Raw genomic sequence first — 55,373 nt, 5'->3', positions numbered from 1 at the left:
TGGCCAGGGATCGCGTGGCGGCGGCGCGTATCGACGCCGAAGCCCGTGGCGTCACTCTGCATATGACGGAAAACGGGCTCGCCATCGTGCAGGGCAGCGCCATTTTGCTGGAGAGAGCGCTGGACAACGTGATTGCCAACGCGATCAAGTTCAGTCCCTCCGATGCGGTCGTGCAGATCGATCTGAACCGTCGGCAGTCGCATGTGGAACTACGCGTTCGCGATCACGGGCCAGGCGTACCCGACGAGGAATTGGTACTCCTGTTCCGCCCCTTCTTCCGTGGCAAGAACGCGGCCCAGGCGACAGGTCACGGACTGGGCTTGGCGATTGTGCAGCGGGTGATGCACACGCATGGCGGCGAGGTGACGGCACACAACGTGCAGGGCGGTGGCCTGGAAGTCGTCATGCGCTTGCCGTTGCCGATGGACACGCGTAGCGCTTGACGAAGACCGCTGCGTTCGGGCGTATCCCGGCTTGCCGGATACGCCCGATGTGCCCCTGCTCAATCCTGCCGCTGCCAGACCACTTCGCCATGGGCGCCTTCGGCGGCGCCGCTGCTGGGCTTGGCAACAATGTAGGTCAGCTGGTTGCCCTTGAGGGTGTAGCCAGTGCTGCCGCCGTGACCGATCCAGTTGGGAAAGGAAGCTTGCTCGATATGTGTGGTCAGCTGATTGCCATGCACGCTCACGCTGCCATAGTGCGCATTGACGTCCAGCGAGGCTGCACGATATTCCTCCGGCGTGCCCTTGGATTTGTCGCCAGCGGCGAACGGCGTGCGTTGCGCACGCGCGATCAGCATCATGTAGCGGCCATGCGTATCAATCATCCACAAGCCTTCCGGATGCGGGCCATATAGCTCGATGCGGTGGCCATCGGGGTAGACGTTATCGCAACGAACCAGGGTCCAAGTACCGGCCAGCCACATGGGTACCGGCATGTCGCCGGATGGTGTTGCCGAATCGGACTTCTGCTGCGCCTGTTCCTGTGCGGTGGTGGTGGCCTGGGTGGTAGATACACCCAGGGCGAGCGCGATCACGCCGAACATGAAAATCTTTCGAAGGGGGTGCATGGGGATTCCTCGGTGAGCACGGAGTGCGCAAGCAGTCTATGCGTCGACGGAATCGTCCCAACATGGGGTAAACCCATATTTCAGTGATTGCGGATTGACATGGATAATCAAGCTGACGGGTAGGCTGGGATGGCAATCCCAGCATTGCCGGTGCGGCATACATGGCGATGCTGGGATTGCATCCCAGCCTACGGTTGAAGGCAAAAAAAAAGCGCCCATGAAGGGCGCTTTTTTTGGGTGCATAACCATCAGTTCGGCGCGGACAGATCGTCCAGCAAGGCCTTGAGGAAGCGCGCCGCCTCACCGCCTGTCGCCGCACGATGGTCGAAGGTGATGCTGATCGGCATGCGGCGATGCACTTCGATGCCACCCATCACGGCTACCACGTCGTGGCTGAGCTTGCCGGCGCCGATGATCGCCACACAGGGCGGCACTACCACCGGTGTGGCATAGCGGCCAGCGAACATGCCGAAGTTCGACAGGCTGATGGTGTAGCCGCTGAGTTCCGTGGCCGGAATGCTGCGATCTTCCACTTGCGTGCGCAGGCGCTTGATGCCGGCGCGGATACCGGCGCCATCCAGCACGTCGGCATTGCGCAATGCTGGGACGAACAGACCGTCTTCCGTATCCACCGCGATGCCAATGTCCACATGCGGATGCAGCGTGCGGGTGAGGTTCTTGCCGTCGAACCAGGCATTGAGCGCGGGCACCGCCTTGCAGGCCGCGACGATGGCGCGGATCAGGCGTGCGGTGATGTCCTGCTTGCCGATCCAGGCGTGCAGGTCGGCATCGTCCACCAGCGTGGTGGGCACCACGTTAGCGTGCGCCTCGGCCATCACGCGGGCCATGTTGCGGCGGACGCCTTTGAGCTGTTCCGGCTGGCCGCTCGCGTGCACGCTCGGCGGCGCGGTTCGCACCGGCTTGCCGGCCAGCGACACAGCGGTACGGGTCGGCTCCGGTTGTGGCAGTTCGGGGGCCAGGTGGCGGCCGGCAGAGGCCGGCACGGCGCGCGCCGGTGCTGCACCGAGTGCGGCGCTACCGTTGGCGGCGGCGTTCTTCACGTCTTGCATGGTGACCACGCCATCGGCGCCGGTGCCACGCACGCGCGAGATATCCACCTTCAGCTTCTTGGCGAGCGCGCGCACAGCCGGAACGGCCTTCACGCCGCCGGCGCTGGAAGCCTGCTCGATATGCACATGGCTGCCGCTGACCATCGCGCCGACCACGGTGCCTTCGTCTTCGCGCTCGGCCTTGCCGTTGGTTTCCAGTTCGCCGCCTTCATCGGAGGCGGTGACTTTCTTCGGTTCCGCGGCGGCGGCCTTCTTGGGGCCGTGATGGTGGCCGGTGGATTCGGCTTCCGCACGCTGCTTGGCATTCGGATCGGGCTCGAATTCGGCCAGCGCTGCACCGGTCTCGATCACGTCGCCGGCGGCGCCGTGCAGCTTGGTGACCTTGCCGGTATAGGGGGAGGGCACGTCGACGACGGCCTTGGCGGTTTCCATCGACACCAGCGGCGCGTCGAGCTTGATGGTGTCGCCTTCCTTCACGTGCCATTCGACGATGGTCGCGTCAGGCAGGCCTTCGCCGAGGTCCGGCAGGTAGAACGTCTTGATGTCGGCCATGTTCGGTTCCCGTAATCAGTCTTGATGTTCTTGGTGCGTCATTCCGGTAATCACCACAATGACGCTGTAAGGTCAGGAGGCGGCCAGCGCGCGCTTGGCGGCTTCCACCACGCGCTCGGCGCTAGGCAGGTATTTCATCTCCAGACGGAACAACGGAATGTGCGTATCCCAGCCGGTCACGCGCTCCACCGGCGCGAGCAGGTCGTACAGGCATTCCTCGGCGATACGGGCGGCGATTTCCGCGCCGAAGCCGGCGGTCTTGGGCGCTTCATGCAGGATCACGCAGCGGCCGGTCTTCTGCACCGACTCGGCGATGGTGTCGAAATCGAGCGGGGTGAGCGTGGCCACGTCGATCACTTCGGCGCTGATGCCTTCCTCAGCCAGCGCGTCGGCCGCTTCCAGCGCCTCTTTGACTTGCGCGCCCCAGGTTACGATGGAGACGTCGGTGCCGTCGCGCAGCACGAAGCACACATCCAGCGGCAGCGCTTCGCCGTCGTCCGGCACTTCTTCCTTGTACTGGCGATAGATGCGCTTGGGTTCAAAGAACATCACCGGATCCGGATCGCGAATCGCGGCCAGCAGCAGGCCGTAGGCACGCGCTGGAGAAGAGGGCATGACCACGCGCAGGCCCGGGATATTGGTGAACAGGTGTTCGTTCGCCTCGGAGTGATGCTCCGGTGCGCGAATGCCGCCGCCCCACGGCGCGCGCCATACGGCCGGCACGGTGATGCGGCCGCGCGTGCGGTTGCGCATGCGTGCGGCGTGGCAGGCGATCTGCTCCATCATCGGATAGATGAAGCCTTCGAACTGCGCTTCGGCCACCGGCTTCATGCCGGCGGCGGCGAGGCCCACGGTGACGCCGGCGATGGTGGTTTCATCCAGCGGCGTGTCGAGCACGCGCAGCGGGCCGAATTTTTCCTGCAGGCCCTGGGTGGCGCGGAACACGCCGCCGTTGACGCCCACGTCTTCGCCGAGCACGACAACGCTGTCGTCATGGGCCATTTCATAAGCAAGAGCCTGGGTGACGGCTTCGATAAGAGTGATCTGTGCCATGGCTTAGTGCGCCTTCTTGTCGAGCGAGAGCGCGAGATCGCGCTGTTTGGCGAGGTCCGCGGGGACTTCGGCGAAGGTGTAGTCGAACATCGCCGTGACGGGCTGGGTCTTGGTCTCAAGGTAGGCGTTCACCTCGTTGTCCATCCAGTCATCGCACTCGGTTTTCCAGGCTTCTTCCTTCTGGTCGTCCCACACTTTCTTGGCCACCAGCCAGTTGCGCAGGCGCTTCATCGGTTCCTTCGCCCAGGCGTCCTTCACTTCCTGCTCGCCACGGTAGCGGCGTGCATCGTCGGCGGTGGTGTGGTCGCTCAGGCGATAGGTGACCAGCTCCAGCACGGTGCCGCCTTCGCCGTTGCGTGCCCGCTCCAGGGCATCTTCCATCGCCTTGCGCACGGCGATGATGTCGTTGCCGTCCACCTGGATGCAGTACAGGCCGGCGGCAATGCCCTTCTGTGCCAGCGTGGGCGCGCCGGACTGGATTTTGCGCGGCACCGAGATCGCCCACTGGTTGTTGACGATCACCGCCACCATCGGCAGGTTCTGCGCGCCGGCGATATTGATGGCGCCGTAGAAGTCGCCCTTCGACGAACCGCCATCACCGATCGTGCACACGGCGACGCGCTTCTCGTTGCGGATCTTGAATGCCAGCGCGGTGCCGGCCGCGTGCAGGCATTGCGTGGCGATCGGCACCGACCAGGCGAAATCATGGCGCGCGGCGCCATTCTGGTAATCGTTGCCGCGTTCGTCGCCGCCCCAGTACATGTACACCTCGCGCGGCTGCACGCCGCGATACAGCTGCGCGCCGTATTCGCGATAGCTGACAGCCAGCACATCTTCGGGCTTCATGGCGCTGCCGATGCCCACGTGCGCGGCTTCGTGGCCAAGGCAGCTTGCATAGGTGCCGAGCTTGCCGGTACGTTGCAGCGCTACCGACTTGGCGTCGAACACGCGGGTGGACAGCATCAGCTTGTACAGCTCGACCATGTGGTCGAGGTCTTTGGCGAATTCGGGCAGGTCATCACGGACCTGCTTGCCTTCGGCATCGAGGTATTGCAGATATTCGATTTCAAACTTGGCGGCGATGGACACGACTCGCTCCCGGATGGGGTAGGGGAAAACGCTGCGGGGGGAGGCGCGGCCCATCCAGTGGGGCCGGACGCGCTGTTAAAGGATACTTTGACCATTTTACGCGGGCGTCACCGCGCTGTGTGAGCAGTCAAAAAGCAGCCTTCGGACCCAGGCAAACGCCAATAGATAGCAGGGCGCCATTTCACGCCGCAAGGTACACTGCAGCATGCGAGCCCGTACGTAGGCACTTGTCATAGCGGGTAACATGAATCTTTTTGCGGGTTTATGGGCGTCATGACGGATAACCAGCGGGACCTCGAGGCAGGCATCGAGCTCGACCTTAGCGGCCGGATGACCTATGGCGGCTATTTGCGTTTGGATCAACTGCTTAGCGCGCAGCAGCCGTTGACGCGGCCGCCGCACCACGACGAAATGCTGTTCATCGTGATGCACCAGGTGGCCGAGCTGTGGATGAAGCTGGTCATCCATGAGCTGACGTCGGCCATCGCGCACCTGCGCATGGACGACGTGAACGAATGCTTGAAAGTTCTTGCGCGCGTGAAGCACGTGCAGCGGCAGCTGTTCGAGCAGTGGGCTGTGCTGGAGACGTTGACGCCAGCGGAATATCTGGAATTTCGTGACGCCCTGGGCTCGTCGTCGGGTTTCCAGTCGCTGCAGTACCGAGTGATCGAATTCATGCTGGGCAACAAGAACGCGCAGATGCTCAAGGTGTTCGAGCATGACCCGGCGGCCCACGCGCGCTTGCGCGACGTGCTGCAGGCGCCGGGCTTGTACGACGAGTTCCTGCGCTACCTTGCCCGCCGCGGCCATGCCGTGCCGGCCGAGCGGGTGGAGCGTGACTGGAGCGAGCCGTATCAGCGTCATGAAGGTCTATTGCCGGTCTTCAAGCGCATTTACGAACAGCGTGCGGCGTTCTGGTCCGAGTACCACATGTGCGAGCAACTGGTGGATGTGGAGGAAAGTTTCCAGCTTTGGCGTTTCCGACATATGAAAACGGTGGAGCGCATCATCGGACACCGGCGCGGCACGGGTGGTTCCTCGGGCGTGGCGTTCTTGAAGAAGGCGCTGGAACTGGAGTTCTTTCCGGAGTTGCTGGACGTGCGAACCGTGCTCGGCAACGCCTAGGTTGGAAACTTTTACGGCGCGCCTTTGATCAATCCCGCACAAACATGATGGGTGGCGGCACGAAGTTGCTGCATCGCGTTTGACTTGAACGCACCAGGCCCGTTACATCTCTCGGGTCCAATCCCAGGGGGAACCCCAGTGAACCAGCATTCCGAAGCCGGCGTCCGAATGACGCCCGACTTTCCGCAGCTCTTCGGCCACCCGCGGCCGTTATGGATGCTGTTCATGACCGAGTTCTGGGAGCGCTTCGCGTACTACAGCCTCAGCTGGGTGCTGGCGTTGTATGCGGTGGCGCAGTTCTACAACGGCGACCCCACTGGGCAGGGCTGGGCCAGCAGCATCTTTGGCGCCTATGTGGCGCTGGCGTTTGCCTTCGGTGTGTTCGGGGGCTATGTGGCCGACAAAATTATCGGCTACCAGCGCTCGATCCTGCTCGGCGCTCTGGTGATGGCAGCTGGCTTGTTCGTGCTGATGATCCCCAGCCGCGATGCCTTGCTGTTCGGCCTGGCGATGGTCATCGTCGGCGACGCCTTGTTCAAGCCGAATATCTCCTCGATGGTGGGGCAGCTCTATCCGCCCGGCGACGAACGTCGTGATCGCGGCTTTACGCTGTTCTACATGGGCATCAACTGCGGCGCCTTCCTGGCCCCCCTGATCACCGGCTGGATGGCCAGCTATTTCACCAAGACCCCGCTGCAGCAGAACTTCCGCATCGTCTTTGCGGCCGCCGGCGTGGGCATGCTCTTGAGCCTGTTGTGGTTCTGGTTTGGGCGGCGAGGACTGCGCGGCGTGGGACGCCCGGCGCCAGGCAGCGAAAGCCGTATGCGTGTAGTGCAAGTGTTTGTTGGCGTTGCGGCCGCCGTGCCGGTGACTTACCTGCTGCTGGCCAAGCTTGGCGCGGTCGGCCTGCAATGGGTGATGGGTGTGCTGTTCGTTGGCATGGTGGTGGTGCTGATCGCCGAAGCCCTGCGCCACGATCGGGTGCAATTGCATCGCGTGATCGCCATGCTGATCATTTTTGCCTTCAACGTGTTGTTCTGGGTGTTCTATTACCTGTTCGGCACCACCTTCAATTTCCTGGCCGAAAACCTGGTGGACCGGCAGATGTTCGGCGGTTGGATGTTTCCTGTGGGCTGGTTCCAGGCGATGACCCCGCTGTGGGTGGTCGCCTTGGCGCCGGTGACGGCGCTGGCCTGGGGTTGGCTGGCCAAGCGCCACAAGGAGCCTTCCATCCCGCGCAAGTTCGGCCTGGGCCTGGTCTTCGAGGGTGTCGGCTTCGTGAGCCTGATCTACGCCTTGTCGCACCTGCTCGACAGCCATGGCCTGATCCCGTTCTGGCCGCTGGCGATGTGCTACCTGTTCCAGTCGGTGGGTGAGCTGTGCCTCTCGCCGATCGGCCTGTCGATGGTGACCAAGCTGGCCCCGCCGCGACTGGTGGGCCTGGGGCTGGGTGGCTGGTTCCTGTCCACGGCATTGGGCGGCAACCTCTCCGGCATGCTGGCCTCGCACATCAGCGGTGCCACCGGCATGACCGCGGCCTCGGCACTGAGCGGCTTCACCTTCTGCTTCTACGTGCTGGCCGGCTCGGGCGTCCTGCTGCTGCTGATTTCGCCGCTGGTGAACCGGCTGATGCACGGGGTGAAGTAGCAGGGGCTCCTCAGGTTCCCAGTCCCGGCACGTCGTCAAGCAGCTTGTCGAGGATGCGCGTCAGCCACTGACGCTCTTCCTCGTCCAGCTTGGCCAGCACGTCCCGTTCGCGCGCGCGCGCCATCGGCGCCACATCATCGTGGATGACCCAGCCGGCTTCGGTCAGGTTCAGCACGGAGCGGCGCTTGTCGTTGCCGTGAGTATCCCGGTGTACCCGGCCGGCTTCGACCAAGCGGGCCAACGCCCGGCTGACCGCCACCTTGTCCATCGCCGTGCGCTCGGCCACTTCCCGCGCGGAGAGCCCGTGGAAACGCGCCAGCACCGCCATCACGCGCCACTCCGTCATGCTGAGGTCGTAGCGACGCTGGTAGTCGTTCGCGATCGCCTGGCTCACCGTGTTCGAAAGGATCGACAGTCGATAGGGCAGGAAACGCTCCAGTTCGAGGGGGGCGTGTTCGGCTCCGGCGGGGGCGGGCTTGCGCGGATGGGACATTTGCGGCGGTGTTCCTTGCAATTAGTTTCAATTGTAACTATAACGGCGATCTGAGCTTGATGGTGGCACGCTGAGCTGGCCGCCGTCGCGCACCGACTTCACCTGGAGAGCGCCATGAACGCCCAACCCAATCTCGGCATGCACGTCACCACCTTCGAGAACCCCATGGGCATCAACGGATTCGAATTCGTTGAATTTGCCGCCCCGGCGGGCCGTGGTGGCGAACTGCGTAGGTTATTCCAGAACATGGGCTTCACGGCGGTGCTCAAGCACAAGCACCGGCCGATTACGGTGTATCGCCAGGGTGGCGTCAACTTCCTGGTCAATGAAGACCCCGATTCCTTCGCCGCCGAATTCGCCGCCAAGCATGGCCCTTGCGCCTGCGGCTTCGCGATCCGCTTCAGCAAGCCCGCCGATGAAGTGCTGAAGGCCGTGCTGGCCAATGGCGGCGAGGCGATGACGGCCAAAGCCGACAGCAAGGCGGTGAATGCGCCGGTGGTGAAGGGCATCGGCGACTGCATGCTGTACCTGGTGGATCGCTATGCCGACGCCGGCAGCATCTATGACGGTGACTACGAGCCGGTACCTGGTGCCGAGCAAAATCCGTCCGGCTTCGGCCTCACTTTCATCGACCATCTCACCCACAATCTCTACTTCGGCAACATGCAGAAGTGGTCCGATTACTACGAGCGCCTGTTCAACTTCCGCGAGATCCGTTATTTCGACATCAAGGGCGCCAAGACCGGCCTGGTGTCGAAGGCGATGACCGCGCCGGACGGCATCGTGCGCATTCCGCTCAACGAATCGAGCGATCCGAAGAGCCAGATCAACGAGTACCTCGACGCCTACCATGGCGAAGGCATCCAGCATATCGCCTGTTTCACCGACGACATCTACGAAACGGTGGAAGCAATGCGCGCCAAAGGCGTGCAGTTCCTCGATACGCCGGACACCTATTACGAGGTGATCAACCAGCGTATCCCGAACCACGGCGAGGACGTACCGCGCCTGGAGAAGAACAAGATCCTGATCGACGCCGATCCGGAGACCAAGCAGCGCAAACTGTTGCAGATCTTCACGCAGAACAATATCGGCCCGATCTTCTTCGAGATCATCCAGCGCAAAGGCAACGAAGGCTTTGGCGAAGGCAACTTCCAGGCGCTATTCGAGTCGATCGAGCGCGACCAGATGAGGCGCGGCGTTCTGTAAATTCTTCAAAGCCCCTCTCTCGGCAAGGGAGGGCGTCTGGACGAGGCAAGAGTGGGCTCTATGATGGAATCGAACGGCTACCAATCCGGTTTCGGCAATGAGTTCGCCAGCGAGGCGATCGCGGGCGTGCTGCCGGCGGGCCAAAATTCGCCGCAGCGTGTAGCGCATGGCTTATATGCCGAACAGCTGTCCGGTACCGCCTTCACCGCGCCGCGCCACGCCAATCGGCGCAGCTGGCTGTACCGCATTCGGCCGGCTGCGATGCACCAGCCGTTCGAGCCCCTGCCTCATGCCGGCTTCCACAACCGTTTCGATGAAGCGCCGGCCACCCCGAACCAGTTGCGCTGGGATCCGTGGCCGCTGCCCTCGAAGCCGACCGATTTCGTCGATGGGCTGGTGACGATCGCCGGCAATGGTGGTCCGGCCGAGCAAGCTGGCTGTGGCATCCACCTGTATGCCGCCAACCGCTCGATGCAGCGGCGCTACTTCTACAACGCGGACGGCGAGCTGCTGATCGTGCCGCAGCTGGGGCGCTTGCACATCGCCACCGAGCTGGGCGTGCTTGAGCTCAAGCCGCTGGAAATCGCGGTGATCCCGCGTGGCGTGCGTTTCCGCGTGGAGTTGCCGGATGCCGAGGCACGTGGCTACGTCGCAGAAAATTTCGGCGCCTTGTTGCGTCTGCCGGACCTGGGCCCGATCGGCGCCAACTCCATGGCCTTGCCGCGCGATTTTCTCGCGCCGCATGCCGCCTATGAAGACGTCGAGGGCGATTTCGAGCTGATCGCGAAGTTCCAGGGGGCGTTGTGGAAAGCGGGCATCAATCATTCGCCGCTGGACGTGGTGGCCTGGCATGGCAACTACGCGCCTTACAAATACGATCTCACGCACTTCAACACGGTCGGCTCGATCAGCGTCGATCACCCTGATCCTTCCATTTTCACGGTGCTTACCTCGCCGAGCGATACACCTGGCACCGCGAACGTGGATTTCGTGATCTTCCCGCCGCGCTGGCTGGTGGCCGAACGCACGTTCCGTCCACCGTACTTCCATCGCAACGTCGCCAGCGAGTTCATGGGCTTGATCGAAGGCGTGTATGACGCCAAGGCCGGCGGTTTTGCGCCGGGCGGCGCCAGCTTGCACAACTGCATGAGCGGCCATGGCCCGGATGCGGCGACGTTTGAAAAGGCCAGTGCGGCCGACGTCGGCAAGCCCGATCACATCACCGGTACGATGGCTTTCATGTTCGAAACGCGCAAGGTGATCCATCCTACCCGGCAAGCGCTCGAGGCGCCGCAGTTGCAGCATGACTACTATCAGTGCTGGCAGGGCATCGCCAAGCATTTCGATCCGAAAAGGGCTTGAGCCGGCTGTCCGAAGCGGACGCCGCTGGCAAAATAATGCGGTGGCGCGCAGGTGCGCCACCGAAGATCGATGACGTGGAAGGCTGCGCATAAGGCGGCCGACGGAGTGAACATATGAAACTGGGCAGTCTCAAGGAAGGTGGCCGTGACGGCACGCTGATCGTGGTAAGCCGCGATTTGCAGCGGGCCGTGAAGGCGACCGGCATCGCGGCGACCATGCAGGCTGCCCTGGACGATTGGTCGAACACCGCGCCGCGCTTGAATGCGCTTTCCGATGCGCTCAACGCAGGCAGTGCACAAGCCGCGTTCGCACTGGATATGGCAGCGCTCGCCGCACCGCTGCCGCGCGCTTATGAATTTGTCGACGGCAGTGCCTATCTGCCTCACGTGGCGCGCGTGCGTCGTGCGCGTGGCGCGGAAGTTCCAGAATCGTTCTACATCGATCCGCTGATGTACCAGGCCACGAGTGCAGGGTTTCTAGGGCCGCGCGACCCGGTGGTGGTGCCGAGCGAAGACTACGGCATCGACCTGGAAGCCGAGGTGGTGGTCATCACCGATGACGTGCCGATGGCTGTGACCTCCGAGCAGGCCGCTGCCCACATCCAGTTGGTCGGCCTGGTCAATGACGTCAGCCTGCGCAGCCTGATTCCGGCGGAACTAGCCAAGAGTTTCGGCTTCCTGCAGTCCAAGCCTCGTTCGGCGTTATCGCCGGTATTCGTCACGCCGGATGAACTCGGCGACGCATGGCGAGGCGAGAAGCTCCATTTGCCGATGCGCACCTGGCTCAATGGCCAATGGTTCGGCGAAGCCGAATGCGGTGTCGACATGCAGTTCAACTTCGCGCAACTGGTGGCGCATTCGGCGAAAACGAGGCCACTCACCGCGGGCACCATCGTGGGCTCGGGCACCATCGCCAACGAAGACACCAGCAAGGGCGCTTCCTGCCTGGCCGAGCAGCGCACGGTGGAAACCTTGCGCGATGGCGAGCCGAGCACGCCGTTCCTGAAGTTCGGGGATACGCTGCGGATTGACATCACCGATCAGCAGGGTGTCTCGATCTTCGGAGCCATCGAGCAGCTTGTTTCGCCGCTGAAGTAAGCCGCCATCGCCTGAGGGTACGGGCCGGAAAGGAAGGGGTGACGCGCAGGGCCGCCGGCGCTATCTTCACATGTCTCTTCCTTCCCATCCCTAGGAGCAGCGTATGTCCCAAGTGACCCTCAAGGGCAATCCGGTTCAAGTCGGCGGCCAACTGCCTGCTGTCGGCAGCCAGGCGCCCGCGTTCAAGCTGGTGGCCAAGGACCTGTCGGATGCGGCGCTGGACAAATTCAGCGGCAAGCGCAAGGTGTTGAACATCTTCCCCAGCATCGACACGCCGACTTGCGCAACGTCCGTGCGCCGCTTCAACGAGAAGGCCAGCCAGTTGGACAATGCGGTGGTGCTGTGCATCTCGGCCGATCTGCCGTTTGCCCAGGCCCGCTTCTGTGGGGCAGAGGGCCTGGACAACGTGGTGACGTTGTCGACCATGCGTGGTCATGCTTTCCTGCAGGAGTACGGTGTAGCGATTGCGTCAGGCCCACTGGCCGGTCTGGCTGCACGCGCTGTGGTGGTGCTGGACGAGCACGACAAGGTCGTGCATACCGAACTGGTCGGCGAGATCGCCCACGAGCCCAATTACGAAGCGGCATTGAAAGCGTTGGGCTGATCGGAGCGTAGGCTGGGATGACAATCCCAGCTTTCACGGCGCGTTTCCGAAGCTGGGATTGTCATCCCAGCCTACGGGCAGCGGCCTACGACTGGAATCGTGAACGGGCTCATGCCGAGGCGTTCTTGCAAGCCCATGCCCAGCCGCAGGCTGCGCCCGATACGATCGGCGTGCTCAAGCATGATTCCGGCATCGGCCTCGTCCAGCATTTCGCGCGTAGTGGTCCGCCATAGCGAGAGCCAGCGTTCGAAATGCTCGGTGCGGATGCTGGTCTGTTCGCGGTGAATCGCCATCGGGTTGCCGCGATAGCTATTGGCGCGCAATGCCACGGAACACCAAAACGAAGTCAGTGTGCGCTTGTGCTCGTCCCAGTCGTCGATGGCGGCATTGAATACGGGGCCAAGCAGGGGGTCGATGCGCACTTTTTCGTAAAAGCGATCGACCAGTTGGGCGATCTGCGCGGTATCGAGCTTTGAGTCTTGCATGTTGCCATTATACGCCCTCCAGGCATCCTGTCGGCCGTGGCAGGATGCCGCCGGAGCTGCGATTGGGCCGCGCAAGGCGGCGGTCAACCATGCGGGCAAGACAAGGGGCGTCCGCCCGGGAAAGTCACCACCGCGGTGGTATCGACGACGCGCAGCACATAGCGGTTCCTCGTGTAGAGGACCGGGGCATCGCAAGCACGTAGCAGCAGGGCGTCGGCGGCGGCATTGCCAGCCGGATTCTCCCTGGCCTCGTCCAGTCCGGTCCCGAACAGCTTGACGAAATGGCGCGACTGGAAGTCGTTCCCCATCAGGTAGGGTGGAATCAGGTTGTTGAGCACTGGAAAGATTTCCGCCGCATGGGCCGAAAGCGGCGACAGGCCGGCCGAGCCATCCATAAGGAAGCTATTGATGCCCTGTTTCTGCTTGAGCTCGGCCAGGTCGTTGGCGAGCTGCGAGGCGATCTGCGTTTCGTATTGCTTTTGTGCGGTTGAAGCGTTGCCGTAGATGTTGGCAAAGCAGAACATGCCGAGCGTCCATACTCCGGCTACCGTGTAGCACAGTCCATTGCCCCAGCCGGGACCCCATTTGCGCAATGCGACGTGCAAGGCGATGAGGCTTGCGCACATCAGTGCGCCCACCCCGGGAAACACGCGCGGCGACAAGATCGGCGAGACCAGCAGGAGCATCGGGCCGGCTACGCAAGCCAGAGCGACGAACGGCAGCAAGAGGGGAAACAGAGCCAAGCCGCATTTGACCCACACCGGGCGTGTCCGCTTCGCGCTGGATGCAAACGCGTAAGACAGGCCGACGGCGACAGGAGCAAGCGCCGTGAGCGCCAGCAGCCAAACGAGTACGGGCGTCCAGCGCCGGGCGAGCGCGTGCAGCAGAAAGGCGCTCATGTTCTTTGCATTGGCGACGACCACGTCCCATTGTTGGGGACTGTGGATCATCTGGCTGTGCTCGTGGATCCAGTCCTTGATGGAGGGGGCCACCTTCCATTGGTAAATGAGCACGGCCAGGAGTGCTTCGCCTACGTAGAACGCCGCCAGCCGCGCTACACGCGCAGGCGTTTCATCACGTGCCTGCGCCGCCACCAGATCGAGCAGCACGAAGATCAGGAATACGTTCAAGCATGGCTGGTAGCTGCACAGGCAGCCAAGCAGCGCTAGCGCTCCCAGTGCGAAGCCGCGCAGGTTGTCGCGACACACGCTTACCGGAAGCACGGCCAGCAGCACGGACGCGCCCATGGCGACGGCGTCAAAGCGGAAGGAGAGGTTTTCCAGGAAAAATGGCTGCGCGCCCAAGGGCAGCACGAGCAGCGCGGCCAGCCAGGGCGATTGGATGGCGTAGCGGCGCGCGATCAGCATCCCGGCCAAAGCCAGCAGGGCGATGGCGAGGATCTGCGGCATCGGCGCAAAGTCGACCAGGCGCGGCAGGTTTCCTTCCAGCAGGCGCATCAAGGCCGTGGTCAGCGGACGCCCGTTGTCGTTCCAGCTGTACGCCCCCGAAAGCATGCGCGCCATGTCGTCATTGAAAGGGCGGTCGGCACGCAGGATCGGGTAAAGCACAAAGAGCAGATAGCCGGTAAACAGGATGCCGAACAGCTGCTTGCTGCCGGCCGGGATTTGCTGCGAAGAAGGCATAAGCCGGCTTTTCTCCATGGCTTGAAGGCGGCGCGTCGGCGCCCGGTCTGCTCTTGGAGTAGACCAAATTGCTAGAATGCCAGCTCCCATGCACAAGAGCCATGGGAGGCGCCGATCCATAGTGGAGCGCCGCAGCTACCGACCAAAAGGGATTGCATGCAAGCCGCTGCAGGAACCGCCATCATCAATCCGGCCGTATTGGCCAAGCTAGCCGAGTATTCCAATGAATTCGCGGCCGCGATGCCGTTTCCGCACGTCGTCATCGACGATTTTCTCGAGCCGGCTTTCGCGCAAGCTCTGCTGGATGCTTTTCCCGCGTTCGAGCGCGGCAATTTCATCGGCGACGGCGGCGAGCCAGGCGGCAAATCCACCTTGGCGAAGGTGCGAAGCCTGGGGCCGGCTTACCAGCAGTTGGATGATGCGATTCAAAACCGGGCCTTCCTGGATGCGATCGGCCGTGTCACTGGCATCGATGGCTTGATCTACGATCCTTGGTACTTGGGGGGCGGCACGCACGAAAATCGCAACGGCATGTCGCTGGATGCGCACGTGGATTTCAATTACCACCCCAGCGAACGCTGGCATCGCCGGCTCAATCTCATCGTCTATCTCAACCACGAGTGGGATCAGGCATGGGGTGGTTGTCTGGAGTTGTTCCGCGACCCGCATGTGGATGGCCGCGCTTCGCGCCTGGTAAGTCCGGCGTTCAATCGCTGCGTGATCTTCGAGACCTCGGAGCGTTCATGGCATGGCTTCGACCCCATTCGCTTGCCCGAGAAGCAAGCCGACATGACGCGGCGCTCGGTGGCGCTGTACTTCTACACCAAGGACCGTCCAGCAGAAGAAACCGCGGGACGGCACACTACCTTCTACGTCAACCGCCAGCTGTCCGAGCGTTTCACCGAGGGGCATGCGCTCACGCGCGGCGACCTGGCGGAAATCAAGCAACTGCTGGAACAGCGCGATGCACATATCCGCATGCTTTACGCTGACAACACCGCATTGCGTGCCGCACAGGATAGTGGCCTGACCGGCCATCTGCTTTATCTTGCCAAGCGGGCGTTCGTACGCTTCCGTCGCTAAGCCCGCTGCGTAATCCCTAAAAAAACGGCCGCCCGAGGGCGGCCGTTTTGCATGAAGCGGGGGACTTGGCTTACTTCGCCGCCAGCAAGGCCTTGGTCATGTCCAGCATGCGGTTGGAGAAGCCCCACTCGTTGTCGTACCAGCTCAGCACCTTGACCAGGGTGCCGCCCATCACGCGCGTCTGCGTTGAGTCGTAGATGGAGGAGTGGGCATTGTGGTTGAAGTCGATCGAGACCAGCGGCTTGGTGTTGACCGCCAGAATGCCCTTCAACGCGCCGTTGGCGGCTTCGTTGATCGCGGCGTCGATTTCTTCCTTGCTGGTGTTGCGCGCGGCCACGAAGGAGAGGTCGACCACCGACACGTTGATGGTCGGCACGCGGATCGCGAAGCCGTCCAGCTTGCCGGCCAGCTCAGGCAGCACCAGGCCCACCGCCGCTGCAGCGCCGGTCTTGGTCGGGATCTGCGAATGCGTGGCCGAACGGGCGCGGCGCAGGTCGGAGTGGTAGACGTCAGTCAGTACCTGGTCGTTGGTGTAGGCGTGGATGGTGGTCATCAGGCCGTGCACGATGCCGATCTTCTCGTGCAGCACCTTGGCCAGCGGCGCCAGGCAGTTGGTGGTGCACGAAGCGTTGGAGATCACCTGGTGCGCGGCGGTGAGCTGGTCGTGGTTCACGCCATACACGAAGGTGCCGTCCACGTCCTTATCGCCGGGCGCGGAGATGATCACTTTCTTCGCGCCGGCCGCGAGGTGGGCGCCGCCCTTGGCCTTGGAGGTGAACAGGCCGGTGCATTCCAGCACCACGTCGACGCCCAGTTCGCCCCAGGGCAGCTTGGACGGGTCGCGCTCGGCGCAGACCTTGATGCGGTCGCCATTGACGATCAGTTCGCCGCCTTCCACCGATACTTCGCCGGGGAATCGGCCATGGGCAGTGTCATACTGCGTCAGGTGCGCGTTGGTTTCGGCGTTGCCGAGGTCGTTGACCGCGACGATCTGGATTTCGTTCGTGCGCTTGGCTTCGTACAGCGCGCGCAGAGTATTGCGGCCGATGCGACCGTAACCGTTGATGGCGACCTTGATGGCCATGGGACAGCGTCCTCCAAAGGATGATGGGGCAGCAAAGCGGCGGCACGCTGGCCGCCGAAACCCGCATTCTAGCCCGAACCGGCGCTCTCCCTCACCCGGGCGGGCCGCTCACGTCGGATTGTCATAACGCATGTGGCATCATCCCGCACTTGTTTCCAAGGGATTGCCGATGTTTTTCGCCCGCCGTCTCGCTGCCGCCTTGTTCACCGCGCTGGCCGTCGCGCCCGCTGCCTACGCGTGGGGACCCCTGGGGCACAGCGTAGTGGCCGAACTGGCCCAGCGGCATTTGAGCCCGGCGGCCGAGGCTGAGGTGGAGCGCCTGCTGGCCTTGGATCACACCAAGTCGCTGGCCGATATCGCGAGCTGGCCGGACGAGATCCGCAACGATCCCAAGCAGCAGGCGCTGTGGAAGGAAACGCGTCCCCTGCACTACATCGACTTCCGCGATCCTTCCTGCAAGTACGTGCCGCCGCGCGATTGCAAGAATGGCCAGTGTGTAGTGGAAGCGATCCCGCGCTATGTCGCGATCTTGAGTGATCGCAGCCAGCCGGATGAGGTGCGGCTCAAGGCGCTCAAATTCGTGGTGCATTTCATCGGCGATCTGCACCAGCCACTGCATGCGGGCTATCGCGACGATGCCGGCGGCAATGCCTATCAGGTGCAATTCCAGGGACAAGGCTCGAACCTGCACCGGGTGTGGGATTCGGGTTTGCTGAGCACGCGTGGGCTGGACTGGAAGGCCTACGCCAAGCGGCTCGATGCCGAAGGCGCCGCCCCTCTGCCGCAGCCGATCGCGCCGTTGGACAAGCCGGTGGTGCAGTGGGCGGAAGAGTCCTGCCAGATCACGCGCGATATCTACCCTGCCGGTCACAAGATCGACCAGGCCTACATCGACGCCGAGCTGCCGGTCGCCGACAGCCGCCTGCGCGAAGCGGGCAGGCGACTGGCTGAGGTCTTGAACCTGGCGCTGCAAAACGGCTGAATCAGGGAAATCGCATTGCCCTTAAGTGGCGTGCAGATCGCAGGTATTGTCGTAGCCGAAAACTTAAGTTGCAGGGATCTGGCGCTACCTTCAAGACGCGCGAAGCCGATCCGATGGCGGCGCGTGTGCGAACCATGCGCCATCGTATAGACATGCATGCGTGTGCCAGCTTCTACGGGACACGCTTTTACGTCTTTCCGTCCAATTGCCATAGCGGGCTTTGCCGCGCTGCCGCACGCAATATTGCATACGTTTGCACGCAAAAAGATATTGCAGGGTCGCCATGGTGTTCTGTTAGTCTCGTCCGACAAATTTCAAAACTCCCGCAATGGCCACCGACACTCCTTCCCGCCGCACCAAGATCGTCGCAACCCTGGGCCCCGCCACCGACGCGCCCGGCATGCTCGAAAAAATCCTTACCGAAGGCGTCAATGTCGTACGCCTCAATCTCTCGCATGGCCAGGCCGACGATCACCGCGCTCGCGCGGCAGCGGTGCGCAAGGCGGCCGAGAAGGTTGGCCGTGAGGTGGGTATTCTCGCCGACCTGCAGGGGCCGAAGATTCGCGTCGAGCGATTTGCCAATGGTCCGGTCGAGTTGCGTGACGGCGATCCGTTCGTGCTCGATTGCCGTTCCGATGCGCCGCCCGGTGACAACACTCGCGTGGGTGTGAGTTATCTGGGCTTGCCCAGGGATGTCGAGGCGGGCGACGTGCTGCTGCTGGATGATGGCTTGGTCGCGCTCACTGTGCTTGAAGTGGCCGGCAGCGAGATACGCTGCAAGGTGCTGATCGGCGGGCGTCTTTCCGATCGCAAGGGCTTGAATCGCCAGGGCGGCGGCTTGTCCGTCGATGCACTGTCCGAAAAGGACAAGGCGGATATCAAGCTTGCCGCGGAAATCGGTGCGGATTTCCTGGCCGTGTCGTTCGTGCGCTCCGCTGCAGACATGGATCTCGCGCGCCGCCTGCTCAAGGAGGCCGGCGGCAATGCCTCGCTGGTGGCGAAGATCGAGCGCGCGGACGCGATTCCGGTACTCGGCGAAATCATCGATGCCTCCGACGTGGTGATGGTGGCGCGCGGCGACCTGGGCGTGGAAATCGGCGACGCCGAGCTGCCGGGCCTGCAGAAGAAGATCATCCGTGAAACCGTGCAGCGCAATCGCGCCGTCATCACCGCGACGCAAATGCTGCAGTCGATGGTGCGCTCGCCCATTCCCACCCGCGCCGAAGTGCTGGATGTGGCCAACGCCGTCATCGACGGCACGGATGCGGTGATGCTGTCGGAGGAATCGGCGGCCGGTGCGCATCCGGACAAGGCGGTGGCGGCGCTGCGTCGCATTTGCCTGGGTGCCGAGCGCCAGTTCGAGCCGAAGGAAGACCTTACCAAGAATGCGCACCACCTGGATCGTACCGATCAGGCGATTGCGTTGGCGGCGATGTTGCTGGCCAGCGAGATCGGCGTGCGTGCGATCGTGGCTCTGACCGAATCGGGCGCAACCGCCCAGTGGTTGTCGCGCTATCGCAGCGCCGTACCGATTTACGCGCTGTCGCCGTTCGATGATGCGCGCCGCCGCATGTTGGTTTTGCGCGACGTGCAGCCGGTGAAATTCACGCATGACACCTTGAATCCGGCGGTGTCTGCACGCGAAGCGGTGCGTCAGCTGTTTACCGCCGGCAAGCTGGCCGAGGGCGATCGGGTGGTGCTTACGCACGGTGACCATATCGGCAAGGGCGGCGGCACCAATACGCTGAAGCTGTTGTCGGTGGGAGCCGATGGCGTGGTGGAAAGCCTGCGCGACCTGTAACGGAATCGCCAACCCGCTGCGCCGCAGCGTCGCGGGTTGGCTAGACTGGCGGCACGTCCCCACAGCTCTACATCGGAGGTTCCGCCATGCGCACGACGACTCGTTTCGCCTCATCCCTGTTCGTGGCAACCCTGCTGGCGGCAGGTATGCCGGCCATGGCGCAAGAGGCGCCCAGGGTGGCGCCGGACCAGTTGTCCCAGGACTGGGTCCTGCTCAACCGCGACGTTTCGGTGGACGTGCCCAACAGCGGTGTGAACCTCTACAAGCCCAGTTGTATCGCGGTTACCTACCTGATCGGCAACGATGGCGTGCCGATGAACGTGCAGGTGGCCAAGATGGCGCCCTCCAGCGACCTGGGCAAGGCGGCGGTGAGCGCGGTGTCCCATTTCCGCTACGGACCCTCGCTCAGCAACAAAAACCACACGCCGGTAGCCACTTACTACGTCGTTCCGTTCAATTCTCCCGACGACCCAGCCAAGCGCGCCCAGCTGATGGCTCCTTGCAAGCTGCCCGGGTACGGTCAGGCCGCCTGAGCGGCCTCTTGGGGCCGTGTGAACGCCCCGCCGACGGGATGGGGCTATAATCGCGCGCTTTCCAGCTTGTCCGCCCGACCGGGTGGCATCCCTCCCTTGCGGCCACCGGCCGCCAAAGTTTTACGGAGTCGTCCAATGAGCATTGAAGATCTCGAGAGCGTCGCACTGGCCATGGTGGCACCGGGCAAGGGCATCATCGCCATCGACGAATCGACCAACACCATCAAGAAGCGCTTCGAGGCGGTCGGCATCGAGAACACCGAGGAAAATCGCCGCGCCTACCGCGAGCTGCTGCTCACCACGCCGAATCTGTCCGAACACATTTCAGGCGCGATCCTGTACGACGAGACGATCCGTCAATCCACCAAGGATGGCGTGCCGTTCACCCAGATCATGAAGAAGCACGGCATCATTCCGGGCATCAAGGTGGACAAGGGCACCGTGCCGCTGGCCGGTTTCCCGGGCGACGTGGTGACCGAGGGCCTCGATGGCCTGCGCGAGCGCCTGGCCGAGTACGTGAAGCTTGGCGCGCAATTCGCCAAGTGGCGTGCGGTGATCAACATCAGCGAAGACAACCCCAGCTCCACCGCGATCGAAGCGAACACTCACGCGCTGGCCCGCTACGCCGCGCTGTGCCAGGAAGCCGGCCTGGTGCCGATGGTGGAGCCGGAAGTGATCATGGATGGCGACCACAGTATCGAGGTGAGCTACGAAGTGCATGAAGCCGTGCTGCGCAGCCTGTTCAATGCGCTGTACGAGCAAAACGTGCTGCTGGAAGGCACCATCCTGAAGGTCAGCATGGTGATTCCGGGCAAGGATGCGGATGAACAGGCCAGCGTCGAGGAAGTGGCCGAAGCCACCGTGCGCGTGCTCAAGACCACGGTGCCGGCGACGCTGCCGGGCATCGTGTTCCTTTCCGGCGGTCAGACGGACGAGCAGTCGACCGCGCACCTCAATGCGATGAACCGCATGGGCCCGCACCCGTGGCCGCTGTCCTTCTCCTACGGCCGCGCGATGCAGCAGGCCGCGTTGAAGCTGTGGTCCAAGGACATGAAGGCGCAGTACGCCGATGCACAGAAAGTGGTGCATGCGCGTGCCAAGGACAATGGCCTGGCCGCGCTGGGTCAATGGAAGGGCTGATCAGCCCAGCCTCTGCAGGCATAAGAAAAGAGCGCCGCACGGCGCTCTTTTCGTTTTGCAGCCGATAGCACGCTCGATCAGAAGCGATATTCCACCGAAGCCGTATAGGCATTGGTCTGCAACTGCACGCCATGGTTGCGGGCCGAACCGTCGTAGTAGTTGTAGTTCACGCCCACGCTCCAGTTCTGGCTGATGTTGTAGCCCACGCCCACGCCAGCGTAGTAGCGGGTGCGATCGAAGCGCTGATAGCTCGAGTTGACGCTGTCGGTCAGACCCTGGCCTTGGGCATAGAAGGCGCCGGCACGCACTTCGCCATACCAGTCGGGGGTGAAGTTGTAGCGCAGGTTCGCGCCGAGGGTCGGACCGTACAGCTTGGAGCGCAGCGAGGATTGATTCGAATCGCGAGCGTCGATACGGCCAAGATACTCATAGCCGGCTTCCACACCGACCGACATGGCCGGATTGATCGCGAAGCGGTAACCGCCCTTGAGGCCGCCGATCGCATCGCCATTGGAATCGTACGGACCCTTGTTGATCTGGCCGTAGCCGACCTCGGCATCGGCATACCAGCCCTGCTGAGCCGTTGGCGTGGAGGCATTTTGTGCGAAAGCGGCGGGTACCGCGGCAAAGCCCACGGCGGCCAGGGCAACAGCGAACAGCGTCTTCTTCATGGGGTACTCCTTGTTATGCATGGATCGGAAGCCCGGCACAGAGGGGGAAGCCGAGCGTCCGTACGCACGCTTGAGCGATGCGTGGCCATGAGATAAGGACGTGCCCGATAGATTCAATACTGCTTGGTTCAGTATTAAGAATTGATTAAGATTGCACGCCGTGGTGCTTCGGCGCGCAGGAAAGTCCGGTTCTTCCGGTCCCTCGGGTCGCACGACAGGAAGCCGTCGATCAGCGACAATACGCCCTTTTGCGCCTGCCCCCGGAGATACCCCTGATGACGTCCCGCCGCGTACTCGCCAACGCCGTCCGCGCCCTTGCCATGGATGCCGTGGAGGCAGCCAAGTCCGGTCACCCTGGCATGCCGATGGGCATGGCCGACATCGCCGAAGTGCTGTGGAACGATTTCCTCAAGTACAACCCCGGCAACCCGAAATGGCCCAACCGCGACCGCTTCGTGCTGTCCAACGGCCACGGCTCGATGCTGCAATACGCACTGCTGCACCTGACCGGCTTCGATCTGCCGATGGCGCAGCTCAAGCGCTTCCGTCAGCTGCATTCCAAGACCGCCGGCCACCCGGAAGCGAGCGAAACCCCGGGCGTGGAAACCACCACCGGTCCGCTGGGCCAGGGCCTGGCCAACTCGGTCGGTTTTGCCTTGGCGGAAAAGCTGCTCGCCGAGCACTTCAATCGCCCCGGCCACGCCATCGTTGATCACCACACGTTCGTGTTCATGGGTGACGGCTGCCTGATGGAAGGTGTCTCGCACGAAGCCGCCTCGCTGGCCGGCACGTGGAGGCTGGGCAAGCTGGTCGCGATCTACGACGACAACAACATCTCCATCGACGGCGAAGTGGAAGGCTGGTTCACCGACGACACGCCCAAGCGTTTCGAAGCCTATGGCTGGAACGTGATTCGTGGCGTGGACGGCCACGATGCGGAAGCGGTGAAGAAGGCGATCGCCGCCGCTACGGCGCAGCACGAAAAGCCTACGCTGATCTGCTGCAAGACCATCATCGGCTTCGGTGCCCCGCATAAGCAGGGCAAGGAAGAATCGCACGGCGCACCGCTGGGCAAGGACGAAATCGTGGCCGCGCGCGATGAACTCGACTGGCGTCATCCGCCCTTCGAGATCCCTGAGGACATCTACGCGGCCTGGGACAAGAAGAAAGTCGGCGCCGAGCGCGAGCAGCAGTGGAACGAAGCGTTCGCCAAGTACATGGCCGAGTATCCGGAGCTTGCCGCGGAATTCCGCCGTCGCACGGCGGGCGAGTTGCCGGCCGACTGGGCCAAGCAGTCGCAAGCTTACGTGGAAAAAGTGCAGGCCGACGGCCCCGACGTCGCCTCCCGCAAGGCCTCGCAGATGGCGCTGGATGCGTTCGGTCCGCTGCTACCGGAAATGGTCGGCGGCTCGGCCGACCTGGCCGGCTCCAATCTCACCATGTGGAAGGGTAGCCGCAGCGTCACCGGTGCAGATGGCAACTACGTGCACTATGGCGTACGCGAATTCGGCATGAGCGCGATCGCCAACGGTCTGGCGTTGCACGGCGGCTTCATTCCCTACGATGGAACGTTCCTGGTTTTCTCTGACTACGCCCGTAACGCGGTGCGTATGAGTGCGCTGATTCCCTCGCATGCCATCCACGTGTATACGCACGATTCGATCGGTTTGGGCGAAGACGGCCCCACCCACCAGCCGGTGGAGCATCTTGCCTCGCTGCGTCTGATTCCGAACAATCGCCTATGGCGTCCGTGCGACGCGGTGGAGTCGGCGGTGTCCTGGAAGGAGGCGATCGAGCACAAGCGCGGTCCGTCCTGCCTGATCTTCTCGCGCCAGACGCTCAAGCATCAGCAGCGCACAGCGCAGCAGTTGGCCGACATCAAGCGCGGCGCATACGTGTTGCTTGATCCGGCCGATACCAAGTTCAAGGCGATCCTGATCGCCACCGGTTCCGAAGTCGAGCTGGCCATGGAAGCCGCGCGCACGCTCGCGCAACAGAATGTGCCGGTGCGTGTGGTGTCGATGCCCTGCAACGAAGTGTTCGATGCCCAGCCACTGGAATACCGCGAAGGCGTATTGCCCGGTTGGTGCCGCGCGCGCGTCGCAGTGGAAGCGGCGAGTGCCGATTTCTGGCGCAAGTACGTGGGCCTGGATGGCGAAGTGATCGGCATGACCAGCTTCGGCGCTTCCGCGCCGGCCGGTGCGTTGTTCGAGCACTTTGGTTTCACCGTGGTGAATGTGATGGATGCGGTGAAGCGCGTAGTCGGTTAACGCGAGGCTTTATGTAAGCCCTCTCCCCCTGCGGGGGAGAGGGCAAGGCATCAAGCGCTTACCAGCGTAGTCGCAATACCAAACACGACTGCCATCACCACGGCCACCGCCACGCATGCGCTAGCCAGGCGAATCCGCCGCGCATCCACGCGCGGGATCAGGCGCCACAACGCAAGCACGCCAATCAGCATCGACAGCACGAGCGATATCCTGAACGCGCCGCTCGCAAGCAGAGGCCCGAAGGGCGGCCGGGTGACGCCAACATGCGCCGCGGCCATCGCGCCCATCAACAGCGTCAACGAGCTCCAGACCAGGCATGCCAGATAAGTACGGTTGAATACCACTGCCGCGCTTTCGCTCCAACGCAACACCATCCAGGCGATCGCGCTCGGCACAACCGCGCCAATGCTGCTGAAAAGGACCCACCAGATCAGGCTGCTGAGCAGCGCGAGCAAACCCGTCATGGTTTTTCCTTGAGGCCGATGCGGTTCAACAGTTTATCCATCAGCCACGCCGGGCCGACCAGTAAATAGGCGAGGTCGGTAAAGAAGCTCGGCCGCCTTCCCTCGAACAGGTGGCCAACGAATTGTCCGACCCACGCGACGGCAAATACCCCCGCCGCAAGCCAGCGCATGCGCATCGGCCCTAGCGGCTCCCATAGCCACGCGCAAATCAGCGCCAGGATCGCTAGCGCAATCAGCAAGGCGGCGCCCAGGCGATGCGAACGTTTCCAATACCATGCGAACGCTAGCACGATCGCAAACACGGCCCACGCCCCGGGGCGCAGCAGGCTTACCGGTACCGGCGCGGTCCATAGCAAGGCCAGCGCGCTCCACACGATCAGCGGCACGCAGATCCAGTGCAGTACGCGATTGATGGGGTGTTGATGGTCCTGGCTGTAGCTGGCCAGCCACTCACTCATGCTGCGTTGGCCGGAAGCGGTCGTCATCAGTGCGCGGAGTTCTTGGAAAACAGGTTCAGTACCAGCACGCCCGCGACGATCAGCGCGATCCCAAACAGGGCGGCTGGATCGAGCTTCTGCTTGTACAGCACCGTGCCGATCAGCGCGATAAGTGCCGTACCCACACCGGACCAGATCGCATAGGCAATGCCGAGCGGCACATTACGCAAGGCGAGGCTGAGGCAAAAGAAGGCGATGCCGTAACCGACGATCACCACCAGGCTGGGCGCCCATTGACTGAAGCCATCGGACGCCTTCAGGGCACTGGTGGCGATCACCTCGGCGAGGATCGCCACGCCAAGGCAGAGCCAGGCATTCATTCCAGCGTAATGCCGGCCAGGCGCTGCAGCGCTTCGGCGTACTTGGCCGAAGTGCCCGCGATCACTTGCGCCGGAACCTGCGGTCCCGGCGCCTTCTTGTTCCAGTCCAGGGTTTCCAGATAGTCGCGCACGAACTGCTTGTCGTAGCTCGGCGGACTGATTCCCACCTGGTACTGGTCGGCGGGCCAGAAGCGCGAGGAATCCGGGGTGAGCATTTCATCCATCACGTATAGCTTGCCGTCTTCGTCGGTGCCGAATTCGAACTTGGTGTCGGCGATGATGATGCCCCGCTCGGCCGCGTAGGCGGCGGCCCACTGGTAGATGGCCAGCGTCGCATTGCGCACTTGTTCGGCAAGGTCCTGGCCGACCGCCGCGATCACGGCATCGAAGCTCACGTTTTCATCGTGATCGCCCACCGCCGCCTTGGTCGATGGGGTAAAGATCGGTTGGGGCAATTGCTCGGCCTGGCGCAATCCGGCTGGCAGCTGGATACCGCACAGCGAACCGCTGGCCTGGTAATCCTTCCAGCCGGAGCCGATCAGGTAGCCGCGCGCGATGGCTTCCACCGGCACCGGCTTCAGGCGCTTGGTGACCACGGCGCGCTTGTGGTACAGCGCGAGGTCCGTGCCGGGCGGCAGCACTTCTTCCAATGGCGTGTGCAACAGATGATTGGGCACGATGTGCGCGGTTTTGCCGAACCAGAAATTGGAGATCTGCGTAAGCATCTCGCCCTTGCCGGGAATCGGATCAGGTAGCACCACATCGAAGGCGGACAGGCGGTCCGTGGCGACTATCAGCAGGCGGTTGCCGGACAGCGCGTAGACGTCGCGCACCTTGCCGCGATGGATCAGCTCCAGGCCAGGCAGGTTCGATTGCAGCAGGGTGGTGGGCACGGCGCGCTCCGAAAGCTAAGACAAGCGGACTATTGTACCGGCCGGCGCACGCGAGAACCCCTGCTATAGAATGGATGACTTTAATGCCTGTGTGCTCCCCATGCGATTCGTCCTGTTCGCGGCACTCGGTTTGACCTGTGCCTTGCCGGCGCTTGCCGCCGATCCGCTGCCTAAGCCGCTGCGATTGGGCCTGTGCGCGGCCTGTCATGGAGAAACCGGCATGGCGCAGATGCCTGGCGCCCCCAATCTCGCCGGGCAGCGGCTGGATTATCTGCGCCAGGCATTGAAGGAGTACCGCGACGGCACGCGCAACGTGCCGCTGATGCGTGCCGCCATTGGCCCGCTCAGCGACGCGGAGCTGGACCAGCTGGCGCGCTGGTATAGCGCACAGGTACCGCAATCCCAGGCTGCAGCGCACCCATGAGCTATACATTTACCATCTGCTTTGCGCTGGCGGGCCTGGTGCTTGGCCATGGCTTCATAAGCATGGGCGTAGGCGCGATCGTTGGCTTCATGTTTGACAATTTCCAGCATAGCCAGCGGCGTGCGGCGACCCCTGAGGCGGGTGGCTATGTCTCGCCGCTGTTCGCATTGCTGGGTGCCATTGCCAAATCCGATGGCCGCGTATCCGAAGCGGAAATCGCCATCGCCGAACGCATCATGCAACGCATGGGGCTGGATGGGGACGCGCGCCAGCAGGCGGTCAAGGCGTTCAACCAGGGCAAGCAGCCCGAGTTCGATGTGACCGGCCCGATCAATGCGCTGCGCCAATGGGCGGGCCTGCGCCGCGATCACGCCTTTCCCCTGGTCGACGTGGTGATTGAAACGGTGCTGGCCGAAGGCAGCCCGTCGCCGGAAAAGATGGCGATCCTGCGGCAGCTCGCCTTTGCCCTGCGCATCAGCGACATGGAACTGATGGCCCTGATGGCGATGAAGGGCTACGTGTGGCAGGGCGCCGCCGGTGCGCACGGGCGTGCCTATGGCACGGGCGGCGGTTATGTGCCCCCGCAGCGGAACACCCAAGGGCCTGATCCTTACGCCGTCCTGGGCATCACGCGGGATACCGATGAGCGCGCCATCAAGCGGGCCTACCGCAAGCTGATTTCCGAGCACCATCCCGATCGCCTGGGCGACCTGCCGGACGAGATGCGCAAGCGCGCCGAGGCGCGAGCCAGCGAAATCAATGCGGCGTACGAGCGGATCAAGGCCGAGCGCGGCTTTAAGTAGGCGGGAGGGCAGGAAACGGGAAGCCTGCCGGTGCCGTTAGAATGAGCGGCGGCTCCGCCCTTGAGCTTTCGTCCCGTTCCCCGCCTTGATAAAACCATGAGCAAACAATCTCCCGTCATCGCCCCCTCGATTCTCTCCGCCGATTTTGCCCGACTCGGCGAAGACACCGCCAAGGTGCTGGCTGCCGGGGGCGACTGGGTGCATTTCGATGTGATGGACAACCATTACGTGCCCAACCTGACCATGGGGCCGATGGTGCTCAAGGCGCTGCGCGATTACGGCATTGCCGCGCCGATCGACGTGCACCTGATGGTGAAGCCGGTGGATCGCATCGCGCCGGATTTCGCCAAGGCGGGCGCCAGCCTGATCAGCTTCCACCCGGAAGCGAGCGAGCATGTGGATCGCACCATCGGGCTGATCAAGGATGCTGGCTGCCAGGCGGGCCTGGTTTTCAATCCGGCCACGCCGCTGAACTGGCTCGACCACGTGCTGGACAAGCTCGACCTGGTGCTGATCATGTCGGTGAACCCAGGGTTCGGCGGCCAGAAATTCATTCCCGAGGCGCTTGAGAAGCTGCGCCGTGTGCGTCGCCTGATCGATGACAGCGGGCGGTCTATCCGCCTTGAAGTCGACGGTGGTGTCAGCGCGGAGAACATCGCCGCGATCGCGGCTGCCGGCGCGGACACCTTCGTGGCCGGCTCGGCCATCTTCGGTGCGCCCGATTACGCCAGCGTAATCGGCAAGATGCGCGCCGCCATCGGCTGATCCAGCTTGCAGTCAAGAGAAAACCCGGCACAGGGGGAAGTCTGTGCCGGGCTGGAGGGGCGTCGAAACGACGCTAGAGGAGACACCATCGGCAGTTGCAGCCTGCACGCGGCTGAAGGACGGGAGGCTCGGCCGTCAATCAGACCTCGGCGAGTTCCACGGCAATGGACTATGCGCCTGCCAGGTATTCGGACCGGGGTCGCTTCGAATGGTTCCCGTCCGGGCGAAAAAAAAATCCCCTCCGGGGTAGGGAGGGGAAGGAACGTCAGAGGACCAGCATTGACCGGGAAATGGCTTGATGAAGGGCTTGGCGTGCCGTGGGCGAGATCCATCTCGCCGGGTGGCGCGACCGGTACCCATCCCTGTGCGCCGGTCGCGCCCTTGGCTTTCCACAGCAGCTTCACATAGCAAAACTCAATGCAGACACAGCAGGGCGGCCAGCAAGAGAGAGCCCAGCGCCAGCACCACACGCAGCGGTTCGAAGCTACGTAGTTCCGCGTTGGGGTCGATAGAGGGGTCGGCGCGCATGGATTTGGCTCGTTGCGGTGTGGTGTTGGGAATATCAAACACCCGGCCAGGGCGTCGCCACCGGCACCCACGGGGCGTTCGGCCGACAGAATGTGGCATAACGCGGGCAAGCAAGCCGCCCGGCTTGCGCTGGCGCCCCTCGCATAGCACCCTGCGCGCCATCCTCACGAGGAATCCACATGGGACGCAGCATCGCCATCGTCGAAGACGAACCTCTTATCCGCGCCAATTACGTCGAAGCCCTGAACCGCTTCGGCTATGACACCCGCGGCTACGGCTCGCGGCAGGAGGCCTCCAACGCCTTCGCCATCCGCCTGCCCGAGCTGGTCATCATCGACATCGGCCTGGGCGACGAGCCGGAAGGCGGTTTCGATCTTTGCCGCGAGCTGCGCGCGAAATCGGCCACGCTGCCGATCATCTTCCTCACCGCGCGGGATTCGGATTTCGACGTGATCTCCGGCCTGCGCCTGGGGGCCGACGATTACCTCAGCAAGGACACCAGCCTGCACCAGCTGGCCGCGCGCATCGCCGCACTGTTCCGCCGCATCGAATCGCTAAAGGCGCCAGCTTCTAGTGAAACCGTGATCGGGCACGGTCCGCTGAAGCTCGAATCCGAGCGCATGCGCGTTACCTGGAACGATGAGGAAGTGCCGCTGACCGTGACCGAGTTCTGGATGGTGCATACCCTGGTGCGCTTCCCCGGCCACGTGAAAAACCGCGACCAGCTGATGCGCGAAGCCGAGTTGGTGGTGGATGACGCCACCATCACCTCGCACATCAAGCGCATTCGCAAGAAATTTATCGCCGTGGCGCCGGATTTCGATGCCATTGAAACCGTGCATGGCGTCGGTTACCGGTGGCGTCCGTGATGCGGCGACTGATCTTGTTTTTGCTGTTGGGTTTGCTGGCAACGCAGGCGTACTGCAAGAACGCGGATGCGCATACCGTCATCGTCTATGGCAAGGCTGTCCAGAACGGGCCTGGCTGGGCCATCGTGACCCAATCGCCTGAGGGCTGGACCAACGATTGCTGCAAGTTTGCCTCGGCGATCGGGGTCAATCTCGTGCTTTATCAAGGGGAGTGGACCGGCAAGCCTGAGCGGGTCATGGTGCTCAACGTTTGGCCGGCCAAGTTGCCTACGCTTGATGCGGACGTGCAGGAGGACCGCAAGCATTACCTCCAGTCCGACGCGCATGGACAGGCCGACGCCTTTGCGGTGGCCAATCCCAAGGCGATCGCTTGCCAAGGTGTGCTCTATCGCGGTTCCGATCAGATCGACGACGTCGTCGTATTCTGCGATCCCGGCAAGGCCAGCGGTATTCGCTACAGCTGGTCGATGACCGTCAGCGACACTGATCCCAACCGGCAGGCGCTGATCGGGACGTTCAAGCGGGTGGTAGAGCAATCCCTGTACATGAAATACGTATCGGACCAAAAGCCGGCTCACCCCGCGGCGGCGAAGTAAGCTTCGCACGTGCAAATCGGTATCGTTGACGCATGAGCCTGCGCCAAAAACTTCTGCTCGTCGCCCTGTGCACCCTTGCCTTGCCGGTGGCCGGCTGGCTGTACGTGCGCCAGATGGAAACCCTGCTGCGCCAGGGGCAGGAGCAGGCATTGACCGCCACGGCCACGGCGGTCGCGCGCAGTCTTGCGGTAACCGACGTGCCGCTGCCGCAGCCCGGCGAGGGCTGGTACGTGCAGCAGGCAATGAATCCCATCGTCGTCGATGGTTACGGTGACGATTGGGCTCCGATGACGCCGTGGAGCCAGCGGCTGGGCAAGCAAGGCAAGCTGCTGCTAGCAGAGGACGACAACGGTTTCTACCTCTACATCGACGTGCACACCTCGCGCCGGACGCGTGCCGATGCAGGGGACGTCAATGCGCTTTCCGCCGACCATGTGATCCTGGAACTGGTACAAGGCGACCAGCACCGGCGTTACCTGATTGCCAGCGCGGCGCCAGGCGCGTTCACGGCACAGACCCTCGATCCGCCCACAGGGGATCTGCCGGACCGGGTCGTAGGGCAGTGGCAAGAGGACGGCAGCGGCTATCACGCCGAGCTGCGCCTGGCACGCGGCCTCGGCTTGAGCGCGCTTGGCGTGGGCGTCTATGTGGCGGCCGATGGCGGCGATCCGCTTGCGGTGGATGTCCGTCCGCTCTGGCGCTACTCGCAGGATTTGTCGCAGGAACTGGCCCAGCTGGCGCCCAGCGGCACGCGCGCGCGCCTGGTTGCGCCCCAGGGCTGGCTGCTGGCGCAGAGCGGCCGCCTGACCACCTCCGGTCCGCAGCCGAGCTGGTGGTCGTCGGTGATCTATCACTCGCTGCTCGCCAATCCGTTGGAGGACGCCGAAGCGTGGACCACGGACGCACCGCGCCTGGAGCTGCCCGAGGTGAAAACGGCCCGCAACGGCCAGCCCACGACCTTGTGGCGCCAGGGCGAACAACGCGACAGTGTGGTGCTGGCCACCGCCGTTCCGGTGGAGCGTGGCCAGAGCGTGGTCGGCGTGCTGCTGCTGGAGCAGGCCAGCCGTGCCGTGCCCTTGCTCGCCAATCGCGCCTTCTTCAGCCTGCTGCTGACCAGCTTCGGGGTGACCCTGGTGGCGGGCGCGATCCTGCTGTTCTTCGCCACGCGCCTCAGCCTGCGTCTTGGCCGCTTACGGGATGCGGTGGAGCGTGCCCAGCTCAATGACGGGCGTCTGGACGGCCAAATGATCCAGAGTCATTTCCCGATGTCCGAGTCCGATGACGAGATCGGCGACCTGGCCCGCAGCTTCCAGAAGCTATTCGAGGCGGTGGGCGGCTACACCGACTACCTGCGCACGCTGGCATCGAAACTCTCGCACGAATTGAACACGCCGCTGGCGATCGTGAAGTCGTCGCTGGACAACCTAGAGCACGCCGAGCTTTCCAATGAAGCACAGCCTTATCTGGCACGTGCGCGAGACGGAGTGGCCCGCCTGGGCACGCTGGTGCGTGCGATGAGCGAAGCCAGTCGAATGGAGCGCGCCATTGCCGCCGCCGAGCCGGAGGATGTCGATCTGGCCGATGTAGTGGGTGGTTGTGCCGAGGCCTATCGGCCGCTGGCCGGCACGCGCCAGCTGGAATGCGTGCTGCCCGATCAGCCGGTGCATCTGCACGGTGCGCCCGAGCTGATCGCGCAGGCGTTGGACAAGCTGTTCGACAACGCGCTCTCGTTTACCCCCGTAGATGGCTGGCTGCGGCTCAGCCTGCGCGCGGTAGACGATGGAGCCGAGATCGAGCTGGCCAACCAAGGGCCGCCGTTGCCGGCGGCGATGCAGGGACGGCTGTTCGACTCGCTGGTCAGTCTGCGTGACAAGGCCACGCCTGGCGATGCGCCGCACCTTGGCCTTGGCCTATACGTGGTGCGCATGGTGGCCGAACGCCACGGCGGCGTGGCCTCGGCGCGCAATCTCGAAGACGGCAGCGGCGTGGCTTTCAGCCTGCGCCTGCATGGCATGCCGAGGCAGCGCCTGGCGGGTTGATTCTCCAAAAGCCGGGGGAGACAAAACGCGGGCTGCCTATACAATCCCAGGTTCTCCTGGTTTCACGGAATGCCCCCACGTGATTTCCCGCGACGAATTCCAAGCGCTCGCCGCCCAAGGCCACACCCGCATCCCGTTGGTGCGCGAAGTGTTCTCCGACCTGGACACGCCGCTGTCGGTCTACCTCAAGCTGGCCGACGGCCCGTACACTTTCCTGTTCGAATCGGTGGAGGGCGGCGCGACCTGGGGCCGCTATTCGATCATCGGCTTGCCGGCGAAGCGCGTGTATCGCCTGCGCGGGCACGAACTGGAAGTGGAAGACGCCGGTGAAATCATCGAGCGTCGCCATCTGGACGAGCCGCTTGCCGAAATCGAACGGCTGCGTCAGCAGTACAACGTGCCGCGCCTGCCGCAGCTGCCGGCGTTCAGTGGTGGCCTGGTCGGTTATTTCGGCTTTGAGACGATGGGCTACATCGAGCCGCGCCTGGCGCAATGGGATCGCCCCGATGAGTTGGGCACGCCCGACGTGTTGCTGATGCTGGCCGAGGAAGTCGCCGTGTTCGACAACCTCAAGGGCCGCCTGTACCTGATCGTGCACGCCGATCCTGCGCAGCCGCAGGCCTATGCGCATGCGCAGCGCCGGCTCGATGCGCTAACGCACCGGTTGCGGCAGGGCGGTGCGGCGTATCCGCAACTCACCCAATCGACCGCGCTCAACGAAAGCGACTTCAAATCCTCCTTCACGCGCGAAGAATTCGAAGCTGTGGTGGAGCGCGCGAAGGAATACATCCGTGCGGGCGACATCTTCCAGGTGGTGCCCTCCCAGCGCTTGAGCGTCGGCTTCAATGCCAGGCCGGTGGATGTCTACCGCGCGCTGCGCGCGATGAACCCTTCGCCCTACATGTATTTCGTGGACCTGGGCGACACGCAGATCGTCGGCTCGTCGCCGGAAATCCTCGCGCGCCTCAAGGATGGCAAGGTGGTGGTGCGCCCGATCGCCGGTACGCGCAGGCGCGGCGCCACGGAGCAGGAGGACCAGGACCTGGAAGCCGAACTGCTGGCCGATCCCAAGGAACGCGCCGAGCACGTCATGCTGATCGATCTGGGCCGCAATGACATCGGCCGCATCTGTCAAACCGGCAGCGTCGAGGTCAGCGAATCCTTCGTGGTCGAACGGTATTCGCACGTGATGCACATTGTGTCGCAGGTGCAGGGCGACGCGCATCCGCAGCTCACCTACATGGATGTGCTCAAGGCAACGTTCCCCGCCGGAACCGTCAGCGGCGCGCCAAAGATACGCGCCATCGAAATCATCCAGGAACTGGAGCCCTACAAGCGCAACATCTACGCTGGCGCCATCGGCTGGATCGGCTGGTGGGGTGATGCCGACACCGCGATCGCCATTCGCACCGCAGTGATCCAGGGAGGTCGCCTACACGTGCAGGCGGGTGCGGGCATCGTGTACGACTCCGATCCTGCGTCAGAATGGGAGGAGACCATGAACAAGGGACGCGCGTTGTTCCGCGCGGTGGCCCAAGCGGCCAAAGGATTGTGAGCTATGCGAAACACCACTCGTGGAATTAGTTGCCTTACGGTTATGGCCGTGCTGACGTGCGCATCGCCATTGTTGGCGCGAGAGTCCAGCAAAAATTGGGCGGATACGCCGCTGAGTCGCACGCAGGCGCTGGCCGAGCTGCAGAGCTTGAACGCGCAGCTGCTAAGCCACCCGAGCGCTACGCTCACCCTGGAGCGTTGGTGTGCAGCACATCACTTGTCGCCGAACGCAAAGGTCGTTGCCCATCGCGTGCTTGGCGTGCCCAAGCCGTTGCCTGATGATGGGCGCAAGCTGCTCGACATAGAACCTGGCGAAAAGGTGGGCTATCGCCGGGTGGCCTTGAGCTGTGGCGACGTCGTGCTGTCGGACGCCGATAACTGGTACGTGCCTGCACGCCTCACCGACGAAATGAATCATCAGCTGGATACGTCCGACGTACCGTTCGGCAAAGTGGTCCAGCCGCTGCACTTCCGCCGCCAGACCCTCTCCGCCGACCTGCTGTGGTCGCCCTTGCCCGAAGGCTGGGACAGCGGCAAGCCCTTGCCTCCCCCCAGCGATCAGCCTTTGGCCATCCCCGACCACGTGTTGCAGCATCGCGCCGTGCTGTATACCGGCGACAACCAGCCTTTCAGCCTGGTGGTCGAGAGCTATACCTCACATGTGCTGGTCAGCCCTTGAGGATTGACGGCCTGCCATACCGAGGCGATATGCCGTAGCCACTCGCTTCGAGTTCCTGCTCGATGAACTCGATCCAGGCCCGTGTCTTGCCGGGTAGGTGTTTTCTTTGCGACGTGACGACGTAAACACCATGCGGCGCAGGCATAAAGGCCGGCAGCAGCGGTATCAGTTGCCCTGTTTCGAGCAGGTCGTCAACGATGAAATGCGGGGTGAGAGTCAGGCCCATCCCGGCCAACAGTGCATCGCGCAGCATCAGGCTGCTGTCCACTTTCAGGCGGCCGTTCACCGGCATGGCAAGCTCGCGGCCGTCGACCATGAATGGCCATGCGGCCCGGTCAGAGTGCGCATAGAACAAGGCCCGATGGTGGGTGAGGTCGGCAGGATTGTTCAGCGGCGGCGCGTGCTTCAGATAGCGCGGCGCTGCCACAAGCACCCGTGAAACGGCACCTAGCCGCCGAGCATAAAGCGATGAGTCCGGCAACGCTGAGCCGATGCGCAGCGCGCAATCATATCTTTCGGCCACTACGTCGACGTACCTGTCGTTGAGCGACAAGTCGAGCGTCAGGTGAGGGTGGCGCGCCAAAAAATCCGGCACACGCCGAGCCACCCAGCGCAAACCGAAGGAATGAGGCAACGAAACGCGCAGTTGCCCGTGGGGCTGTGCGCCCTGTTCTTGCAGTCGCTCGATGGCTAACTCGGTTTCGTCGAGGATGCGTACCACCGAATCGTAAAACACCGCCCCGGCCTCGGTCATGGTCAAGGTCCTGGTGGTGCGCTGAAACAGCTGTGCGCCCAGGTCCTGCTCAAGGTTCGCGATCAGCTTGCTGACGGCGCTGCCGCCAATCCCCAGGCGCTCGCCCGCGCGTTTGAACGACATCAATTCGGCCAGGGCTCGAAAAGCGCGCAGGTGTTGCAGGGAAGGCCCGTCCATTTCGTTCCATTTGCGACTTAATGAAGTGCCTAAATAGTACAACTAAGTCCTATATGGAAGTTTTACAGTGCCCTCACTGGCGATGACGCCGAGCAGGCAGGAGGCACGAAATGGAACCCTATGAAATTCGCCGCTCAGAGTCCCGTGGCAAGCTGGCGAGCGATTGGCTGCAAGCACGCTTCAGCTTTTCCTTTGGCAGTTACCAGGAAGCAGCGCGTATGCAGTTCGGCGCGCTGCGCGTCCTCAATGAGGATTGGGTACAACCGGCAAGCGGTTTTGCCATGCATCCGCATAGAGACATGGAAATCTTCATGATTCCGCTCGCAGGAGCTATCGCACATGCCGATAGCCTGGGCTACCAGGCTGTCATCCGGCCGGGCGAGATCATGATGATGCGAGCGGGAACGGGCATCCACCACAGCCAGATGAACGCTGACGATCGCGTGTTGGATCATCATTTGCAGGTGTGGCTCACGCCCCGCCAACTCGGTCAGGAGCCGAGCATCCGCATCCAGCGATTCGATACGGCCGAACGCGAGGGCAAATGGCAGTTGATCGCCTCCGAGCGCGATGACGACGTCAGCCTGCCCCTGGACCAGGATGCGAAGCTCTACCTGACCCGGCCGCGGCCTGACGCTCCGCTCAACTACGTGCCGTCGCCCGGGCGCAGTCTCTACCTCCATGTGGCCAGCGGCCCGGTAAGCGTGCAGACCGCCTGCAGCGCCGTGCCCGAGCAGCTCGATACGGGCGATGCCATGGCCTGGCCAAGCGCCGCAGCTTTCGCCGTCACGGCCATCGGGCATGCCGGTCAGGAGCTTTTACTGATCGATCTTCCGGCCGTTTCGGCCTAAGCGAAAAACCTCGCCGGACGCTCTTCCGTTTCAGCTGTACAAATCCTTGCCTGTAAAGGAAACACCATGTCACGCCTGGCTTCTGCCATTGTTGCCATCTCGCTCGCTGTCTCTGCCACCGTAGCGCATGCTGCACCTCCCGTACTGGACGAACTGACGCCCGACAACAGCATCATCATGCTGATCGATATGCAGCCCCAGTTCGCCTTTTCGACCCGCTCCACCTCCATCGATTCGCTGATCAACAACGCCGAGGGACTCACCGAGGCGGCGCAAGCGTTCAAGGTGCCGACCCTCATCACCACCATCACCGCAAAAGGTTTCGGCGGGCCGGTATTCCCGCAAATCCAGGCCGCGGCGCCGAACGTCACACCGATTGACCGCACCACCATCAATGCGTGGCAGGACCCGCGAGTCGCCGATTACCTCCATCAGGCGCGCAAAGCAGGCCGCAAGAAGATCATCATGGCTGGGCTTTGGACCGACAATTGCATCGTGCTGCCAGCTCTGTCGGCGCTTAAGGAAGGGTACGAAGTCTACGTGGTGACGGACGCCAGCGGCGACTACGATGCCGAATCGCACGAACGCGCGGTTCAGCGCCTGGTGCAAGCCGGCGCGGTGCCGATCACCTGGTTGCCGGTCATGCTCGAATGGCAGGCGGATTGGAGCAAGAAAGAAACCGCCGGCAAGGTCGTCGACATCCTCTCCAGGCATGCCGGTTCGACGGGGCTTGGGATCTTCTACAAGAACACCATGCTCAACCGATAAGGCGATCCCCTTCGGCCATGCCGGGCCTCCGCCATTGCTGCACTGCCGCGATGACGGCCGCTACAATGCATAATGCTGGTTCCGTCTTTCGATGACCGCCCGGTTAGATGCGGGTGCCCATGAGATCAGAGAGTTAGGCCAATCATGCTGCTGATGATCGACAACTACGACAGCTTCACCTTCAACCTCGTGCAGTACCTGGGCGAGTTGGGGCAGGAGGTGAAGGTGGTGCGCAACGATGCGCTGGACATCGCCGGTATCCGCGCGTTGAAGCCCTCGCACATCATGATTTCCCCGGGGCCGGGCACGCCGGACGACGCCGGCGTTTCGCTGGCGGTGCTGCGCGAGCTGAGCGGGGAAATTCCGGTGTTCGGCGTGTGCCTCGGGCACCAGGCGATCGGCCAGGCGTTCGGCGGCAAGGTCATTCGCGCCAAGCAGATCATGCATGGCAAGACCTCGCCTGTGCGTCACCGGGGCAAGGGGGTGTTTGCCGGCTTGCCGGATCCGTTCGAGGCCACCCGCTACCACTCGCTGGTGGTGGAGCAGACCTCGCTGCCCGATTGCCTGGAAATCACTGCCTGGACCGAGCACCCGGACGGTTCCATCGACGAGATCATGGGGCTGCGCCACAAGACCCTGGCAGTCGAAGGCGTGCAGTTCCATCCCGAATCGATTCTCACCCAGCACGGCCACGACCTGCTGCGGAATTTCCTGGGCCTGCCGCTGCACCAGCTCGCCGCATGACGGCGCGCCTGATCACCATCACGCCGCAGGAGGCCCTGCAGCGGACGATCGAGCACCGCGAGATCTTCCACGATGAAATGATCGCGCTGATGCGCCAGATCATGAACGGCGAAGTGAGCCCGCTGATGACGGCGGCGATCATCACCGGCCTGCGCGTGAAGAAGGAAACGGTAGGTGAGATCACCGGAGCGGCGCGTGTCATGCGTGAGCTGTCGGCGAAAGTGGATGCGCCGGTGCACCCCCATTTCGTGGATATCGTCGGTACCGGCGGCGACGGGGCGTCGACTTTCAATATTTCCACCGCGGCGATGTTCGTGACTGCCGCGGCCGGCGCCCGCATTGCCAAGCACGGCGGGCGCAGCGTTTCCTCCAAATCGGGTAGCGCAGATGTGCTGGAAGCACTCGGTGCGCGCATCGACCTGAAGCCCGCGCAGGTGGCGCAATGCATGGCCGAGACCGACATCGGCTTCATGTACGCGCCCAACCATCACCCGGCGATGAAAGTGGTCGCCCCGGTGCGCAAGGAAATGGGCGTGCGCACGCTGTTCAACATTCTCGGTCCGCTCACCAATCCGGCGGGTGCGCCAAACATCCTGATGGGGGTGTTCCATCCGGACCTGGTCGGCATCCAGGTGCGCGTCTTGCAGGCCTTGGGAGCCCAGCATGCCCTGGTGGTGTGGGGGCGCGATGGTATGGACGAGATTTCGCTGGGCGCTTCCACCCTGGTGGGCGAGCTGCGCGACGGCGAGGTGCACGAGTACGAAGTGGAGCCGGAAGACTTTGGCCTGGCCATGGCCTCCAGCCGCAACCTTAGGGTGGAAAACGCCGAGGAATCCAAAGCCCTGCTGCTGGACGCCCTAGGCAACCGCCAGGGGGTGCCGCGCGACATCGTCTGCCTGAACGCAGGGGCCGCGTTGTATGCCTCCGGGCTGGTTGGCAGCATCGCCGGTGGCATCGAGCTGGCCCGGGCGACCATCGCCAGCGGCGCGGCACGTGCCAAAATGGAAGCGTTCGTTGCAGCCACCCGGCGGCTGGCAGATAGTTGATACTAGCCCCGGACGCGGTCTTGCCGCCTCCCCGTTATCCCACCTGTGCCGATCAGAGCCTCATGACCGACATTCTTCAACGCATTCTTGCTCGTAAGGCGGAAGAGCTCGCCGAGCGCAGCGCCAAGTTGCCTCTGAAGGAGCTGTCTGCGCGCGTGGCGGACATGCCCGATACGCGTGGTTTCGCCGCGGCGGTCGAAGCGAAGATTGCCGCGGGCGACGTGGCGGTGATCGCTGAAGTGAAAAAGGCCAGCCCGAGCAAGGGCGTGATCCGCGCCGAGTTCGATCCGGTCGCCATCGCGCGCAGTTACGAACTGGGCGGAGCGGCATGCCTGTCGGTGCTCACGGATAAGGATTTCTTCCAGGGCAGCGAGGACTTCCTGCGGCAGGCGCGCGCGGCCTGCTCGCTGCCGGTGTTGCGCAAGGATTTCGTGATCGATCCCTACCAGGTGTACGAAGCGCGCGCGATCGGCGCCGATTGCATCCTGCTGATCGTAGCCGCGCTGGGCGATGCGGATCTGCTGGAGCTGTCGCTGCTGGCCGCCGACCTGGACCTGGACGTACTGTGCGAAGTGCACGACGCCGAAGAGCTGGAGCGCGCGCAAGCCGTGCCCGTACCGCTGATCGGCGTCAACAACCGTAACCTGCGCACTTTCGAAACCTCGCTCGATACCACGCTCGGACTGCAGCAACTGATGGAATACGACCGCATCCTGGTCGCCGAGTCGGGCATCCATACGCCGCAGGACGTGGAGCGTTTGCGCGAGGCGGGTATCAACGCATTTCTGGTCGGCGAGGCGTTCATGCGCGCGGCCGACCCTGGGCAGGAACTGAAGCGGCTGTTCAATACGCACTGATCATGTTTACAGGGGAAACGAATCACGCGCCGGCGCAAGCGGGCAGCGATGCCGATGCGTCGCGCACAGTGCTGTTCGACTTCGACGGCGTGCTATTCCAGGGCGATGCTTTCGGGCTGTTCATCCAGCATCGCTACGCCGGTTCGCCGATCTACAAATTTCTGGCAATACTGTGCTTGCCATGGTGGTTGTTGTGCAGCGTGTTTTCGCGCCGGCTTGCGAGCCGGGCACTGATCCACGTGGCGCTATGCGGCCTTGGGGCACAACGCTACCAGGTCGCCGCCGAAGCTTTTGCCGACGAGCTCGTGCGCCGCCCACGCCAGTTTTATCGCGATGGCCTGAGCGTTTTGCGCCGGCATCTGGCGGAAGGCGACCAAGTGATTGTCGTCACAGGTTGCGAGCGGATCCTGGTCACGCGCCTGCTGAGCCAGTTGGGCCTGCCCGAACTGCGCATCGTCGCCTCACAGCTGAAGCCCGGCTTGTTCGGCATGCGCGTGTATATGCACAACGTTGGCCGTCGCAAGGTGCAGAACCTTGCCGCCCAGGGCGTGACCGGCTGGCGGCTGGCCTACAGCGATTCCTTCCAGGACATGCCGATGCTCAAGCAGGCCGGCGAGGCGGTGCTGGTCAATGGCACGCCCAAGCTGTGCAAGCGGGTGGAGAAGGCGCTGGGCAGGGCGGTGACACGGGTGGCCTGGTACTGACTGCCGCCCGCCTTTGGAACATCCGCCAAAGCGTCGCGTAGGCTGGGATGAAATCCCAGCATCCATCCACCCGCATGAAAGCTGGGATTGTCATCCCGGCCTACAGGGTGCCCTCGGGAGGCTTGCAGCTTCGGTCGGGGCAAGATACGTTAGTGCTTACGCATCTCTCCTGCAGACATCCATATGTACCTGGCATCCCTGGGCAAACTGGCACTCGGCAGCCGCCTGAAAGCCCTCAGCGACCACTTCTATGGCGCCGCCGACGAGGTCTACCAGACCCTCGGTGCCCGCATCGAATCCCGCTGGCTGCCGGTGCTACGTTATTTGTGGGACACCGGTCCCAGCTCGGTGAGCGAAGTGGCTGCTGCGATCGGCCAGACCCACTCGGCGGTGAGCCAGCTCAGCGACAAGCTCGTGCGTTCGGGCATGATGCGGCGGCGGCGCGATCCGGCCGATGGCCGCCGCACGGTGCTGGTGCTCACCGACAAGGCGCATGCCTCACTGGCCGAGCTCGGCCCGATCTGGTGCGCCGTGCGGCGCGGAGTAAGTACCTCATTGGAAGAACATGCCATGCAGTTGCTCAATGCCATCGAGGCCTGCGAGCGCGCCTTGCAGGAACGCCCGGTAGCCGAGGCGATCCTGGCCGAGCACGCAACCATCAAGGCGACGCCTCTTCAGGTCGTTCCCTACGCGCCGGAGTTACGCGAACACTTCTACCGCTTGAATGCGCAGTGGCTGGAGCGCTACTTCCGCATCGAGGAGATCGACAAGGCCGTGCTAAGCGATCCGGAACGCTACATCCTGCAGCCGGGCGGTGCGATCTTCTTCGCGCGGCTGGGTGAGGAGATCATAGGTACCTGTGCCTTGCTGCACGAATCGCCCGGTGTGTTCGAACTGACCAAGATGGGCGTGGATGAAACTTTCCGTGGGCTGGGGGCAGGCAAGCGTCTGCTTGATGCATGCATCGCCGAATTCCACCGGTGCGATGGCCACACCCTGTTTCTAGAATCCAACAGTCGCCTCAAGACCGCGTTGGGCATGTACGAAAAGGCGGGCTTTGTCTTGCAGCCGTCGGTGCGCCCGGGCTCGCATTACGAGCGGGCGGATGTGTACATGATTTATCAGCCCTCGAAGAAGCGGCCTGCTTGATTCGTCGTCCCCGCGAAAGCGGGGACTTAGGTGACTTTGAACGGCCCGCGCATGGTCACTGGAGGCGCTGGGCCCCGGCGTGCACCGGGGCGACTGCATCCAGCTCAGCGCGTGCCGCGCACCACGATCGTCTTGCCCGACACGTCGATCATGCCCTGTTCTTCGAGCTGCTTGAGCACGCGCCCGACCATCTCGCGCGAGCAGCCGACGATGCGGCTGACTTCCTGGCGCGAAATGCGGATCTGCGTGCCGTCAGGATGGCTCATCGCGTCCGGCTCCTGGCATAGGTCCAGCAGGGTGCGGGAGATGCGATTAGTGACGTCCATGAAGGCCATGCGGCTCACCTGGCGCGAAGTGCGCAGCAGGCGGTGGGTAAGCTGGGCGCCGATGGAGAACAGGATCTTCGGGCACTCGTCGCGTAGCGGGCCTTCCATCAGCTGGAACAGGCGCTCGTAGCTGATCTCGGCCATCTCGCAAGGGCTGCGGGTGCGCACCATCGACTCGCGCTGCGCCTGCTCGACGAATAGGCCCATCTCGCCGATGAACTGGCCGCGGCTGATGTAGGCGAGGATGAGTTCACGGCCCTGCTCGTCTTCCGTGCAGACGGCCAGCGAGCCTTCGATGACGTAGTAAAGGGTGTTGGCAGGGTCACCGGGGCGGATGATGGCGGTTTTGCCCGGGTAGCGGCGACGGTGGCAGAGCCCAAGGAAACGTTCCATGGAAGCTGGGTCGGGCGCAAAGCCTAGCGGCGCCTGTGAACGTTCGAAGGCCTGTTGTAACTGGTATTTCAGTTGCACCACAGAAGTTTTCCCCAAGCTGAGTTGATCTCTAGGGTCGCCCATCCTGCGACCAATACGGATCGAAGCGCGTCCTTTGCGACTTTCGCATTATGGCAAAGACATGTGAAGCAGAGGGATGTTCTGTGGCGCCCTGCATAGAGGACGTGATCGGCGGCAAGCAGCCTGCGTGATCCATTCGATGCCCCCTCGCAAACCATTCCCCCGGTGCCCCGTCACGCCGCAGTGCAAAAAAAGGGGCTGGCTGGTTCTGTTTTCCGTCCAATTGCCGCATACTTCGCAGTCTTCCGGACCGAAGGCAGCCCACTGCCATCGTCCGTACACAAGGGGCGTGCAGGATAAGGGTCCAGCACGCTTTTTCAACCAGCGGGGACCCTTGTAGCTAACCCGCCTCACCTGTCGGCCGTGACCCGGCCATGGAGTGTCGCCGTGGTGAAACCCCTCCCTCGCCTGCGTCTGCAGGGCTTCAACAACCTGACCAAGGCCCTGAGCTTCAATATCTACGATATCTGCTATGCGGTATCGGAAGACCAGCGCCAGCGCTACATCGAGTACATCGACGAGCAGTACGACGCCGATCGCCTCACCCAGATCCTGACCGACGTGGCCGAGATCATCGGTGCGAACATCCTCAACGTGGCCCGCCAGGACTACGACCCGCAGGGTGCGTCCGTGACCATCCTCATCTCCGAGGAGCCGGTGGTCGAGAAGCTCGGCCGCGACACGATTTCCGATGCCGTGGTGGCGCACATGGACAAGAGCCACATCACCGTCCATACCTACCCGGAAACGCATCCGCACAACGGCATTGCCACCTTCCGCGCGGACATCGACGTGGCCACCTGCGGCGTGATCTCCCCGCTGAAGGCCCTGAACTACCTGATCGACAGCTTCGAGTCGGACATCGTGGTGTGCGACTATCGCGTGCGCGGCTTCACCCGCGACGTGAAGGGCAAGAAGCACTTCATCGACCACAAGATCAACTCGGTGCAGGACTACCTGGCGCGCCACATCCGCCAGAAGTACGAAATGTTCGACGTGAACGTGTACCAAGAGAACATCTTCCACACCAAGATGCACATCAAGGACTTCGACCTCGACACCTACCTGTTCGAGGCGCACGCGGACGATCTATCGTTCAAGGAGCGCCAGAAGATTGAGCAGCTGCTGCGTCGGGAGATCGAAGAACTGTTCCACGGTCGCAACCTGATGTAACGAAAACCCGCCGAAAGGCGGGTTTTTTGTGGTCCTCGTCGCCCCGGCGAACGCTGGGGCCCAGCGACTTTTAGCTTGGCTCTTGGTTCTTACTCAAACTCGATACGCCACCGTCTTCATCACCAGCGATGTCGCATGCATCAGCTGCGGAATCGGAAACGGCAGCGCGATGCCGCCACGCTCCCGCGCGTTCTGCGCATGCCGCACCTCGTCCTCCTGCATCTGCTTCAACACCGCGCGCGAACGCTCGTCCTGCGCAGGCAGTCGGTGCATATGCTCGGCCAGGTGCGCCTCCACCTGCTTCTCCGTTTCCACCACGAATCCCAGGCTGACCTTGTCACCTGCCAGCGCCGCCAGGGCGCCGATGGCGTAGCTGCCGGCGTACCACAGCGGATTGAGCAGGCTGGGCTGGCTTTCCAGTTCGTGCAGGCGTTCGGCGCACCAGGCGAGGTGATCGGTTTCCTCGGCGGCTGCATCGGTGAGGTGTGCGCGGTTCTCTTCTTTGCGTGCCAGGGCGGCTTGTCCGTCGTACAGCGCCTGCGCGCATACCTCGCCGGTGTGGTTCACGCGCATCAGTCCGGCAACGTGGCGGCGTTCTTTGTCGTCCAGCTCGGCGTCGGCGAAATGGTGGGCGGGGGTAGGGCGATGCGCTTCCGGCGTGCCGGCAACGGTTTCCAGGGCATGTTCGATGCCGGCAAGCAGGCGATCGAGTGGAGTAAGCGTGCGTACGTTCATGACGATATCCATTGCTGCGCAAGCAGGGTCAGCGGGTGCAGCGTGAGTAGGCGGGAGGCTTTTTCTTCCAGGCCTGCCGCCAGGTGCAACCGGCAGCCGATATTGGACGACAGAAGGGCTTGTACATCCAGCGTCTCGACGTGCGTCAGTACGCTTTTGCGTAGTTGCGCAGCTCGTTGCGGAAACTGCAGCACGTGGCTGCCGGCGGCGCCGCAGCAATAGGGCGGGGCAGGCAGGCGCTGCAGCTCCAATTGGGGAATCCGCTGCAGCAGCTTCAACAGGGCCGTATCACTACGCGCCACATTGGCCTGCGTGCAGGGCACATGCAGCGCGAGCCGGGCGGGCAGGGGATTAAACGACAAGGTATCGATCTGTTCGGCCAGCAGGCGATAGGGATCGTCCACATGCACCTCCGGCAGGGACTTGCGCAGAGTGCTCAGGCAGCCCGGTGTCACCGTAACCAGGTAATTGGCGCGTGCTCCAGTCCAAGCCTGTTTAATGCGGGCGGATGCCGCCTCGGCTACGCGTAAGGCGCCGTCGTGCGCATCCAGTGCGCCGCAACAGAATGCCGGCAGGCGCACCACATGATATCCGGCCGCTGCCAGCAGCGTTTCCGCGGCACGCTCGGCCTCAACATCCTGCACGCTGCCCGCGCAACCAGGAAACAGCGCCACCGTCGCCCTTCCCCTGCTTGGCAGGGGAGGGCCGGGGTGGTGTTGCCCGAGCTTGCCGTAACCGACAAGACCTCCTTTTTGCTTTGCAAAAGCCAACCCTGCCCGCCAGGCAGCAGGCAATATCAACCCAAGCCAACGGCTGGCCCTGCTCCAACGAGCCAAGCCCTGCACCAGGCGATTCAGCCATGGCCGCTTCACTATCTGCAGTAAAACCTCAGGTCGCCCAGGCGCCGGCCCCAACAGGCCGCGGGTCTCCACCAGCAACTCCTCATACTTCACCCCCGCCGGACAAACCCGCTCGCAACTCAGGCACCCCAGGCAGTGATCCAGCGGCTCCCGCAGCTCAGCGTTCGGTAAGACCGTCCCCCTGGCAAGCGCCGCCGCGATAGCAATCCGCCCACGCGGCGACTCGGCTTCATTGCCGTCCAGGGCATAGGTGGGGCAGACGGGTAGGCAAAGGCCGCATTGCACGCACTGGTCGGCCAGCACAGCGATCCGGTGGCGGGGGTTCTCAAGAGGCATGCTGTTCATGCTATCATTCGTGGCTCGCAATCCCACCGTGGGCTTGCGCGATGGATGAAAGCTTCGCTATCATCTCGCGCCTTTATTCACCGATTCCGCTTACCGCCCTATGGGTGGCAGACAGGTATTCCGAAATGAAAACGTTCAGCGCCAAGCCGGAAAGCGTCAAGCGCGACTGGTACGTGGTTGATGCCACGGACAAGACGCTCGGTCGCCTCTCGACCGAGATTGCGCGTCGCCTGCGCGGCAAGCACAAGCCCGAGTTCACCCCGCACGTCGATACCGGCGACTACATCGTCGTGATCAACGCCGAGAAGGTGGCCGTTACCGGCGCCAAGCTGGACGACAAGATGTATCACCGTTTCACCGGCTACGTCGGCAACCTCAAGACCACCAGCCTGAAAGATATGCTGGCTACCCATCCTGAGCGCGTCATCGAGATCGCCGTGAAGGGCATGCTGCCGAAGAACCCGCTGGGCCGCGAGATGTATCGCAAGCTCAAGGTGTACGGCGGTGCCGAACATCCGCATACCGCCCAGCAGCCGAAGGCGCTGGAAATTTAAGGAAGCATCATGGCGATTCAGCAGAATTACGGCACCGGCCGCCGCAAGACCTCCGCAGCTCGCGTGTTCCTGCGCAAGGGCAACGGCCAGATCGAAGTGAACGGCAAGAGCCTGGACGACTTCTTCGGCCGCGAAACCTCGCGCATGATCGTGCGCCAGCCGCTGGAACTGACCCAGAGCGTCGACAAGTTCGACATCAAGGTTACTGTCGCTGGCGGTGGCATCACCGGCCAGGCCGGCGCGATCCGTCTCGGCATCGCCCGCGCCCTGATCGAATACGATGAAAGCCTGAAGTCGACGTTGCGCAAGGCTGGTTTCGTGACCCGCGACGCCCGCGAAGTCGAGCGTAAGAAGGTCGGTCTGCACAAAGCCCGTCGCGCCACCCAGTTCTCGAAGCGCTAATCCTCGCCAGAGGCAGCCCTTCCCGGACGGTGCACCAGGTCAGAGCGCACCGCTCGGTACGAGTTTTGGGAGATCGTCTAACGGTAGGACAACGGACTCTGACTCCGTTTATCTAGGTTCGAATCCTAGTCTCCCAGCCAAAAACAGAAGGCCCGCCTTTATGGCGGGCTTTCTGTTTTTGGCTGGGAGGATTCAGGAGACGGGCCTCGTTCGACAAATTTGTCTGGAACAAATTTGGACAGCGCGTGCGCTGGCCCCGGAGCGCTTTGCGCGGAGGGGTGAGCCCCATGGATGGGGCTCACAATCCTAGTCTCCCAGCTAAAGCCAGAAGGCCCGCCTTTATGGCGGGCTTTCTGTTTTTGGCTGGGAGGGTTCAGGAGACGGGCCTCGTTCGACAAATTTGTCTGGAACAAATTTGGACAGCGCGTGCGCTGGCCCCGGAGCGTTTTGCGCGGAGGGGTGAGCCCCATGGATGGGGCTCACAATCCTAGTCTCCCAGCTAAAGCCATAAAGGCGGGCTTTTTGCGTTTGGGCGGGAGGTTTTCCGAACCCGGGCCTCGGTTCGGCTTGTCGTCTGCAACGAATTTGGGCGGCGCTGAAGCAATATCCATCTTTTGGGCGCTGAAATCTAAGCCGTAGGTGTCTTACGGGCTTATGAATCTGTTGATCGCCGATGAGTGGTTGCCGCCGTGAGCCAACGCCAGAACGAAAAAGCCCCGGCTAGGCCGGGGCTTTGGAAACGTCATCATCCTTGATGATGCTCCGATCGTCGATCGCGACCTCCTTGTCGCGCCTGACGTCCGTTTCACCAGCCGAAACATCGGCGGGACTCACGAAGCATGAGGATATTTTCTACAAACGCATGGGGTCGGGGTATCAGGCACCGTCGCTTTGGTCTGTAGGCGGATTCCTACAAGGCGGGCTGAGAGAGCAGCCACGTCGCCAAGGAAAGCCAAGACTGCGGCAATTGGACATTGACAGGTCGTCTGACTTGGCCCAATTTCGCGCCGAGCGCCCAAGTGAGCGACCTGCACGCTTGTTTGTGAGTCATTGAGTTGCCTCCGTTCGATGCAAAGCAGGATGCGTGCGATCGTCGCAAGATGAGCTGAGGTGGGGCTAACCACCCGAGTGCAGTCTGATTCGAATCGCTAAGAATTGCCTGCGCGTGTTTGCTTGCGCTTACCTATGTGCTCGGTATCACCGAAACTCATCTACGACATATGTTCCAATCTCTGCCGGCGTTGATGGTCAGCCGGGCACAGGGCGAGCGATTTGTTCGGGCCGTTACACGAGCGTTGGACGGTAGTTGAATTTACGCCGGCGGAAACGGTTTAGGGCGTCGGCGCGCAAGTCGGCGTGGCTCGCGCAGAAGTTTGCCGCGAGGCTACATGGAAAGTGCAGTCAACCAGAGGATGAGGAAAATGGCTGATCCCGTTACCAGCGAAAACTACGATAGGGCTGTCGAAGAGCATGCGATGCGACGTCAGGGCATGCTCGGACGCGGAGGTGGCATGGGTAATGCCTTGTACTCCATCGACTACGACAAACTTCCTCCGGAAGCGCGCCACACCATCAATCTCATTATTTCCAACGGGCCTTTCCCCTATCCGGTGAAAGACGGGTCAAATTTCGGAAATAGGTTTGGTGATTTGCCTGGCGGCCGCTATCTCGAGTACACGGTGCCAACTCCCGGTGTAACCAATCGTGGTGCGCGGAGAATCGTGGCCAGGTGCGTCACTGCGCAATTGTTCTTTACGGCCTGTCACTATGAGCGTGTACAGGTTCAAGGGGGTACGCCGGCTCAAAAAGATCAGGCGCGGCTCGCCCATACCAGGGACAACGTCGATCCTGAGTGGCGAAACGGGTTCTACATCGTTACCGGGATGGATCTTGATTTACGCAACAAGATAAACAGGGCCATCAAAGCAGTCAGTTAAGCGGCATCGCAGGGAGGGATGGGAGGCTTTTCCCACCGACCGGATGGGGAAATGGATAACCCTGAGTCGGAGCCGTGAAAAGCAAATTCCCCATTCCCTCCCAGTCGCCCCCGTCTGAGGGATCACCGGCCCGGTGCGTGGCGACGAAACTCTCCTGACCAATCCATGCGCATCGATCGGAACTCCGCCGTCACATCATTGGGCGAGTGCGGATGGATCACGATTTCTCCGTCGACCAGCTCATCGCAAAAGCGCCCGCCTTGAGGTGGATCGATGGCGTAGCGGCTGGCGTGCGGGTCCCCGTGCACAAGATGGGCGTGCAATACGCACATGTGGGGCTCATGCACCCGCGCGACTAGACGGTGCGGCTCGAACCGGATGTCGGTGTAAACCCCATGCGGGCCGCGGGCATGAAGGACGCCCCCGAAGAGATGGCTGGAAGCGCGCGAGGCGCAAAGCGCGGTGGAACTGATACCCAGAAGCAGGAGGGTGGCCCACGCCATTGTGCGCATTCGCAAGGCGGGTGCGCGGCCACTGGAGCGCGCGGATGCCTGGGCAACGGGGGTGGTATCGGGCTGGGCGTCCATGGGGACATCTCATAAAAATCGGCGGACGATTACAGCATTTGCGGGTCGCACGCGTTGAGACCTGGCCAGCATCACCGGCCCCGGACATCATGCCGGGGGATGGGCCTTGCCTATGCCCCGACTTAGATGGCTTGCGACTGCGGACTCAGACCATACGGTTGTCCGCCAACGATCCTCTATTGAGAATAAGAAACCTGCTCGCGTACTGCTCTGCGATAGCGGATTTGAAGCGGTTAAAAAGAGTTGCCTCGCTTCAACACGAGCGTTGATGCGGTGCGAGATGCCAGGTTATTCGCGCAGAATCTGATGGCACGCAGATACCCACATCCCTCTGTTGAGAATTTTGTGGTTTCCAACGAGGATCATCTCTCGATCTATCTGACGATTATCAGCCGGGTGCATGATGAGTATCTACGTGTTGGGCCCGCTATTTCCGATCATCCTTGGCATCCACAACGTGGAAGAGTATTTCCGCCACGACGACTTCATTCAAAGCTACCCTCCGCGCATTGCGCGATGGCTTACCAGGCCAATCATTCGTAGCGCCATGGTTTTGCTCACCCTTGCTACAGCTGCGGTGAGCTTACTCACGTGGATCTATCGCACTCCTTGGCTACTCGACATTTCCCTGATTGCCGACTTCGCGCTGATGCTCAATGCGTTTAGCCACGTTGGAAGGTCCCTGTTGCACCACTCACTCACGCCGGGGACTCTATCGGCACTCTGCCTGGTGCTGCCGTATTCGTTGCTTGTCGTGGCCACGCTGCGGCTTTCCGAAGGGATGTCCTGGAGCGCCATGTTTCGCCTGATGGCGCTAGGTATTCCCATGATTCCGGTGGCGGTGTTGGTTTTTCTGGCACTTGGGTATGCGCTCTCGTTCGCGCGACGAACGACAGCAAGATGAAAAAGCCGGACGCAAGCAGGCCCGGCTGTTTCGTCATTTCTTCTGCTACAGCTTGTAGTTGACCCCAAACATCACTGTCCGTCCCCAGGTGACGTAGTCCAGCGGCCGCGCCACCGACACATTGTTGGGCAGCTTGGAAATCTGCTGCGTGACGTTCGGCGAGTTGGTCAGGTTGTAGACCTGCAGCAACATCGACAAGCCGTTCCAGCGTCCTTCGGAAAAATCATATTCAAGCTGCAGGTCCGTCTGCTTGTCGGCCAGGATCTTGGTGTAGCCGAGCTGGTCGAACAGTGCCACCGCTTCGCCGGTGAAGGATGAGCGACAGCGTTCGGCGATGCGGGCGGACCAGCCTTACTTTTCGTAATACAGCGCCACGTTCGCGACCTTGCGCGACAGGCCGGGTAGGGTGGAAGGGCTGCCGGGAATGGTCGAGACCGCGCTGACCGGGAGGGTGCTGTTGGTGAGCGAGAAATTGGCCTGGATGCCAAAGCCATCCAAAGCAGGCGTCACCAGGCCGCCCTCCAGTGCGCCGGAAAGTTCCAGTCCGCGCATCTTGCCGCCGGTGCCGTTTTCCGGACGGGTAAACGAACCGATGTTGCTGGTGGGGGTGAGTGACGGGTTGTCGTTGACATAGCCGGCCTTGGCAAAGTCGAAATCCAGGACGGTCTTCTGGTAGATATAGTTCAGCAGGTTCTTATTGAACACCGCCACGGCGACGTAGCTGGATTTGCCGAAATACTTTTCCCACGACAAATCGGTGCCCACCGCCACGTAAGGCTTCAACTGCGGATTGCCGCCAGTGCCGGACCACAGCACCTGGCCTGCGCCCGGCCCGTTGGTGACCAGTGCTACGTCGGCGGAACTGGCCACCTTTTCGTCGTCGATGCGGCCGCGCGCCATGGTCTTGGCGAAGCCGAAACGCAGGTACTGTCCTTCGCTGAGCTGTGCCACCAGGTTCAGGCTGGGCAGCACGTTGTTGTACTTGATGCTGCCGGTGAGCCCGCCGACCAGCGTGTTGCCATCGGTCTGGAACGCTCGTGAGGACTGATCGGTATGCACGAACTGCACGCCAAGGTTGCCGCGTAGCGGTACATTGCCCAACTGGGTGTCGATATTGAATTTCACATAGCCAACCGGGACTTTCTCCTCCACGGTGTAATTGCGGCTCCAGTCGGATTGGCCATTGCGTTGGGTGAGATAGAATTGCTGCTGCAGCGCATCCAGCACGTTGTAGTCGAGGATGCCGGAAATGCCGCCATAACTCAGCGATGTCGGTCCGTACAGCAGGCTGGGATCGATCGGTGCGCCGAAGCCTGGACGATACGCAGAGCCGGTACCATCGCCGTTGCCATTGAGCCAAGCGAAAAACACGTCGGCCTGCTTGGTTTTCTTGCGGTCCGAGTAGTTCACCCCTAGGGTCACATCGCTGAAGATCCAGCCCAGCGGATGACTCACCTCCAGCCGCACAGCGCCGATGTGGTCATTCTGGCGGTCGAACTCCTGGCGGCCGTCATAGCCGTAGTTGTCCGGATCGGTGAACAGGATGACGGAAGGGTCGGCGAGGTTTACGCCCGGCATGAAGTCCGGATAGCCATTGCCGACCGGCGTATTGAATTGCACGCTGGTGGTGGTGCTGTTTGGCAGGCCGCCGAACAGGTACGCATCTTGCAGATCCTTTTTCGCGCTGGAGTACGACAAGTCAGCCATCGCAGTCCAGCCGTCGCCGAAGTCGTATTGATTGTTCCAGCCGGCGGCGAACAGCTTGTCGTGCTCCTTGGTGTATTCGTTCTGCAGGATAGGCTGGATGCCGTTGATGGTGCCCGAGGTGACGATGGGATACGGCAAGGCCGGGGTTGCACCCACGTCCGCATAGGAAATGTTGTTGTAGGGGCTGCTAGACCACTGCACGCCGTTCTTGTATTTGCGTTCGTTGAACGTGGAGTAGTACAGGTCGAGCGTGGAGTGGTAATGGTCGCCTGGCGCCCATTCCAGCACGGCCATCAAGCCGTTGCGCAATTGATTTTCCGACTGCGCGCGCAGTTGCATGCCTTCCTGCGAGATCAGGTTGTCCGGCATGCCCGGCGTATGCGGACCACCCCAGTTGCGGTCGATACCGGCCGGACCATTGTCCACACTCCACCACCATGCCTGGTATTGCTTCTCCTGGATGGGCGAGTCGAGTTGGGCGAAGCCGATCGCCAGGCCTAGCGTGTGGTCGAAAAATTGATCGATATAGGAGAAGCTGGCGCGGTGCCCGAGATCCCCCACGCCAGTGCCGGGATTGAGAACGCCGTTGCTGGTGTATTCGCCGCGCAGGTTGGCGACAATGGCTCGCTTGGGCATGTCCAATGGCCGAATGGTGTGCAAGTCCACCGTGCCGGAAAGTCCTTGCCCTATCACGCTGGCATCGGGTGTCTTGTAAACGACAGCGCCGCTGATCAGCTCCGACGGATACTGGTCGTACTCCACGCCTCGGTTTTCGCCGACGGTGGCTTGCTCGCGCCCGTTGAGGGTGGTGCCGGTGAAATCCGGCGAGAAGCCGCGAATGGAAATGACATTGGCGCGACCATCCACGCGTTGCGTGGCCAGGCCCGACAAGCGGGATAGGCTCTCGGCAATGCTCGCATCCGGCAGTTTGCCGATGTCTTCGGCCGAGATCGCCTCGACGATGTCGTCGGAATTCTGTTTGGCCTTCAAGGCGGCCTCGATGCTGCCGCGAATGCCGGTGACGACCACCTTGTCCAGGCTGTGCACCGAGCCTTGCTCGACAGGCTTCTGCGGATTGGCTGACTGCGTGGCGTTTTGCTGGGAGCTTGCGTTGGCGTCCTGCTGGGCCCGCGTCTCTTGGGCTTGCGCCCCTGGCACAAGCAAGTGGGTCATAAGCGCCAACGCACATGCCGCCATCAACGGACGGCGCTGCAAACCAGTAAAGCTCACCGTCTTGCGCGGTGACTTGCAACCACTCATGCGATCCCCTCCCTAAGAAAAAGCACCTCTTGCGCTTGTCGGGCATTGCTTGCCCTCGGCGCACGCGCATTGGCGCGTGCGGTTTTTCGTCATCAGTGAACCCTGGTCGTGGGCCAGAGGATGGGCGAGGGAATTTGCCGATGTCATCCTGCGATGCAGCAGGATCGTGCGAAAAGGTTCAGCTGAGTGAAGCGGATGTGTTCGCGCTACCCCTCAGCCTCGGGCCGGGTCGAAGGCCTGGAGCAAGGCTAGCTTGTGTGTCGTCGAAAGCAGAAGCTCGCACCATCGCAGACAGAAAGCATGGATGACGCTGGGTGCTATCCATGTTGTTGCCCGATACGGCCTATCTCGGTCGGCGCATGAGCTGTGCAAAATTTGATCAGGTCGTTTTCCGATCGACGATCAGTGCGGGCAGTCCGCGGCGCGAAATAGCCGCTATTTGTGAGCGGCAAACTAAAATAAAACGGTGGGCGCGTATGAATCCCTACCTGTCATGCAAAAAATAAATCGCTTTTTTTCAGGGAACATAAAAATCCGCGTTTTTGGGACATTTTTTAGCATAAATAGGCCGCAAGCCATTTGCACAAGATTTACATATTTTGTAAACATGCCTGCAGCACGGGCCTGCTAGGGGCACTTGCCTCGCTTGTGCCAATTCGAATTGTCGTATCAGTCCTGCTTCGCGTGACGAGGCTGGACGGTTGCGGCGTGTCGGCTGCGCGGCGTTCCAAGGAGGGCGTCCGCGGAACTCAAGTAAGCTTAAGGGGATTGAATAATGTTGAAGTCGAAACTTTGCGCAGCCGTTTTGCTGGCTTTGGCGTTCGGGAGCGCGAGCGCTTATGCGGGTAACGTCTCAGCGGATGATGCGGCCAATGCGGCACAGGACCAGTCTTCACCTGGCACCTCAACGCAAGACGTGACTGGGAAGCCCAAGAAGCTGGAAACGGTTAGCGTCACCGGTTCGCTGATTCCTCAGACCCAGATTGAGACCAGCAAGCCAGTCATCACGATCACCGCGCAACAGATGAAGGATCGCGGCTTTACCAGCGTCGCCGATGTGCTACGCGAAGGAACCTTTGCGACGGGCAGTGTGCAGGGATCGAATTATTCGGGTGGTTTCACTCAGACTGCGAAAACCATCAGCTTCTTCGGCCTTGATCCCAGTTACACCAAGTATCTGATCGATGGTCTGCCGATGGGTGATTTCCCGGCACTTTATAACGGTACCGAAGCCTTTAACAGCTTGACCAGCATTCCGATCGAGATGGTTGATCATATCGACGTCTTGCCGGGAGGTAATTCGTCGATCTACGGTTCGGACGCCATTGCCGGCGTGATCAATATCGTGCTGAAGAAGAAGCTTGACGCCCCGGTCGTCGATGCGCGTTACGGCTGGCATACCGGCGGAGGTGGCGTCGACCGGCGCGTGTACGGTGCCGATGGATTTACCTTCGGCAAATTGAACGTCATGACCGGCGTGCAGATCGAGAGCACCGACCCGATCTGGGGCTTCAATCGCAGCTTGACCCGGACATACTTCAATCAAGGCACCTCGCCCGCCACGGCTGCGCGCAACTACCTTGTAATCAGCCAAACGCAAATCGCGAACGCATATTACGATCCGAACCACTTGAATCCTGGTATCGGATGCTCCGCCGCAACTGGCGAATTCAATGGCACCCTTGGACTGCAAAACCGTCCAGGCCGCGGCAACTATTGTGGCTCGCAATACGCTGCTGGTTATTACACCGAAGCCAGCCAGGATCATTCTGCAAACCTCTACACCCGTGCCACGTACGACGTGAGTGATGATCTGCAGCTTTATGGCAATTTGCTGTACAGCTACGATCAGCAGAAGTACTCGACCGGCACTGGGTTCTACCAAAGTCCCACTTACTTCGATAATACCCTTCAGGACGAGGTGATGTTGCAGCGTGAGTTCAGTCCGGAAGAGACTGGCGGCTTGCGGAACATCATGGATAACAACGTCGAAAATTCGTGGCTGATGACCCTGGGTGCGAAAGGCGGCTTCGGTCAATCGAATTGGGACTACGATGTGACCTTCAACCATTCCGAAGATCACTTGCAGCAGCGAACCTGGCAGCGCTGGACGACCCCGATCAATAACTACTTCGGCAACATACTTGGCCCTCAGCTTGGCGTCGACCCCAATGGCGCCCCGATTTATCAACCCAATTACCAGGCGTTCTATTCGCCGATATCGAGGGCGTCATTTAACGCATTTACCGGGTACAGCGAGTCGTACGCCAAAACATGGGACAACATGCTGCGTACCCAGGTGACCGATACGTCGCTGTTCACGCTGCCAGGAGGAGATGCCGGTCTGGCGATGGTGGTCGAGGGCGGCAATCAGGGCTGGAACTATACGCCCGACGCGCGCACGCTCAGCGGTCAAACCTATCAGGTTACCGACGTGTCAGGCGAGGGCCATCGCTCGCGTTATGCCGGTACGGTGGAGTTCAATGCTCCGCTGTTCTCGATGCTGACCGCGGACTTGTCCGGCCGC

At 62.3% G+C, this 55,373-nt stretch carries 53 protein-coding genes, 1 tRNA gene and 2 pseudogenes (2 of these 56 only partly in view); 35 read left to right on the top strand and 21 right to left on the bottom strand.

Annotation, left to right across the window (positions count from 1 at the left end):
* Positions 1 to 443, top strand: the final stretch of a protein-coding gene (locus tag QQJ96_RS21190; protein WP_284334009.1) for a sensor histidine kinase. Its footprint begins 940 nt before the window's first position; only the last 443 of its 1,383 coding nucleotides appear in the window; its start codon lies beyond the left edge, outside the window; it ends in the stop codon at positions 441 to 443.
* Between the two features lie 59 nt (positions 444 to 502).
* On the opposite strand, the gene QQJ96_RS21185 is transcribed toward QQJ96_RS21190, so the two are convergent.
* From QQJ96_RS21185 to pdhA, 4 genes are all read right to left on the bottom strand, one after another.
* A complete protein-coding gene (locus tag QQJ96_RS21185) occupies positions 503 to 1,069 on the bottom strand; it encodes a lipocalin-like domain-containing protein (RefSeq protein ID WP_284334008.1) in 567 nt (188 codons plus the stop codon).
* Positions 1,070 to 1,317: 248 nt separating this feature from the next.
* On the bottom strand, positions 1,318 to 2,691 hold the full coding sequence (locus QQJ96_RS21180; protein ID WP_284334007.1) for a dihydrolipoamide acetyltransferase family protein: 1,374 nt from the start codon (positions 2,689 to 2,691) through the stop codon (positions 1,318 to 1,320).
* A gap of 72 nt (positions 2,692 to 2,763) precedes the next feature.
* Positions 2,764 to 3,744 carry an alpha-ketoacid dehydrogenase subunit beta gene (locus tag QQJ96_RS21175; RefSeq protein ID WP_284334006.1) on the bottom strand — a complete coding sequence of 327 codons (981 nt, stop codon included), beginning with the start codon at positions 3,742 to 3,744 and terminating at the stop codon, positions 2,764 to 2,766.
* A 3-nt stretch (positions 3,745 to 3,747) separates the two neighbouring features.
* Entirely contained in the window at positions 3,748 to 4,833 is a 1,086-nt protein-coding gene (pdhA, locus tag QQJ96_RS21170; RefSeq protein ID WP_284334005.1) for a pyruvate dehydrogenase (acetyl-transferring) E1 component subunit alpha, read from the bottom strand.
* A gap of 273 nt (positions 4,834 to 5,106) precedes the next feature.
* Between pdhA and QQJ96_RS21165 the strand changes: the two genes are divergently transcribed.
* Both QQJ96_RS21165 and QQJ96_RS21160 read left to right on the top strand, forming a co-directional pair.
* A complete protein-coding gene (locus tag QQJ96_RS21165) occupies positions 5,107 to 5,958 on the top strand; it encodes a tryptophan 2,3-dioxygenase (protein WP_284334004.1) in 852 nt (283 codons plus the stop codon).
* Between the two features lie 168 nt (positions 5,959 to 6,126).
* Entirely contained in the window at positions 6,127 to 7,605 is a 1,479-nt protein-coding gene (locus tag QQJ96_RS21160) for a peptide MFS transporter (RefSeq protein ID WP_284334054.1), read from the top strand.
* Positions 7,606 to 7,615: 10 nt separating this feature from the next.
* On the opposite strand, the gene QQJ96_RS21155 is transcribed toward QQJ96_RS21160, so the two are convergent.
* On the bottom strand, positions 7,616 to 8,098 hold the full coding sequence (locus QQJ96_RS21155; protein ID WP_284334053.1) for a MarR family winged helix-turn-helix transcriptional regulator: 483 nt from the start codon (positions 8,096 to 8,098) through the stop codon (positions 7,616 to 7,618).
* A 114-nt stretch (positions 8,099 to 8,212) separates the two neighbouring features.
* On the opposite strand from QQJ96_RS21155, the gene hppD reads away from it, so the two are divergent.
* The 4 genes from hppD (at position 8,213) to tpx (ending at position 12,370) form a co-directional block, all read left to right on the top strand.
* Entirely contained in the window at positions 8,213 to 9,307 is a 1,095-nt protein-coding gene (hppD, locus tag QQJ96_RS21150) for a 4-hydroxyphenylpyruvate dioxygenase (protein WP_284334003.1), read from the top strand.
* 63 nt (positions 9,308 to 9,370) lie between these two features.
* Positions 9,371 to 10,669, top strand: a complete 1,299-nt coding sequence (gene hmgA / locus QQJ96_RS21145; protein WP_284334052.1) for a homogentisate 1,2-dioxygenase — start codon at positions 9,371 to 9,373, stop codon at positions 10,667 to 10,669.
* A gap of 113 nt (positions 10,670 to 10,782) precedes the next feature.
* Complete coding sequence (locus QQJ96_RS21140) at positions 10,783 to 11,766, top strand: fumarylacetoacetate hydrolase family protein (protein ID WP_284334002.1); 984 nt, start codon at positions 10,783 to 10,785, stop codon at positions 11,764 to 11,766.
* 103 nt (positions 11,767 to 11,869) lie between these two features.
* Entirely contained in the window at positions 11,870 to 12,370 is a 501-nt protein-coding gene (gene tpx, locus QQJ96_RS21135; RefSeq protein WP_284334001.1) for a thiol peroxidase, read from the top strand.
* 71 nt (positions 12,371 to 12,441) lie between these two features.
* On the opposite strand, the gene QQJ96_RS21130 is transcribed toward tpx, so the two are convergent.
* A complete protein-coding gene (locus QQJ96_RS21130; RefSeq protein WP_284334000.1) occupies positions 12,442 to 12,855 on the bottom strand; it encodes a group III truncated hemoglobin in 414 nt (137 codons plus the stop codon).
* An 83-nt stretch (positions 12,856 to 12,938) separates the two neighbouring features.
* Entirely contained in the window at positions 12,939 to 14,498 is a 1,560-nt protein-coding gene (locus QQJ96_RS21125; RefSeq protein WP_284333999.1) for a glucosyltransferase domain-containing protein, read from the bottom strand.
* A gap of 156 nt (positions 14,499 to 14,654) precedes the next feature.
* On the opposite strand from QQJ96_RS21125, the gene QQJ96_RS21120 reads away from it, so the two are divergent.
* Complete coding sequence (locus QQJ96_RS21120; RefSeq protein ID WP_284333998.1) at positions 14,655 to 15,581, top strand: 2OG-Fe(II) oxygenase; 927 nt, start codon at positions 14,655 to 14,657, stop codon at positions 15,579 to 15,581.
* Positions 15,582 to 15,651: 70 nt separating this feature from the next.
* On the opposite strand, the gene gap is transcribed toward QQJ96_RS21120, so the two are convergent.
* The gene (gap, locus tag QQJ96_RS21115; RefSeq protein ID WP_284333997.1) at positions 15,652 to 16,665 is read right to left on the bottom strand and encodes a type I glyceraldehyde-3-phosphate dehydrogenase; all 1,014 of its coding nucleotides are present in this window, start codon (positions 16,663 to 16,665) and stop codon (positions 15,652 to 15,654) included.
* Positions 16,666 to 16,834: 169 nt separating this feature from the next.
* Here gap and QQJ96_RS21110 point away from each other — a divergent pair, with 169 nt between their 5' ends.
* The 4 genes from QQJ96_RS21110 to QQJ96_RS21095 all read left to right on the top strand — a co-directional run bounded on the left by QQJ96_RS21110 (position 16,835) and on the right by QQJ96_RS21095 (position 21,121).
* Positions 16,835 to 17,647, top strand: coding sequence for a S1/P1 nuclease (locus QQJ96_RS21110; protein WP_284333996.1), 813 nt, complete (start codon positions 16,835 to 16,837; stop codon positions 17,645 to 17,647).
* Positions 17,648 to 17,975: 328 nt separating this feature from the next.
* Positions 17,976 to 19,448: a pyruvate kinase gene (pyk, locus tag QQJ96_RS21105; RefSeq protein ID WP_284333995.1), complete on the top strand. Its 1,473-nt coding sequence runs from the start codon at positions 17,976 to 17,978 to the stop codon at positions 19,446 to 19,448.
* Positions 19,449 to 19,534: 86 nt separating this feature from the next.
* Complete coding sequence (locus tag QQJ96_RS21100; RefSeq protein ID WP_284333994.1) at positions 19,535 to 19,981, top strand: energy transducer TonB; 447 nt, start codon at positions 19,535 to 19,537, stop codon at positions 19,979 to 19,981.
* Between the two features lie 135 nt (positions 19,982 to 20,116).
* A complete protein-coding gene (locus QQJ96_RS21095) occupies positions 20,117 to 21,121 on the top strand; it encodes a class I fructose-bisphosphate aldolase (protein WP_284333993.1) in 1,005 nt (334 codons plus the stop codon).
* Positions 21,122 to 21,198: 77 nt separating this feature from the next.
* On the opposite strand, the gene QQJ96_RS21090 is transcribed toward QQJ96_RS21095, so the two are convergent.
* Positions 21,199 to 21,792, bottom strand: a complete 594-nt coding sequence (locus tag QQJ96_RS21090; RefSeq protein ID WP_284333992.1) for an outer membrane protein — start codon at positions 21,790 to 21,792, stop codon at positions 21,199 to 21,201.
* A gap of 275 nt (positions 21,793 to 22,067) precedes the next feature.
* Between QQJ96_RS21090 and tkt the strand changes: the two genes are divergently transcribed.
* Complete coding sequence (gene tkt / locus QQJ96_RS21085; protein ID WP_284333991.1) at positions 22,068 to 24,062, top strand: transketolase; 1,995 nt, start codon at positions 22,068 to 22,070, stop codon at positions 24,060 to 24,062.
* Positions 24,063 to 24,112: 50 nt separating this feature from the next.
* Here the strand turns inward: tkt and QQJ96_RS21080 are convergent, their stop codons facing one another.
* From QQJ96_RS21080 to QQJ96_RS21065, 4 genes are read right to left on the bottom strand one after another with little or no spacing between them, the layout of a single operon-like run.
* A complete protein-coding gene (locus QQJ96_RS21080) occupies positions 24,113 to 24,526 on the bottom strand; it encodes a hypothetical protein (protein WP_284333990.1) in 414 nt (137 codons plus the stop codon).
* A complete protein-coding gene (locus QQJ96_RS21075) occupies positions 24,523 to 25,011 on the bottom strand; it encodes an Mpo1 family 2-hydroxy fatty acid dioxygenase (RefSeq protein ID WP_284333989.1) in 489 nt (162 codons plus the stop codon). Before QQJ96_RS21075 ends, QQJ96_RS21080 begins: the two co-directional genes overlap by 4 nt.
* The gene (locus QQJ96_RS21070) at positions 25,011 to 25,343 is read right to left on the bottom strand and encodes a DMT family transporter (protein ID WP_284333988.1); all 333 of its coding nucleotides are present in this window, start codon (positions 25,341 to 25,343) and stop codon (positions 25,011 to 25,013) included. The genes QQJ96_RS21075 and QQJ96_RS21070 overlap by 1 nt, the downstream gene beginning before the upstream one ends.
* Entirely contained in the window at positions 25,340 to 26,236 is an 897-nt protein-coding gene (locus QQJ96_RS21065) for a phosphoribosylaminoimidazolesuccinocarboxamide synthase (protein WP_284333987.1), read from the bottom strand. Before QQJ96_RS21065 ends, QQJ96_RS21070 begins: the two co-directional genes overlap by 4 nt.
* A 100-nt stretch (positions 26,237 to 26,336) precedes the next feature.
* On the opposite strand from QQJ96_RS21065, the gene QQJ96_RS21060 reads away from it, so the two are divergent.
* The 3 genes from QQJ96_RS21060 to rpe all read left to right on the top strand — a co-directional run bounded on the left by QQJ96_RS21060 (position 26,337) and on the right by rpe (position 28,228).
* On the top strand, positions 26,337 to 26,660 hold the full coding sequence (locus QQJ96_RS21060) for a c-type cytochrome (protein WP_284333986.1): 324 nt from the start codon (positions 26,337 to 26,339) through the stop codon (positions 26,658 to 26,660).
* Positions 26,657 to 27,463 carry a co-chaperone DjlA gene (gene djlA, locus QQJ96_RS21055; RefSeq protein WP_284333985.1) on the top strand — a complete coding sequence of 269 codons (807 nt, stop codon included), beginning with the start codon at positions 26,657 to 26,659 and terminating at the stop codon, positions 27,461 to 27,463. The genes QQJ96_RS21060 and djlA overlap by 4 nt, the downstream gene beginning before the upstream one ends.
* Before the next feature lie 96 nt (positions 27,464 to 27,559).
* Positions 27,560 to 28,228 carry a ribulose-phosphate 3-epimerase gene (gene rpe / locus QQJ96_RS21050; protein WP_284333984.1) on the top strand — a complete coding sequence of 223 codons (669 nt, stop codon included), beginning with the start codon at positions 27,560 to 27,562 and terminating at the stop codon, positions 28,226 to 28,228.
* Positions 28,229 to 28,642: 414 nt separating this feature from the next.
* On the opposite strand, the gene QQJ96_RS21045 is transcribed toward rpe, so the two are convergent.
* Positions 28,643 to 28,798 (bottom strand): hypothetical protein, encoded by a 156-nt coding sequence (locus QQJ96_RS21045; protein ID WP_284333983.1) that lies wholly within the window; start codon positions 28,796 to 28,798, stop codon positions 28,643 to 28,645.
* A 137-nt stretch (positions 28,799 to 28,935) separates the two neighbouring features.
* On the opposite strand from QQJ96_RS21045, the gene pdsR reads away from it, so the two are divergent.
* The 5 genes from pdsR to QQJ96_RS21020 all read left to right on the top strand — a co-directional run bounded on the left by pdsR (position 28,936) and on the right by QQJ96_RS21020 (position 34,493).
* Positions 28,936 to 29,625: a proteobacterial dedicated sortase system response regulator gene (gene pdsR, locus QQJ96_RS21040; protein WP_284333982.1), complete on the top strand. Its 690-nt coding sequence runs from the start codon at positions 28,936 to 28,938 to the stop codon at positions 29,623 to 29,625.
* Positions 29,625 to 30,221, top strand: a complete 597-nt coding sequence (locus QQJ96_RS21035; protein WP_284333981.1) for a hypothetical protein — start codon at positions 29,625 to 29,627, stop codon at positions 30,219 to 30,221. The genes pdsR and QQJ96_RS21035 overlap by 1 nt, the downstream gene beginning before the upstream one ends.
* A gap of 32 nt (positions 30,222 to 30,253) precedes the next feature.
* Positions 30,254 to 32,260 (top strand): ATP-binding protein, encoded by a 2,007-nt coding sequence (locus tag QQJ96_RS21030; protein ID WP_284333980.1) that lies wholly within the window; start codon positions 30,254 to 30,256, stop codon positions 32,258 to 32,260.
* 79 nt (positions 32,261 to 32,339) lie between these two features.
* Positions 32,340 to 33,815: an anthranilate synthase component I gene (gene trpE, locus QQJ96_RS21025; protein WP_284333979.1), complete on the top strand. Its 1,476-nt coding sequence runs from the start codon at positions 32,340 to 32,342 to the stop codon at positions 33,813 to 33,815.
* A 3-nt stretch (positions 33,816 to 33,818) separates the two neighbouring features.
* Positions 33,819 to 34,493, top strand: a complete 675-nt coding sequence (locus QQJ96_RS21020) for a hypothetical protein (protein ID WP_284333978.1) — start codon at positions 33,819 to 33,821, stop codon at positions 34,491 to 34,493.
* On the opposite strand, the gene QQJ96_RS21015 is transcribed toward QQJ96_RS21020, so the two are convergent.
* On the bottom strand, positions 34,483 to 35,424 hold the full coding sequence (locus QQJ96_RS21015; RefSeq protein ID WP_284333977.1) for a LysR family transcriptional regulator: 942 nt from the start codon (positions 35,422 to 35,424) through the stop codon (positions 34,483 to 34,485). The genes QQJ96_RS21020 and QQJ96_RS21015 overlap by 11 nt on opposite strands.
* A gap of 110 nt (positions 35,425 to 35,534) precedes the next feature.
* On the opposite strand from QQJ96_RS21015, the gene QQJ96_RS21010 reads away from it, so the two are divergent.
* From QQJ96_RS21010 to QQJ96_RS20980, 7 genes are all read left to right on the top strand, one after another.
* Positions 35,535 to 36,275: a pirin family protein gene (locus QQJ96_RS21010; RefSeq protein ID WP_284333976.1), complete on the top strand. Its 741-nt coding sequence runs from the start codon at positions 35,535 to 35,537 to the stop codon at positions 36,273 to 36,275.
* Positions 36,276 to 36,341: 66 nt separating this feature from the next.
* Positions 36,342 to 37,043 (top strand): hydrolase, encoded by a 702-nt coding sequence (locus QQJ96_RS21005; protein WP_284333975.1) that lies wholly within the window; start codon positions 36,342 to 36,344, stop codon positions 37,041 to 37,043.
* 144 nt (positions 37,044 to 37,187) lie between these two features.
* Positions 37,188 to 37,787: an anthranilate synthase component II gene (locus QQJ96_RS21000; RefSeq protein ID WP_284333974.1), complete on the top strand. Its 600-nt coding sequence runs from the start codon at positions 37,188 to 37,190 to the stop codon at positions 37,785 to 37,787.
* Positions 37,784 to 38,833, top strand: coding sequence for an anthranilate phosphoribosyltransferase (gene trpD, locus QQJ96_RS20995; protein ID WP_284333973.1), 1,050 nt, complete (start codon positions 37,784 to 37,786; stop codon positions 38,831 to 38,833). The genes QQJ96_RS21000 and trpD overlap by 4 nt, the downstream gene beginning before the upstream one ends.
* Before the next feature lie 62 nt (positions 38,834 to 38,895).
* Positions 38,896 to 39,690 (top strand): indole-3-glycerol phosphate synthase TrpC, encoded by a 795-nt coding sequence (trpC, locus tag QQJ96_RS20990; protein ID WP_284333972.1) that lies wholly within the window; start codon positions 38,896 to 38,898, stop codon positions 39,688 to 39,690.
* A 2-nt stretch (positions 39,691 to 39,692) separates the two neighbouring features.
* Complete coding sequence (locus QQJ96_RS20985; protein ID WP_284333971.1) at positions 39,693 to 40,394, top strand: haloacid dehalogenase-like hydrolase; 702 nt, start codon at positions 39,693 to 39,695, stop codon at positions 40,392 to 40,394.
* Between the two features lie 183 nt (positions 40,395 to 40,577).
* Positions 40,578 to 41,543, top strand: coding sequence for a bifunctional helix-turn-helix transcriptional regulator/GNAT family N-acetyltransferase (locus QQJ96_RS20980; protein WP_284333970.1), 966 nt, complete (start codon positions 40,578 to 40,580; stop codon positions 41,541 to 41,543).
* A 104-nt stretch (positions 41,544 to 41,647) separates the two neighbouring features.
* Here the strand turns inward: QQJ96_RS20980 and crp are convergent, their stop codons facing one another.
* Positions 41,648 to 42,385 carry a cAMP-activated global transcriptional regulator CRP gene (crp, locus tag QQJ96_RS20975; RefSeq protein ID WP_404649350.1) on the bottom strand — a complete coding sequence of 246 codons (738 nt, stop codon included), beginning with the start codon at positions 42,383 to 42,385 and terminating at the stop codon, positions 41,648 to 41,650.
* Positions 42,386 to 42,769: 384 nt separating this feature from the next.
* On the opposite strand from crp, the gene speD reads away from it, so the two are divergent.
* Entirely contained in the window at positions 42,770 to 43,555 is a 786-nt protein-coding gene (speD, locus tag QQJ96_RS20970; protein WP_126685269.1) for an adenosylmethionine decarboxylase, read from the top strand.
* Positions 43,556 to 43,648: 93 nt separating this feature from the next.
* Here speD and coq7 read toward each other — a convergent pair whose 3' ends face one another.
* The 3 genes and pseudogenes from coq7 to QQJ96_RS20955 form a co-directional block, all read right to left on the bottom strand.
* Positions 43,649 to 44,302, bottom strand: coding sequence for a 2-polyprenyl-3-methyl-6-methoxy-1,4-benzoquinone monooxygenase (gene coq7 / locus QQJ96_RS20965; RefSeq protein WP_404649349.1), 654 nt, complete (start codon positions 44,300 to 44,302; stop codon positions 43,649 to 43,651).
* Positions 44,287 to 44,964 carry a (Fe-S)-binding protein gene (locus tag QQJ96_RS20960; RefSeq protein ID WP_284334051.1) on the bottom strand — a complete coding sequence of 226 codons (678 nt, stop codon included), beginning with the start codon at positions 44,962 to 44,964 and terminating at the stop codon, positions 44,287 to 44,289. The genes coq7 and QQJ96_RS20960 overlap by 16 nt, the downstream gene beginning before the upstream one ends.
* Before the next feature lie 288 nt (positions 44,965 to 45,252).
* Positions 45,253 to 45,486 (bottom strand): annotated as a pseudogene (locus QQJ96_RS20955) (4Fe-4S dicluster domain-containing protein); the annotation flags it as partial.
* 134 nt (positions 45,487 to 45,620) lie between these two features.
* Between QQJ96_RS20955 and rplM the strand changes: the two are divergent.
* The 4 genes from rplM to QQJ96_RS23630 all read left to right on the top strand — a co-directional run bounded on the left by rplM (position 45,621) and on the right by QQJ96_RS23630 (position 48,388).
* Positions 45,621 to 46,049 (top strand): 50S ribosomal protein L13, encoded by a 429-nt coding sequence (rplM, locus tag QQJ96_RS20950; protein ID WP_284333967.1) that lies wholly within the window; start codon positions 45,621 to 45,623, stop codon positions 46,047 to 46,049.
* A 9-nt stretch (positions 46,050 to 46,058) separates the two neighbouring features.
* Positions 46,059 to 46,451, top strand: a complete 393-nt coding sequence (rpsI, locus tag QQJ96_RS20945) for a 30S ribosomal protein S9 (RefSeq protein ID WP_284333966.1) — start codon at positions 46,059 to 46,061, stop codon at positions 46,449 to 46,451.
* A gap of 66 nt (positions 46,452 to 46,517) precedes the next feature.
* A tRNA-Gln gene (locus tag QQJ96_RS20940) sits at positions 46,518 to 46,591 on the top strand.
* 1,281 nt (positions 46,592 to 47,872) lie between these two features.
* Complete coding sequence (locus QQJ96_RS23630) at positions 47,873 to 48,388, top strand: guanyl-specific ribonuclease (protein ID WP_404649347.1); 516 nt, start codon at positions 47,873 to 47,875, stop codon at positions 48,386 to 48,388.
* Between the two features lie 122 nt (positions 48,389 to 48,510).
* Here the strand turns inward: QQJ96_RS23630 and QQJ96_RS20930 are convergent, their stop codons facing one another.
* Complete coding sequence (locus QQJ96_RS20930) at positions 48,511 to 48,975, bottom strand: hypothetical protein (RefSeq protein WP_284333965.1); 465 nt, start codon at positions 48,973 to 48,975, stop codon at positions 48,511 to 48,513.
* Positions 48,976 to 49,375: 400 nt separating this feature from the next.
* Between QQJ96_RS20930 and QQJ96_RS20925 the strand changes: the two genes are divergently transcribed.
* On the top strand, positions 49,376 to 49,879 hold the full coding sequence (locus QQJ96_RS20925; protein WP_284333964.1) for an HXXEE domain-containing protein: 504 nt from the start codon (positions 49,376 to 49,378) through the stop codon (positions 49,877 to 49,879).
* Positions 49,880 to 49,924: 45 nt separating this feature from the next.
* Here the strand turns inward: QQJ96_RS20925 and QQJ96_RS20920 are convergent.
* Positions 49,925 to 52,846 (bottom strand): annotated as a pseudogene (locus QQJ96_RS20920) (TonB-dependent receptor).
* A gap of 775 nt (positions 52,847 to 53,621) precedes the next feature.
* Between QQJ96_RS20920 and QQJ96_RS20915 the strand changes: the two are divergent.
* Positions 53,622 to 55,373: the 5' portion of a TonB-dependent receptor domain-containing protein gene (locus tag QQJ96_RS20915; protein WP_284333963.1), read on the top strand. The gene runs 1,098 nt beyond the window's last position; 1,752 of the gene's 2,850 nt are visible here — the first part of the coding sequence; its start codon is at positions 53,622 to 53,624; its stop codon lies off the right edge, out of view.

Origin of the sequence: Dyella flagellata (assembly GCF_030160275.1) — a bacterium.
In the GTDB taxonomy this organism is placed as follows: Bacteria; Pseudomonadota; Gammaproteobacteria; order Xanthomonadales; family Rhodanobacteraceae; genus Dyella_B; species Dyella_B flagellata.
The sequence above is the reverse complement of the archived record's forward strand: the minus strand, read 5'-3'. Positions and strand labels throughout refer to the sequence as shown.

Excerpts from the sequence above, each read along its gene's own strand:
- QQJ96_RS20925 (WP_284333964.1), top strand. The coding sequence starts at position 49,376 with ATGATGAGTATCTACGTGTTGGGCCCGCTATTTCCGATCATCCTTGGC.
- QQJ96_RS21075 (WP_284333989.1), bottom strand. The coding sequence starts at position 25,011 with ATGACGACCGCTTCCGGCCAACGCAGCATGAGTGAGTGGCTGGCCAGC.
- crp (WP_404649350.1), bottom strand. The coding sequence starts at position 42,385 with ATGGGCGACCCTAGAGATCAACTCAGCTTGGGGAAAACTTCTGTGGTG.
- QQJ96_RS21000 (WP_284333974.1), top strand. The coding sequence starts at position 37,188 with ATGCTGCTGATGATCGACAACTACGACAGCTTCACCTTCAACCTCGTG.
- QQJ96_RS21100 (WP_284333994.1), top strand. The coding sequence starts at position 19,535 with ATGCGCACGACGACTCGTTTCGCCTCATCCCTGTTCGTGGCAACCCTG.
- QQJ96_RS21035 (WP_284333981.1), top strand. The coding sequence starts at position 29,625 with ATGCGGCGACTGATCTTGTTTTTGCTGTTGGGTTTGCTGGCAACGCAG.
- QQJ96_RS21160 (WP_284334054.1), top strand. The coding sequence starts at position 6,127 with ATGACGCCCGACTTTCCGCAGCTCTTCGGCCACCCGCGGCCGTTATGG.
- trpD (WP_284333973.1), top strand. The coding sequence starts at position 37,784 with ATGACGGCGCGCCTGATCACCATCACGCCGCAGGAGGCCCTGCAGCGG.
- QQJ96_RS21180 (WP_284334007.1), bottom strand. The coding sequence starts at position 2,691 with ATGGCCGACATCAAGACGTTCTACCTGCCGGACCTCGGCGAAGGCCTG.
- QQJ96_RS21110 (WP_284333996.1), top strand. The coding sequence starts at position 16,835 with ATGTTTTTCGCCCGCCGTCTCGCTGCCGCCTTGTTCACCGCGCTGGCC.
- QQJ96_RS21175 (WP_284334006.1), bottom strand. The coding sequence starts at position 3,744 with ATGGCACAGATCACTCTTATCGAAGCCGTCACCCAGGCTCTTGCTTAT.
- hmgA (WP_284334052.1), top strand. The coding sequence starts at position 9,371 with ATGGAATCGAACGGCTACCAATCCGGTTTCGGCAATGAGTTCGCCAGC.
- tkt (WP_284333991.1), top strand. The coding sequence starts at position 22,068 with ATGACGTCCCGCCGCGTACTCGCCAACGCCGTCCGCGCCCTTGCCATG.
- QQJ96_RS21140 (WP_284334002.1), top strand. The coding sequence starts at position 10,783 with ATGAAACTGGGCAGTCTCAAGGAAGGTGGCCGTGACGGCACGCTGATC.
- QQJ96_RS20985 (WP_284333971.1), top strand. The coding sequence starts at position 39,693 with ATGTTTACAGGGGAAACGAATCACGCGCCGGCGCAAGCGGGCAGCGAT.
- hppD (WP_284334003.1), top strand. The coding sequence starts at position 8,213 with ATGAACGCCCAACCCAATCTCGGCATGCACGTCACCACCTTCGAGAAC.
- QQJ96_RS21080 (WP_284333990.1), bottom strand. The coding sequence starts at position 24,526 with ATGACGGGTTTGCTCGCGCTGCTCAGCAGCCTGATCTGGTGGGTCCTT.
- pyk (WP_284333995.1), top strand. The coding sequence starts at position 17,976 with ATGGCCACCGACACTCCTTCCCGCCGCACCAAGATCGTCGCAACCCTG.
- QQJ96_RS21165 (WP_284334004.1), top strand. The coding sequence starts at position 5,107 with ATGACGGATAACCAGCGGGACCTCGAGGCAGGCATCGAGCTCGACCTT.
- QQJ96_RS21125 (WP_284333999.1), bottom strand. The coding sequence starts at position 14,498 with ATGCCTTCTTCGCAGCAAATCCCGGCCGGCAGCAAGCAGCTGTTCGGC.
- QQJ96_RS21155 (WP_284334053.1), bottom strand. The coding sequence starts at position 8,098 with ATGTCCCATCCGCGCAAGCCCGCCCCCGCCGGAGCCGAACACGCCCCC.
- QQJ96_RS21185 (WP_284334008.1), bottom strand. The coding sequence starts at position 1,069 with ATGCACCCCCTTCGAAAGATTTTCATGTTCGGCGTGATCGCGCTCGCC.
- rpsI (WP_284333966.1), top strand. The coding sequence starts at position 46,059 with ATGGCGATTCAGCAGAATTACGGCACCGGCCGCCGCAAGACCTCCGCA.
- QQJ96_RS23630 (WP_404649347.1), top strand. The coding sequence starts at position 47,873 with ATGGCTGATCCCGTTACCAGCGAAAACTACGATAGGGCTGTCGAAGAG.
- QQJ96_RS20930 (WP_284333965.1), bottom strand. The coding sequence starts at position 48,975 with ATGGACGCCCAGCCCGATACCACCCCCGTTGCCCAGGCATCCGCGCGC.
- QQJ96_RS21095 (WP_284333993.1), top strand. The coding sequence starts at position 20,117 with ATGAGCATTGAAGATCTCGAGAGCGTCGCACTGGCCATGGTGGCACCG.
- QQJ96_RS21130 (WP_284334000.1), bottom strand. The coding sequence starts at position 12,855 with ATGCAAGACTCAAAGCTCGATACCGCGCAGATCGCCCAACTGGTCGAT.
- QQJ96_RS21030 (WP_284333980.1), top strand. The coding sequence starts at position 30,254 with ATGAGCCTGCGCCAAAAACTTCTGCTCGTCGCCCTGTGCACCCTTGCC.
- tpx (WP_284334001.1), top strand. The coding sequence starts at position 11,870 with ATGTCCCAAGTGACCCTCAAGGGCAATCCGGTTCAAGTCGGCGGCCAA.
- trpC (WP_284333972.1), top strand. The coding sequence starts at position 38,896 with ATGACCGACATTCTTCAACGCATTCTTGCTCGTAAGGCGGAAGAGCTC.
- QQJ96_RS21020 (WP_284333978.1), top strand. The coding sequence starts at position 33,819 with ATGCGAAACACCACTCGTGGAATTAGTTGCCTTACGGTTATGGCCGTG.
- pdsR (WP_284333982.1), top strand. The coding sequence starts at position 28,936 with ATGGGACGCAGCATCGCCATCGTCGAAGACGAACCTCTTATCCGCGCC.
- rpe (WP_284333984.1), top strand. The coding sequence starts at position 27,560 with ATGAGCAAACAATCTCCCGTCATCGCCCCCTCGATTCTCTCCGCCGAT.
- QQJ96_RS21090 (WP_284333992.1), bottom strand. The coding sequence starts at position 21,792 with ATGAAGAAGACGCTGTTCGCTGTTGCCCTGGCCGCCGTGGGCTTTGCC.
- QQJ96_RS21120 (WP_284333998.1), top strand. The coding sequence starts at position 14,655 with ATGCAAGCCGCTGCAGGAACCGCCATCATCAATCCGGCCGTATTGGCC.
- QQJ96_RS21005 (WP_284333975.1), top strand. The coding sequence starts at position 36,342 with ATGTCACGCCTGGCTTCTGCCATTGTTGCCATCTCGCTCGCTGTCTCT.
- gap (WP_284333997.1), bottom strand. The coding sequence starts at position 16,665 with ATGGCCATCAAGGTCGCCATCAACGGTTACGGTCGCATCGGCCGCAAT.
- QQJ96_RS21060 (WP_284333986.1), top strand. The coding sequence starts at position 26,337 with ATGCGATTCGTCCTGTTCGCGGCACTCGGTTTGACCTGTGCCTTGCCG.
- rplM (WP_284333967.1), top strand. The coding sequence starts at position 45,621 with ATGAAAACGTTCAGCGCCAAGCCGGAAAGCGTCAAGCGCGACTGGTAC.
- coq7 (WP_404649349.1), bottom strand. The coding sequence starts at position 44,302 with ATGGATATCGTCATGAACGTACGCACGCTTACTCCACTCGATCGCCTG.
- djlA (WP_284333985.1), top strand. The coding sequence starts at position 26,657 with ATGAGCTATACATTTACCATCTGCTTTGCGCTGGCGGGCCTGGTGCTT.
- QQJ96_RS20980 (WP_284333970.1), top strand. The coding sequence starts at position 40,578 with ATGTACCTGGCATCCCTGGGCAAACTGGCACTCGGCAGCCGCCTGAAA.
- QQJ96_RS21015 (WP_284333977.1), bottom strand. The coding sequence starts at position 35,424 with ATGGACGGGCCTTCCCTGCAACACCTGCGCGCTTTTCGAGCCCTGGCC.
- QQJ96_RS21070 (WP_284333988.1), bottom strand. The coding sequence starts at position 25,343 with ATGAATGCCTGGCTCTGCCTTGGCGTGGCGATCCTCGCCGAGGTGATC.
- QQJ96_RS21010 (WP_284333976.1), top strand. The coding sequence starts at position 35,535 with ATGGAACCCTATGAAATTCGCCGCTCAGAGTCCCGTGGCAAGCTGGCG.